This window comes from Mesorhizobium sp. M0862 (assembly GCF_040319795.1).
GTDB lineage: Bacteria > Pseudomonadota > Alphaproteobacteria > Rhizobiales > Rhizobiaceae > Mesorhizobium.
This window is the reverse complement of record NZ_JAMYOJ010000025.1, coordinates 1-55,160: the sequence shown is the minus strand read 5'-3', so window position 1 is coordinate 55,160 and position 55,160 is coordinate 1. Positions and strand designations below refer to the sequence as shown.

General features: G+C 63.2%; 60 protein-coding genes (1 of these 60 running past the window's edge). 19 read left to right on the top strand and 41 right to left on the bottom strand.

All coding sequences use genetic code 11. From position 1 onward, the window contains the following. Positions 1–28, bottom strand: the 5' portion of a protein-coding gene (locus NKI15_RS27550; RefSeq protein ID WP_023669377.1) for a hypothetical protein. 176 nt of this gene lie to the left of the window's left edge; the window shows 28 of its 204 coding nt (coding positions 1–28); it begins with the start codon at positions 26–28; its stop codon lies beyond the left edge, outside the window. 413 nt (positions 29–441) lie between these two features. On the opposite strand from NKI15_RS27550, the gene NKI15_RS27545 reads away from it, so the two are divergent. Next, a complete protein-coding gene (locus NKI15_RS27545; protein WP_023669376.1) occupies positions 442–711 on the top strand; it encodes a hypothetical protein in 270 nt (89 codons plus the stop codon). A gap of 72 nt (positions 712–783) precedes the next feature. On the opposite strand, the gene NKI15_RS27540 is transcribed toward NKI15_RS27545, so the two are convergent. From NKI15_RS27540 to NKI15_RS27510, 7 genes are all read right to left on the bottom strand, one after another. After that, positions 784–1,086 (bottom strand): hypothetical protein, encoded by a 303-nt coding sequence (locus NKI15_RS27540; protein ID WP_023705060.1) that lies wholly within the window; start codon positions 1,084–1,086, stop codon positions 784–786. An 84-nt stretch (positions 1,087–1,170) separates the two neighbouring features. Continuing rightward, positions 1,171–1,713 carry a MerR family transcriptional regulator gene (locus NKI15_RS27535; protein WP_023669374.1) on the bottom strand — a complete coding sequence of 181 codons (543 nt, stop codon included), beginning with the start codon at positions 1,711–1,713 and terminating at the stop codon, positions 1,171–1,173. A 134-nt stretch (positions 1,714–1,847) separates the two neighbouring features. Continuing rightward, positions 1,848–2,171 carry an integration host factor subunit alpha gene (locus NKI15_RS27530; RefSeq protein ID WP_006201891.1) on the bottom strand — a complete coding sequence of 108 codons (324 nt, stop codon included), beginning with the start codon at positions 2,169–2,171 and terminating at the stop codon, positions 1,848–1,850. Positions 2,172–2,275: 104 nt separating this feature from the next. Further along, entirely contained in the window at positions 2,276–3,247 is a 972-nt protein-coding gene (locus NKI15_RS27525; protein ID WP_023705061.1) for a beta-ketoacyl-ACP synthase III, read from the bottom strand. 9 nt (positions 3,248–3,256) lie between these two features. After that, entirely contained in the window at positions 3,257–4,327 is a 1,071-nt protein-coding gene (gene plsX, locus NKI15_RS27520; protein WP_023689496.1) for a phosphate acyltransferase PlsX, read from the bottom strand. Between the two features lie 147 nt (positions 4,328–4,474). Further along, a complete protein-coding gene (locus NKI15_RS27515) occupies positions 4,475–5,023 on the bottom strand; it encodes a YceD family protein (protein ID WP_023669370.1) in 549 nt (182 codons plus the stop codon). A gap of 15 nt (positions 5,024–5,038) precedes the next feature. Continuing rightward, a complete protein-coding gene (locus tag NKI15_RS27510; RefSeq protein ID WP_023697440.1) occupies positions 5,039–5,581 on the bottom strand; it encodes a ubiquinol-cytochrome C chaperone family protein in 543 nt (180 codons plus the stop codon). A gap of 115 nt (positions 5,582–5,696) precedes the next feature. Here NKI15_RS27510 and NKI15_RS27505 point away from each other — a divergent pair, with 115 nt between their 5' ends. Beyond that, on the top strand, positions 5,697–6,209 hold the full coding sequence (locus tag NKI15_RS27505) for an outer membrane protein assembly factor BamE (protein WP_023669368.1): 513 nt from the start codon (positions 5,697–5,699) through the stop codon (positions 6,207–6,209). Positions 6,210–6,309: 100 nt separating this feature from the next. Here NKI15_RS27505 and NKI15_RS27500 read toward each other — a convergent pair whose 3' ends face one another. Then, complete coding sequence (locus NKI15_RS27500; RefSeq protein WP_198018641.1) at positions 6,310–7,350, bottom strand: helix-turn-helix domain-containing protein; 1,041 nt, start codon at positions 7,348–7,350, stop codon at positions 6,310–6,312. A 209-nt stretch (positions 7,351–7,559) separates the two neighbouring features. Here NKI15_RS27500 and NKI15_RS27495 point away from each other — a divergent pair, with 209 nt between their 5' ends. Then, positions 7,560–8,474, top strand: coding sequence for a LysR substrate-binding domain-containing protein (locus tag NKI15_RS27495; protein ID WP_023730859.1), 915 nt, complete (start codon positions 7,560–7,562; stop codon positions 8,472–8,474). Between the two features lie 26 nt (positions 8,475–8,500). Here the strand turns inward: NKI15_RS27495 and NKI15_RS27490 are convergent, their stop codons facing one another. Both NKI15_RS27490 and NKI15_RS27485 read right to left on the bottom strand, forming a co-directional pair. Continuing rightward, a complete protein-coding gene (locus NKI15_RS27490; RefSeq protein WP_023730858.1) occupies positions 8,501–9,052 on the bottom strand; it encodes a hypothetical protein in 552 nt (183 codons plus the stop codon). 75 nt (positions 9,053–9,127) lie between these two features. After that, complete coding sequence (locus NKI15_RS27485) at positions 9,128–9,589, bottom strand: anthrone oxygenase family protein (RefSeq protein WP_023747589.1); 462 nt, start codon at positions 9,587–9,589, stop codon at positions 9,128–9,130. Positions 9,590–9,890: 301 nt separating this feature from the next. On the opposite strand from NKI15_RS27485, the gene NKI15_RS27480 reads away from it, so the two are divergent. Both NKI15_RS27480 and NKI15_RS27475 read left to right on the top strand, forming a co-directional pair. Further along, the gene (locus tag NKI15_RS27480; protein ID WP_245259899.1) at positions 9,891–10,436 is read left to right on the top strand and encodes a dTDP-4-dehydrorhamnose 3,5-epimerase family protein; all 546 of its coding nucleotides are present in this window, start codon (positions 9,891–9,893) and stop codon (positions 10,434–10,436) included. 1 nt (position 10,437) lies between these two features. After that, entirely contained in the window at positions 10,438–11,436 is a 999-nt protein-coding gene (locus NKI15_RS27475; RefSeq protein WP_023747588.1) for a glycosyltransferase family 2 protein, read from the top strand. 77 nt (positions 11,437–11,513) lie between these two features. On the opposite strand, the gene NKI15_RS27470 is transcribed toward NKI15_RS27475, so the two are convergent. The 18 genes from NKI15_RS27470 to NKI15_RS27385 form a co-directional block, all read right to left on the bottom strand. Beyond that, the gene (locus tag NKI15_RS27470; RefSeq protein WP_023689501.1) at positions 11,514–13,655 is read right to left on the bottom strand and encodes a sodium-translocating pyrophosphatase; all 2,142 of its coding nucleotides are present in this window, start codon (positions 13,653–13,655) and stop codon (positions 11,514–11,516) included. A gap of 260 nt (positions 13,656–13,915) precedes the next feature. Beyond that, positions 13,916–14,683 (bottom strand): ABC transporter permease, encoded by a 768-nt coding sequence (locus tag NKI15_RS27465; RefSeq protein WP_023747587.1) that lies wholly within the window; start codon positions 14,681–14,683, stop codon positions 13,916–13,918. Beyond that, positions 14,680–15,618, bottom strand: coding sequence for an ABC transporter ATP-binding protein (locus NKI15_RS27460; protein ID WP_023747586.1), 939 nt, complete (start codon positions 15,616–15,618; stop codon positions 14,680–14,682). The genes NKI15_RS27465 and NKI15_RS27460 overlap by 4 nt, the downstream gene beginning before the upstream one ends. Then, complete coding sequence (locus NKI15_RS27455; RefSeq protein WP_352515211.1) at positions 15,615–16,778, bottom strand: ABC transporter permease; 1,164 nt, start codon at positions 16,776–16,778, stop codon at positions 15,615–15,617. Before NKI15_RS27455 ends, NKI15_RS27460 begins: the two co-directional genes overlap by 4 nt. Positions 16,779–17,094: 316 nt before the next feature. Further along, the gene (gene osmF / locus NKI15_RS27450) at positions 17,095–18,006 is read right to left on the bottom strand and encodes a glycine betaine ABC transporter substrate-binding protein OsmF (protein ID WP_023689505.1); all 912 of its coding nucleotides are present in this window, start codon (positions 18,004–18,006) and stop codon (positions 17,095–17,097) included. Positions 18,007–18,184: 178 nt separating this feature from the next. After that, positions 18,185–19,402: an MFS transporter gene (locus NKI15_RS27445; protein WP_023747584.1), complete on the bottom strand. Its 1,218-nt coding sequence runs from the start codon at positions 19,400–19,402 to the stop codon at positions 18,185–18,187. Next, positions 19,399–19,899: a transcription antitermination factor NusB gene (gene nusB / locus NKI15_RS27440; RefSeq protein WP_023682390.1), complete on the bottom strand. Its 501-nt coding sequence runs from the start codon at positions 19,897–19,899 to the stop codon at positions 19,399–19,401. Before nusB ends, NKI15_RS27445 begins: the two co-directional genes overlap by 4 nt. Then, a complete protein-coding gene (gene ribH / locus NKI15_RS27435; protein ID WP_023727519.1) occupies positions 19,896–20,390 on the bottom strand; it encodes a 6,7-dimethyl-8-ribityllumazine synthase in 495 nt (164 codons plus the stop codon). The genes nusB and ribH overlap by 4 nt, the downstream gene beginning before the upstream one ends. A gap of 95 nt (positions 20,391–20,485) precedes the next feature. Then, positions 20,486–21,103, bottom strand: a complete 618-nt coding sequence (locus NKI15_RS27430) for a riboflavin synthase (protein ID WP_352515209.1) — start codon at positions 21,101–21,103, stop codon at positions 20,486–20,488. Position 21,104: 1 nt separating this feature from the next. After that, positions 21,105–22,235 carry a bifunctional diaminohydroxyphosphoribosylaminopyrimidine deaminase/5-amino-6-(5-phosphoribosylamino)uracil reductase RibD gene (ribD, locus tag NKI15_RS27425; RefSeq protein ID WP_023743619.1) on the bottom strand — a complete coding sequence of 377 codons (1,131 nt, stop codon included), beginning with the start codon at positions 22,233–22,235 and terminating at the stop codon, positions 21,105–21,107. A gap of 2 nt (positions 22,236–22,237) precedes the next feature. Further along, entirely contained in the window at positions 22,238–22,732 is a 495-nt protein-coding gene (gene nrdR / locus NKI15_RS27420; protein ID WP_023669351.1) for a transcriptional regulator NrdR, read from the bottom strand. A 138-nt stretch (positions 22,733–22,870) separates the two neighbouring features. Continuing rightward, the gene (locus tag NKI15_RS27415) at positions 22,871–23,455 is read right to left on the bottom strand and encodes an invasion associated locus B family protein (RefSeq protein ID WP_023669350.1); all 585 of its coding nucleotides are present in this window, start codon (positions 23,453–23,455) and stop codon (positions 22,871–22,873) included. An 80-nt stretch (positions 23,456–23,535) separates the two neighbouring features. Continuing rightward, positions 23,536–24,849 carry a serine hydroxymethyltransferase gene (gene glyA / locus NKI15_RS27410; RefSeq protein ID WP_023669349.1) on the bottom strand — a complete coding sequence of 438 codons (1,314 nt, stop codon included), beginning with the start codon at positions 24,847–24,849 and terminating at the stop codon, positions 23,536–23,538. A gap of 171 nt (positions 24,850–25,020) precedes the next feature. Then, complete coding sequence (locus NKI15_RS27405) at positions 25,021–26,667, bottom strand: Na+/H+ antiporter (RefSeq protein WP_023752010.1); 1,647 nt, start codon at positions 26,665–26,667, stop codon at positions 25,021–25,023. 183 nt (positions 26,668–26,850) lie between these two features. Beyond that, the gene (locus NKI15_RS27400; protein ID WP_023682396.1) at positions 26,851–28,104 is read right to left on the bottom strand and encodes a L,D-transpeptidase family protein; all 1,254 of its coding nucleotides are present in this window, start codon (positions 28,102–28,104) and stop codon (positions 26,851–26,853) included. A gap of 379 nt (positions 28,105–28,483) precedes the next feature. Continuing rightward, on the bottom strand, positions 28,484–28,999 hold the full coding sequence (ldtR, locus tag NKI15_RS27395) for a transcriptional regulator LdtR (RefSeq protein ID WP_023672997.1): 516 nt from the start codon (positions 28,997–28,999) through the stop codon (positions 28,484–28,486). Between the two features lie 203 nt (positions 29,000–29,202). After that, positions 29,203–29,625 (bottom strand): DUF6163 family protein, encoded by a 423-nt coding sequence (locus NKI15_RS27390; RefSeq protein WP_023682398.1) that lies wholly within the window; start codon positions 29,623–29,625, stop codon positions 29,203–29,205. Continuing rightward, positions 29,622–30,659: an enoyl-CoA hydratase/isomerase family protein gene (locus NKI15_RS27385; protein ID WP_023693253.1), complete on the bottom strand. Its 1,038-nt coding sequence runs from the start codon at positions 30,657–30,659 to the stop codon at positions 29,622–29,624. Before NKI15_RS27385 ends, NKI15_RS27390 begins: the two co-directional genes overlap by 4 nt. Positions 30,660–30,839: 180 nt before the next feature. Between NKI15_RS27385 and NKI15_RS27380 the strand changes: the two genes are divergently transcribed. Both NKI15_RS27380 and hemB read left to right on the top strand, forming a co-directional pair. After that, positions 30,840–31,346 carry a pyridoxamine 5'-phosphate oxidase family protein gene (locus tag NKI15_RS27380; RefSeq protein ID WP_031208744.1) on the top strand — a complete coding sequence of 169 codons (507 nt, stop codon included), beginning with the start codon at positions 30,840–30,842 and terminating at the stop codon, positions 31,344–31,346. An 88-nt stretch (positions 31,347–31,434) separates the two neighbouring features. After that, entirely contained in the window at positions 31,435–32,490 is a 1,056-nt protein-coding gene (gene hemB, locus NKI15_RS27375; RefSeq protein WP_023826080.1) for a porphobilinogen synthase, read from the top strand. Positions 32,491–32,492: 2 nt separating this feature from the next. Here hemB and NKI15_RS27370 read toward each other — a convergent pair whose 3' ends face one another. Together NKI15_RS27370 and NKI15_RS27365 are read right to left on the bottom strand one after the other, a co-directional pair. Further along, on the bottom strand, positions 32,493–33,257 hold the full coding sequence (locus tag NKI15_RS27370; RefSeq protein ID WP_023697454.1) for an imm11 family protein: 765 nt from the start codon (positions 33,255–33,257) through the stop codon (positions 32,493–32,495). A 140-nt stretch (positions 33,258–33,397) separates the two neighbouring features. Further along, positions 33,398–33,724, bottom strand: coding sequence for a DUF1330 domain-containing protein (locus NKI15_RS27365; protein WP_023673003.1), 327 nt, complete (start codon positions 33,722–33,724; stop codon positions 33,398–33,400). A gap of 176 nt (positions 33,725–33,900) precedes the next feature. Here NKI15_RS27365 and NKI15_RS27360 point away from each other — a divergent pair, with 176 nt between their 5' ends. Beyond that, the gene (locus NKI15_RS27360) at positions 33,901–34,596 is read left to right on the top strand and encodes a winged helix-turn-helix transcriptional regulator (protein WP_023682403.1); all 696 of its coding nucleotides are present in this window, start codon (positions 33,901–33,903) and stop codon (positions 34,594–34,596) included. 110 nt (positions 34,597–34,706) lie between these two features. Further along, positions 34,707–35,351 (top strand): dihydrofolate reductase family protein, encoded by a 645-nt coding sequence (locus tag NKI15_RS27355; protein WP_023697456.1) that lies wholly within the window; start codon positions 34,707–34,709, stop codon positions 35,349–35,351. Positions 35,352–35,540: 189 nt separating this feature from the next. On the opposite strand, the gene ppk2 is transcribed toward NKI15_RS27355, so the two are convergent. Next, positions 35,541–36,461, bottom strand: a complete 921-nt coding sequence (gene ppk2, locus NKI15_RS27350) for a polyphosphate kinase 2 (protein ID WP_023697457.1) — start codon at positions 36,459–36,461, stop codon at positions 35,541–35,543. Positions 36,462–36,704: 243 nt separating this feature from the next. Here ppk2 and NKI15_RS27345 point away from each other — a divergent pair, with 243 nt between their 5' ends. Next, on the top strand, positions 36,705–37,748 hold the full coding sequence (locus tag NKI15_RS27345; RefSeq protein ID WP_023697458.1) for an aldo/keto reductase: 1,044 nt from the start codon (positions 36,705–36,707) through the stop codon (positions 37,746–37,748). A gap of 20 nt (positions 37,749–37,768) precedes the next feature. On the opposite strand, the gene NKI15_RS27340 is transcribed toward NKI15_RS27345, so the two are convergent. Then, positions 37,769–38,740, bottom strand: coding sequence for a glycosyl transferase family 90 (locus tag NKI15_RS27340; protein WP_023697459.1), 972 nt, complete (start codon positions 38,738–38,740; stop codon positions 37,769–37,771). Between the two features lie 178 nt (positions 38,741–38,918). On the opposite strand from NKI15_RS27340, the gene NKI15_RS27335 reads away from it, so the two are divergent. Continuing rightward, complete coding sequence (locus NKI15_RS27335; protein ID WP_023673009.1) at positions 38,919–39,077, top strand: hypothetical protein; 159 nt, start codon at positions 38,919–38,921, stop codon at positions 39,075–39,077. Between the two features lie 72 nt (positions 39,078–39,149). Here NKI15_RS27335 and NKI15_RS27330 read toward each other — a convergent pair whose 3' ends face one another. Then, on the bottom strand, positions 39,150–39,383 hold the full coding sequence (locus NKI15_RS27330; protein WP_245259900.1) for a DUF982 domain-containing protein: 234 nt from the start codon (positions 39,381–39,383) through the stop codon (positions 39,150–39,152). 109 nt (positions 39,384–39,492) lie between these two features. Then, positions 39,493–40,158, bottom strand: a complete 666-nt coding sequence (locus tag NKI15_RS27325; RefSeq protein ID WP_352515208.1) for a GntR family transcriptional regulator — start codon at positions 40,156–40,158, stop codon at positions 39,493–39,495. Positions 40,159–40,307: 149 nt separating this feature from the next. On the opposite strand from NKI15_RS27325, the gene NKI15_RS27320 reads away from it, so the two are divergent. Further along, positions 40,308–41,573: a multidrug efflux MFS transporter gene (locus tag NKI15_RS27320; protein ID WP_352515207.1), complete on the top strand. Its 1,266-nt coding sequence runs from the start codon at positions 40,308–40,310 to the stop codon at positions 41,571–41,573. Between the two features lie 43 nt (positions 41,574–41,616). Next, on the top strand, positions 41,617–41,991 hold the full coding sequence (locus tag NKI15_RS27315; protein WP_023697462.1) for a DUF423 domain-containing protein: 375 nt from the start codon (positions 41,617–41,619) through the stop codon (positions 41,989–41,991). A gap of 36 nt (positions 41,992–42,027) precedes the next feature. Here NKI15_RS27315 and NKI15_RS27310 read toward each other — a convergent pair whose 3' ends face one another. Continuing rightward, entirely contained in the window at positions 42,028–42,171 is a 144-nt protein-coding gene (locus NKI15_RS27310; RefSeq protein WP_023697463.1) for a hypothetical protein, read from the bottom strand. A 61-nt stretch (positions 42,172–42,232) separates the two neighbouring features. Further along, the gene (locus NKI15_RS27305) at positions 42,233–42,376 is read right to left on the bottom strand and encodes a hypothetical protein (protein ID WP_023673015.1); all 144 of its coding nucleotides are present in this window, start codon (positions 42,374–42,376) and stop codon (positions 42,233–42,235) included. A gap of 146 nt (positions 42,377–42,522) precedes the next feature. Here NKI15_RS27305 and NKI15_RS27300 point away from each other — a divergent pair, with 146 nt between their 5' ends. Further along, positions 42,523–43,632: a LacI family DNA-binding transcriptional regulator gene (locus NKI15_RS27300; RefSeq protein ID WP_352515206.1), complete on the top strand. Its 1,110-nt coding sequence runs from the start codon at positions 42,523–42,525 to the stop codon at positions 43,630–43,632. Here NKI15_RS27300 and NKI15_RS27295 read toward each other — a convergent pair. Then, the gene (locus NKI15_RS27295) at positions 43,621–44,814 is read right to left on the bottom strand and encodes an OpgC family protein (RefSeq protein ID WP_023826083.1); all 1,194 of its coding nucleotides are present in this window, start codon (positions 44,812–44,814) and stop codon (positions 43,621–43,623) included. The genes NKI15_RS27300 and NKI15_RS27295 overlap by 12 nt on opposite strands. A 217-nt stretch (positions 44,815–45,031) precedes the next feature. Here NKI15_RS27295 and NKI15_RS27290 point away from each other — a divergent pair, with 217 nt between their 5' ends. Beyond that, positions 45,032–45,703: an alpha/beta hydrolase gene (locus tag NKI15_RS27290; protein WP_245263482.1), complete on the top strand. Its 672-nt coding sequence runs from the start codon at positions 45,032–45,034 to the stop codon at positions 45,701–45,703. 57 nt (positions 45,704–45,760) lie between these two features. Here NKI15_RS27290 and sthA read toward each other — a convergent pair whose 3' ends face one another. After that, complete coding sequence (gene sthA / locus NKI15_RS27285; protein ID WP_023682415.1) at positions 45,761–47,149, bottom strand: Si-specific NAD(P)(+) transhydrogenase; 1,389 nt, start codon at positions 47,147–47,149, stop codon at positions 45,761–45,763. Between the two features lie 190 nt (positions 47,150–47,339). Between sthA and NKI15_RS27280 the strand changes: the two genes are divergently transcribed. The 3 genes from NKI15_RS27280 to NKI15_RS27270 all read left to right on the top strand — a co-directional run bounded on the left by NKI15_RS27280 (position 47,340) and on the right by NKI15_RS27270 (position 49,732). Then, on the top strand, positions 47,340–47,810 hold the full coding sequence (locus tag NKI15_RS27280; RefSeq protein ID WP_023673020.1) for an RDD family protein: 471 nt from the start codon (positions 47,340–47,342) through the stop codon (positions 47,808–47,810). A 139-nt stretch (positions 47,811–47,949) separates the two neighbouring features. Beyond that, complete coding sequence (locus NKI15_RS27275; RefSeq protein ID WP_023682417.1) at positions 47,950–48,714, top strand: arginyltransferase; 765 nt, start codon at positions 47,950–47,952, stop codon at positions 48,712–48,714. A gap of 121 nt (positions 48,715–48,835) precedes the next feature. Continuing rightward, positions 48,836–49,732, top strand: a complete 897-nt coding sequence (locus NKI15_RS27270; RefSeq protein WP_023705084.1) for a DMT family transporter — start codon at positions 48,836–48,838, stop codon at positions 49,730–49,732. Here the strand turns inward: NKI15_RS27270 and NKI15_RS27265 are convergent. Both NKI15_RS27265 and parC read right to left on the bottom strand, forming a co-directional pair. Continuing rightward, positions 49,720–50,934 carry an AI-2E family transporter gene (locus tag NKI15_RS27265; protein WP_023693242.1) on the bottom strand — a complete coding sequence of 405 codons (1,215 nt, stop codon included), beginning with the start codon at positions 50,932–50,934 and terminating at the stop codon, positions 49,720–49,722. The genes NKI15_RS27270 and NKI15_RS27265 overlap by 13 nt on opposite strands. A 234-nt stretch (positions 50,935–51,168) precedes the next feature. Continuing rightward, positions 51,169–53,421, bottom strand: a complete 2,253-nt coding sequence (gene parC / locus NKI15_RS27260) for a DNA topoisomerase IV subunit A (RefSeq protein WP_023705085.1) — start codon at positions 53,419–53,421, stop codon at positions 51,169–51,171. Between the two features lie 404 nt (positions 53,422–53,825). On the opposite strand from parC, the gene NKI15_RS27255 reads away from it, so the two are divergent. Continuing rightward, positions 53,826–55,016 carry an aq_1923 C-terminal domain gene (locus NKI15_RS27255; protein ID WP_023705086.1) on the top strand — a complete coding sequence of 397 codons (1,191 nt, stop codon included), beginning with the start codon at positions 53,826–53,828 and terminating at the stop codon, positions 55,014–55,016. The last annotated feature ends 144 nt before the right edge of the window (positions 55,017–55,160 follow it).

The window sequence follows — 55,160 nt, the reverse complement described above, 5'->3', positions numbered from 1 at the left end:
TGAACTCGTCGATGTAATTTGCGACCACGCCCGTCTCCTCCGCCGGTACCTTTGGACTGGCGTTATAGTCGCAGCCGGGAGTGGCAGAAAGCGCGGTGCCAAGTGGCGGCAATGACTGCTGCCGCCACCTGACAAGAGCCGGGCGCGGACTCGGTCTTGGCCGGCCATTTGGGCACGCCACGGTGTGACCTTCGCATGGGATGCCGCGCCGCTACCTCAGCGGCCTTCACGCGAAAATGCATGGTCGATGCCGGCCCCGCCAGGCGCCGTCCGTTGGCGAAGGCTAAAAATCGACGTCGCGAAAAAACGCGAAGAAAATTCGAACCACGCATGAACCTTTGCTTTGGAGGCCGCACTAACCGGCATGGACGCCGAGAAGGCGATCCCAACACAGAAGGACGCCATGGTGGCGATCCTCGATCCAGAGAAGGAAATGCTCAAATGACCAACTTCAAGCGCATCACGCTCGCCGCGGCCCTCATCGTCTCGGCCTTCGGTTCGGCTTCCGTTCCGACCTCGGCTTTCGCCAACGGCACGCATCCCACGGGCGACGGCGGCGCGGTTTGCAAGGGCTCCGGTCATTGCCTGGTGCTCTCGATCGAGTGCAAAGGCACCTATACCGACGCCACGGACAAGAATGGCACTGTCTATGGCAAGTGCAGCCAGACCGCGCAGGTTTCGCCGCAGGCCAAGATCAAGCTCGCCAAGTAATCGGCCGCAGATCAGGGAAATGCGGTCGTCCGCGGGACGGCCGCCATTTTCTTTTTGTTTTCGTGAATTGTTTTAGCGCCGGCTGAGCAACAAGCTGGCGAGAAGGCCGACCACGACTAACCCAACAGCAGCGGCTGTTGCCGGACGATCGCGCGCCGTCTTTTCGATCGCCCTGCCCTGCTTCCTGATCGCCGGCAGCGCATCGCTGACAAGGTCGGCAAGCTGCCCATAATAGTCCGAAGCGGCATCGCGCCCGTCCTCGTAGTAAGCACCGCCGCGTTTGGCCACGACTTTGCGCAAGGCGGCGAGCTCTTTGGAAAGGGTCGCGACCTGCTTTTCGAGATCGAGATCGGAGAGGGTCGAAAGCGATGCCATGATTGTTTTCCTTCTTTTTGAGAGAAGGCCAAACGCATGGCCGCAGAACCGGTTCCGGTCTGCTTGCCCGAGGCAGCGGAAAGGTTAGCGCACCTGGTCGAGCAGGCGCTTGCACTCCAGGAGGTCAAACAGCGCCTCCTGCAGCAAGGCCCGGTTGTCGCGCGACAGTTTCGATGCGCCGGGCTGGACCGGACCTTCCTCCTCGGTCTTGCCCAGGCCGAAAAAGCGGCGGCTGGGTTTTACCTTGGGCTGGCCGACCAGCATCTCGTCATCCATGCCGCGCGGCTGGGCGGCTGGCGTCAGCGGCACCTGATCGGCCTGCCTGCGCTGCGAGATCGCTTCGACGGCAGCCATGTCGCCATTGCCGATGGCGACCAGGAAATGGTTGCCGTTCTCGCGCAGCAGTTTCTGCACGCCCTTGATCGTGTAACCCTGGTCGTAGAGCATGTGGCGGATGCCCTTGATCAGTTCGACATCCTGTGGCCGGTAGTAGCGGCGGCCGCCGCCGCGCTTCATCGGCTTGATCTGGTTGAAACGGGTTTCCCAGAAGCGCAGCACGTGCTGCGGCAGATCGAGATCCTCCGCGACCTCGCTGATGGTGCGGAAAGCGTCGGGGCTCTTGTCCATGGGCGAAATCCTCACGCTGGACGGCGATCCGGCCCAGTCTGCCGAATCGGGTATCATTTCAGCGGTTTATGAAACAATATTCAAGCCCGGCGTCAAAACGGCCCGGCGTTTTCAACCGAAGCCTGCGGCAGAACCTATTTGCCGCCCTTGGCCTTGCTGTTCTGGTGCGAGCGCAGGATACGGCTTTTCAGCACGTTCGACGACTTGAAGGTCATCACCCGGCGCGGCAGGATCGGCACTTCCTCGCCGGTCTTGGGATTGCGGCCGATGCGTTCGTTCTTGGAACGGACGTGGAAGGTGGCGAAGGACGACAGCTTCACCGTCTCGCCGCGTACGATGGCTTCACAGATTTCGTCCAGCACCGCTTCGACGAGTTCTGCCGATTCAGTGCGTGACAAGCCGACCTTACGGTAAACAGCTTCGGCAAGGTCGGCGCGCGTAAGTGTCTTTCCCCCCATGCGACCGTCCCATCAGTTCAAAAAACATAAATCGATACAGGTAAAGGCAGAGCCTAAGTAATTGATCCGGCAAGGTCAAGGACCGAAACCGGACCGTTCGGCACTTACCAGCGAACGAGAACCGCGCCCCAGGTGAAGCCGCCGCCCATCGCTTCCAGGAGCACGAGATCACCCTTCTTGATGCGACCGTCGGCGACAGCCACCGAAAGCGCCAGCGGCACGGAAGCAGCCGAGGTGTTACCGTGCAAATCGACGGTGACCACCACCTTTTGCTCTGCAATCCCGAGCTTCTTGGCCGAAGCGTCAATAATGCGTTTATTGGCCTGATGCGGCACGAACCAGTCGAGGTCGCCGGCGGTTATGCCGGCCTGCGAAAACGTCGCCTCGATGACATCGGTGATCATGCCGACGGCGTGCTTGAACACTTCGCGGCCTTCCATCCTGAGATGGCCGACCGTGCCGGTGGTCGAGGGACCGCCATCGACGAAAAGCTTGTCCTTGTGGGCGCCGTCGGAGCGCAGGCTCATCGCCAGCACGCCACGGTCGGCAATGCCGCCGGTGCCCTCATCCGCTTCCAGCACCAGCGCGCCGGCGCCGTCGCCGAACAAGACGCAGGTCGAGCGGTCGCTCCAGTCGAGGATGCGAGAAAAGGTCTCCGCGCCGATCACCAGCACGCGCTTGGCGAGGCCGCCTCTGATGTAGAGGTCGGCGGTGGTCACCGCATAGACGAAGCCCGAGCACACCGCCTGCAGGTCGAAGGCAAAGCCGTGATGCATGCCGAGCCGGTTCTGGATCTCGACGGCGGTCGCCGGAAAGGTGTTGTTGGGCGTCGAGGTCGCCAGCACGATCAGGTCGATGTCGGCAGGCGTAAGACCAGCATTGTCGAGCGCTGCGCGCGCCGCCGCCTCGCCCAGCGACGCCGTCGTCTCGTCATCGGCGGCTATATGACGCTGGCGGATGCCGGTGCGCTGGGCGATCCACTCGTCCGAGGTCTCGACCATGCCTTCGAAATCGGCATTCTTCATGATGCGGCGGGGCAGCGCAGCACCGGTGCCGCGCACGACTGATCTGATCAAAGCTCTTTCCTATTCCTTTTCGTCGACGGTGGCGTCGGATTTCCTGCTTGCCTGGGCATGCGGGTTGCGCGCATGGAACAGGTCGAGATCGGCCTCGATGCGGTCGATCAGATTGTTGCGCACCATGTCATAGCCAAGCTCGATGGCCGCCGCGAAACCGTCCGAATCGGCGCCGCCATGGCTCTTTACCACGATGCCGTTCAGACCCAGGAAAACACCGCCATTGGAGCGGCCCGGATCGAGCTTTTCGCGCAGGCGGTCAAAAGCGCCCCTGGCGAAGACATAGCCGATCCTGGCCATCAGCGTGCGGTTCATCGCGGCGCGCAGATAGCCTGAGATCTGGCGCACAGTGCCTTCTGCCGTCTTGAGCGCGATGTTGCCGGCGAAGCCCTCGGTGACTACCACGTCGACCGTGCCCTTGCCGATGTCGTCACCCTCGACGAAGCCATGATAATTCATCGAGGCCATGTTGGCCTCGCGCAGCATGCGCCCGGCTTCCTTGACCTCTTCCTGTCCCTTGATCTCCTCGACGCCGACATTGAGCAGGCCGACTTTCGGCCGGTCGATGCCGAACACCGAGCGCGCCATGCCGGTGCCGAGAATGGCAAAGTCGATCAGCTGGTGCGCATCGGCGCCGATGGTGGCGCCGACATCCAGCACCACGCTCTCGCCGCGCATCGTGGGCCAGATCGCCGCGATCGCCGGACGATCGATGGTCGCCATCGTGCGCAGGCAGAACTTCGACATCGCCATCAGCGCGCCGGTATTGCCGGCCGAAATGCAGGCCTGCGCGCTGCCACTCTTGACTGCTTCGACAGCCTTCCACATCGACGACTTCCAGCGGCCGTGGCGCAGCGCCTGGCTCGGCTTGTCGTCCATCCTGACCGCGACTTCGCAATGGTGGAACTCGCTGACCTCGGCCAGTTTGGGAAATTTGGCGAGTTCGGGGCGCACCAATTCCTCGCGCCCATATATGACGAAGCGGATGTCGGGACGCCTGACGGCGACCGTCATGAGTGCCGGGATGACCACGTTTGGCCCGTGATCGCCACCCATGGCATCGATGGAAATCCTGATCACGCGGTCTTTATCTCACTAGCTTGGGCCAGGGCACATGGCCCGCGAAAGAAATACTAAACTCGCGAAATTCGGGGGCTCGCGAAGGTTCGGCGAAAATAGCGGTTTTGGGCTGCCGCACAACCGGCTTTTCTCCGATCGCTTCGTGTTTTAGGATTTTCCAAGCAAGGATCGCAGCTTTTGCTGGAATTCATTCTCGACGGGCTCGTCCGGGCCGGCGGCATCGAGAGAGGCGCCTGCCTTGCGCGGATAGGGATCGATCGCCAGCCCGAAGAACTGTTCGGCGAGCGCGCCGACGTCGATCGTGTCGCCGGAGAATGTTTCCGGGCCGTCTGGCCCGTCGGCGTCGAGCAGGATCTCGCCGCCGCCTTCGAAACCTTGCCGTCCGAGTTTGGATTGTTCGGGCAAGAACAGCGCCTCGACCTCCTCGTCGATATGGGCCGCGACCGGCTCAAGGGTGACGATGCAGGCCTGGGTGATATCAGCCTCGACGCGGCCGCTGACCTTGACGCCATTGCGCTTCCACGGCGCCACCAAAAGCTCAGCACGGTAGTTTTCGACCGAAAGCAGCTCGTGCTCGCGCGCAAGCATTGCGCGCTGCGCGGCGTCGGCGTCGATCACCACCTGCAAACCTTTGTGCGGCAGGCGGCCGACATTGGCCGCGAATGAGACCGGGCTAGGCGTGTCCACATGTTTCATCTTGGTCTCCCCTCCTCACTCCGCTTTCGCGACCGGAAACGCCACGGCACCGGAAACGATCAATTCGGACGGCTGTGCTTCAAGCTGCCTTGCGGCATCGATTACATAGGACGCCAGCGGCAAGGCTTGCGGCCAGGCGCCGGCATCGGGCCTGACATTGCGCGCCAGGGCGGCAGCAAGCGCGTCGGGGTCGCTGCGTCTCAGCGCGTCGTCATAGGCGGCGGTACGGCCGTAGAACATTTTGGCCAGCCTCTTCATGCGCTTGGGCACGCCGACATCGCCAACGCCCAGTTCCCGCAGCGAATGCTCGACATCGAGAAAGAACTCGTCGATCAGCACCTGCGCGACCTCATGCGCGACGCCCTCTTCGCCGCGCAGCCGGTGCTGAAACAGGAACATGTGCAGCGACAGCATCTCGAAACGGCCGAGCGGCGTATCCGGCACATTCCAGTGGGAATAAAACACGGTCTGCCGCGCCGCCGCCACGATTTGTGCGTAAAGCGCCTCGGTGATAGCGCGGTTGGCATTGCGTTCGCGGCCAAAAAGGCGCTGGAACATTGAGGGTGGTCTCCTGGGGACCGATTGTTTGAATGGGCCTTGTTGCATCGGCAAGCAAGCTGGTTTACCGGTTTTGCCGCCCAGCGCAAGTTGCGGCCAGCTAATGGAGTTGTTGTTGCGCGCGCTGAAATTCAAGTCGACTTTTCTGCCTGGGGCCACCGCCGCGGTTTCGCTGGTGCTGGTGGCCTCCGCGCTGTCGGGCTGCAATTCGTCCAAGATGTTCGGCGACCTTAACCCTAGCGAGACGCTGACGCAGGGCTATGTTATCGACCAGCAAGCGGTCGATTCGGTGCCGGTGGGCTCCAGCCGCGAACAGGTGCTTCTGGCGCTCGGCACGCCATCGACGAAAGCCACCTTCGACAATGAGGCGTTCTATTACATTTCGCAGACGCGCAAGCGCTATGTCGCTTTCGACAAGCCGCGCCTGGTCGACCAGAAAGTGCTCGCGGTCTATTTTGGCGAGGACGGGCGCGTCACCCAGATTGCCAATTACGGTCTGAAGGACGGCAAGATTTTCGACTTTATCTCGCGCACCACGCCGACCGGCGGCAAGGACCAGAACTTCCTCAGCCAGATCATCAAAGGCGCCAGCAAGCTGGCGCCCCCCATTCCTGGCGGCGGCGCCTAAGAAGCGACCGCCTTCCTCAGATTTTTGCTTCCCCCGAAGCGACACCATCTCAGGCGACCAAAAGCCCGCGGGAGCGATCCTGCGGGCTTTTGTTTTGAGGTTATGCGGCCGCAACACCCGTCGCGCTTTGCCGCGCGTGGCCTGTTCGGCCGCCGGGCTCCAGCGAGGCGCGGTGCACAGCCGCACTCTGCCGCGCTTCCGAAGGCGTCATGCCGAAATGCCGGCGGAAGGCGTGGTTGAAGGTCGAGAGATCGCCGAAGCCGGCGTCGAAGGCGATGGCGCCGATGGTGCGGTGTGCCAGGCGCAGGTCGGATAGCTTGCTGCAAACCAGCGCCAGCCGCCGGCCAAGCACGAACTGCGACAGCGAGGTACCCTCACCCTCGAACAGCTTTCTGATATAGCGCGCGCTGACGCGGTGGCGCCCGGCCAGCGCGTCCGACCCGACATCGCCGGAAGCCAGATTGCTTTCGATATCGGCTTTGATGGCGCGCAGCCGCGCGGCGCGTATGCCGCGGCCTGCGGCGACCTCGGTGGCGTCCTGCGTTGCCCCGACCACGACCGCGACAAGGTCCTGTATGTGCTTGGCGGCAAGCCAGCGCAATTCGGACGCGGCCAGGTTCGGCTCCTGCATCAGCAGACGGACATAGCTGGTCAGCAGCAAGAACTTTTCGCCCACGCATGACATCGGCGTCATCAGGGCGGCATCCGCATTCGCAGCCATGGGCCCGAGCGCTGCCTTGGGGATGGTGATGAAGAGATGATGCGACATCGCCCGCTCGATCACATGCGGATCAGAGGAGGACAGAAGGATTGCCTGGCCGGCCTCGATGCTGGCCTCGCGGCCGAGATGCGAGAAGGTGGCAGCGCCCTCCAGACACATGAAGAAAATGTAATCATCGGTCCCCTTGGCCACGGCGCGGGAACGGATGGTGCGGAAGGCGGTGGTCCTCGAATCGGCAATGCCGACGCCCGGCAGCCGCAGGATGGTCGCGTCGACGGAGAGCTTTTCCTCCGTGACGTTAAAATCCATGTCGGTCACCATCCGGCGCAACAGGTCGCAATAGACGTTTCGCCATTCCGCTCGCGGCCACATGGCGGTCGAAAAGCGCGCATGCGCAAACTCGGGGGGTCGAATAGTCATGGGGTACTCCCAAGCGATTGTCTTCATTTCACTGTCGTTCGTAGTCGAGGCTCGTTCCATGAACGGCCTCTCATTCCGACGGCGGCAATCGGGGGGCAGTGGATGGCTACAATGATTTGCGCACTTGGACAAAAGACTATTTACGAAGCTATGGATGAGCTTAGTTCATTCATGCTAAGAAACCCAGGGGCAGGATAGGGTAACGGCAGATGACAAGACGGCTTCCACAACTGGAATCCATTCGGGCTTTCGAGGTCATTGCCCGGCTGGGCAGCTTCAAGCGCGCCGGCGATGAGCTGAATGTTACGCCAAGCGCGCTCAGCCACCGCATCGCCGATCTCGAAGCCGATCTCGGCGTGCTTCTGTTCACCCGCCATGTCCGCCGCGTCGAACTAACGCTTGAAGGCGAAAGATTGTCCGCGGGCGTGAGACGCGCACTGCTGGAAATCCAGAGCACGATCGCGAGTGTCGCGCGCAACGAGCGCACGAGGCTGAGGGTCACCGCCATTCCTTCGCATGCCGTGCGCTGGCTGGCCCCGCGTCTGCACAGGTTTCGCAAAAAGCATCCCGAAACAGAGATCGACATCAATGCGGATCTTGCAGTCGTCGACCTTTCGCAGCGAACAGTCGACATCGCATTGCGCTTCGGCGGCGGACACTATCCGGCCGTCGAGACCGAATGGCTGATGGCTGATGCGATCTTTCCTGTCGTCAGTCCCGACTATCTCGCCGCCAACGGCCCGGTCAGAGACCAGCACGATGTGCTGCGACTGTTTCGCATCCTCGACACGACGGCCGAAAATGACGAGAGCGGCGCCAATTGGCGCCACTGGTTCGAGAGAAACAATCTGCCGCTGGATACGGTTGGCGACGGCATGAATCTGAACGGCACCTTGTTGGCGGTCGAAGCGGCGGCGAGCGGTCTGGGCGTCGCCATCGCGAGGAAGTCGCTGGTCGAGAGCGATTTGCGCACCGGCAGGCTCGTCCGCCTCCTGACGACGGACATACCGACGAACTGGAACCACTACGTCGTCGTCCACCCGTCCATCTCCGCCTGGGAGCCTGCCAGATCGTTCATCAACTGGCTGAAGGCGGAAGCCGGCGACAACACCGGCGACGGTTGACCTCGGCGGCCGTCTAGGAGCTCTCATCACATCGTATCGGCCATTTGCTCATCCTTGCGGCCCGACTGGTTTGCGGTCTTGGCGGCAAGCGCTGCCGCCATCTGGCTCTCCAGCTCGCGCAGCTTGGCGTCGAGTGTCGCCATGCCGCCCCAGGCGAATGTCGCGCGGTACAGCGGTGCGATCTCGGGCGTCAGGAATTCGACCAGGGTTTCGTCCTCGACCCAGACCTTGAGCACCTTGAACAGGCGGGCATCGATCAGCCCGCTATGCCAGCCCATGCGGGCGGCAATGCCCTGGATGGTTTCGGTCGAATTGGGCGTGCTGAGCAGCACATGCGAGCCGGAGCGCAGGCGCATGTTCGGGTCGAAGCCGATGCCGAGCGGCGCTTGCTGGTCCAGAACCGTGCCGCACGGCAGGATTTCGATCAGCGAGCCGAAATCGTCGCCGAGGCAGACGAACCATGCTCCCTCAGGAAATGGCGGCGACGGCGCACGAACCGCGGTGGCGACAAGCATTTCGGCAAGGACGCTGGCGACGGCCTGCGGATCGCGGGCGTTGAATGAAGCGTGGTGCAGCATGGCAATACTCCTGTTTTCAACGGCGGCGGCCGGCAGAAGTGCCGACCCATGCCGCGGCGTTCCGCGAAAACTGAATCACCGGCTGAGCGTCAGGATGACCGCGGCAAACAAGCAGGCGTATTCGGCCAGTCCAAGCACAAGGCGCAAATTGTGGTTGGCCGCCCAGTTGTCGCGGGTCTGCGCCCAATCATCGGGGATGGTCACCGGCGTCCAGCTCTGCACCTGTTTGTTGAGCGGCACCTGAGTGCTGACGGTGAAGCCAATGTCGATCACCACCAGCGCCGCGGCGACGATGGTCAGGATGCGCGGCAGGCCGGCATCGACCGCAAACATCGCCATCGCCGCGATCAGCACCAGCGTCGTCAGCCTGACGACCGGCATCACCCGGGTAAACGTCCGGTCGCGCATCTGATGCATGGCCATGTACTGGCCGGCGGTAAGATCATCGATGCGAAAATCGTGGATTACGCCCGAGACGTAGATGCCGGCAATAATTCCAGCCAGCGCAAGCGAAGCCGCCATCAAGAAAATGTCCATGTCTTTTCCCTGTCCGAATGTCGTTTCCCTGGCCAAAATCGCCGCAGAGGCGAGCCCGACACCGCGCCTATTGCAATGTCCTGGCCAATGGCCGGGGTATTAAAGCAGGCGGAGGGTCCGGGCTTGGGTAGGATGGAACGATGTTTTGGGCAATGCGGCCCTCCGATTGCGTCGGAAACATCAAGTGCCGTGAGGTCGAAAGCTATCAGCAAACATTGACGCGTACTTGCCAGCGACCGGTCAAATTCGTATCAGACCGTGCTGGCCAATGGCGCATCACGCTGAATTGGGAGGAGCATCCGTGCCGGAAAAAACCCGGACAAAACCGACAGGCTGGATGGCGACCGGAACGGCTGACGGCCAGGTGGTCACGCCTGACTGGATACCCATCGAGCCGGTGGCGATCGATGGCGTGAGGGTCAAGGAGATCAGGCCGGTCGCAACCTCCACCGGCTATCTGACCGAGATCTTTCGCGAGGAGTGGGAGCTCGATTCGGAGCCGGTCGGCCAGGTCTTCCAACGGACCTTGTATGCCGGCGCGGTGACTGGCTGGCATGCACACGCGGTGACCACCGACCGGCTGTTCTGCTGCGTCGGCAGCGTTCGCATTTCGCTGTTTGACGGACGCAAGGCCTCGCCGACCTTCGGCGCCGTCTGGCACAAGATTATCGGCCCGTTGCGCCCGGCGGTCGTCATCATTCCACCCGGAATATGGCACGGTGTTGTTTCGCTCGGAGCGGAGACGGCGGTGCTGCTCAACCTCGTCGACAAGGCCTATGCCTACGATCAGCCCGACCATTGGCGCCTGCCGCCAGACACCGACCACATTCCCTACAGACTGGTGTAGCGTGGAAGCATCTGCGCAGCGCGATCAGGCCGGCGGCGAACCGCTGGTTTCGATCGTGATCGCGACGCACAACCGGCCGGCAGCACTGTGGCAGGCATTGACCAGCGTCATGCGCCAGACGTTGCAAGACTGGGAAGCCTTGGTCATCGGCGACGATTGCAGGCCGGATACGGCGGCCGTTGTCGCTGAATTTGACGATGCCCGCATCGTCTACATCGATCTTCCCGTCAATTTCGGCGAACAGTCCGGTCCCAACAATATCGGCTTTGCCAGGGCGCGTGGCCGCTTCGTCGCCTTGCTCAACCACGACGATCTGTGGTTTCCCGACCATTTGGCGGCGATGACCGGCTGGATCGACGCCTCGGGCGCCGACGTGGTGCTGGCGCGCGGTGCCGTCATCCAGCCGCCGTCGGCGGCCGGCAATCCTGTCAATTCGATCTTCGGGATCGGCAAGGATGGTTTTTACGACCCCGTCACGACGGAAGGATTTGGCTCGGCACACATGTTTCGCCGCGCTTCGTTCAGCCTGCTCGGACCTTGGCGACCCGCCAGCCAGTGCTTTTGCGAAAGCTCGCAGGACTGGCTGTTTCGGGCATGGCGAAAGGGCGCGGTGATCGCGACGATGCCGCACCTCACGGTGATCAAGTTGCATTCCGGCATACGCAAGGGTTCCTATCTCGGCGACAATGCGCAGGAACAGAAGGATCTTCTGGATGCCATGCAGACGCCAGACGCCTTGCGCGTGAAAATCCTTGGCTGCGCGGGCGAACCCATTCGCCTGGCGGCATCGAGTTATCTCAGGCGCAGGCTGATGGCGGCTCTTGGCATCCATCCCCGCGCCCGCGCCTTCCGCCGCAAGTATAAGCGAGGCGCCTTCCTTGCCAAGCTGCGGCGCCTGCGTGGCCTGGCGCCGATGCCTGAGCGCGAACCTGGCGTGAGCGAATTGCTGGATCGCTACAGCAAGCGCGGCGATGCCGGGACCGAGCCGGGTGAGGTCTGAACAGACCCCCGCATGAATCTCAAACAAAAACCCGCGGGATCGCTCCGCGGGTTTTTTCTTGAATCAGTGGCTTTGCCTCAGCCGTGCGCGAGCACGGCCAGCAGCAGAAGCGCCACGATGTTGGTGATCTTGATTGCCGGGTTGACCGCCGGGCCGGCGGTGTCCTTGTAGGGATCGCCAACCGTGTCGCCGGTGACCGAAGCCTTGTGCGCTTCGGACCCCTTGAGGTGCTTGACGCCGTCCTTGTCGACAAAACCGTCCTCGAACGACTTCTTGGCATTGTCCCAGGCGCCGCCGCCCGAAGTCATCGAGATGGCGACGAACAGGCCGTTGACGATGACGCCGAGCAACGAGGCGCCGAGTGCCGCAAAGGCGGACGCCTTGGAGCCCGAGATCAGCTGCACGCCGAAATAGACGACGAGCGGCGCCAGCACCGGCAGCAGCGAGGGGATGATCATTTCCCGGATCGCCGCCTTGGTCAGAAGGTCGACGGCGCGCGCATAGTTTGGCTTGGAGGTGCCGGCCATGATGCCCGGATCCTCGCGGAACTGCTTGCGCACTTCCTCGACGATGGCGCCGGCCGCACGGCCGACGGCCGTCATGGCGATGCCGCCGAACAGATACGGGATCAGACCGCCGAAGATCAGGCCGGCGACGACGTAGGGATTGGAGAGGTCGAAGGAGACATCGCCCATGCCCTGGAAGTACGGATATTTGTCGCCATTGGCGGCAAAGAACTTCAAATCGTTCGAATAGGCCGCAAACAGCACCAGCGCGCCGAGGCCGGCCGAACCGATGGCATAGCCCTTGGTCACCGCCTTGGTGGTGTTGCCGACCGCGTCGAGCGCGTCGGTGGAGTGGCGCACTTCCTTGGGCAGGCCGGCCATTTCGGCAATGCCGCCGGCATTGTCGGTGACCGGGCCGAAGGCGTCGAGGGCGACGATCATGCCGGCAAGGCCGAGCATGGTGGTGACCGCGATCGCCGTGCCGAACAGGCCGGCGAGCTGGTAGGTCGAGATGATGCCGCCGACGATGACGATTGCCGGCAGTGCGGTCGATTCGAGCGACACCGCAAGTCCCTGGATGACGTTGGTGCCGTGACCGGTCACCGAGGCCTGGGCGATGGAGTTCACCGGGCGCTTGTTGGTGCCGGTATAGTATTCGGTGATCACCACGATAAGACCGGTCACAACGAGACCGATCAGGCCGCAGATGAACAGGTTCTTGCCGATGATGGTCATGCCGGCGACGGTGCCGACCTCGCCCCAGCCGACGGTTGCCGAGGTAGCGACACCGAGACCGACGATCGACAGCAGGCCGGTGACGATCAGGCCTTTGTAGAGGGCGCCCATGATCGAGCCGTTGGAACCGAGCTTGACGAAGAAGGTGCCGACGATCGAGGTCAGGATACAGGCGCCGCAGATGGCGAGCGGATAGAGCATCGCCGCACCCAGAGCGGCGGTTCCGCCGAAGAAGATGGCAGCCAGCACCATGGTGGCAACGACGGTCACCGCATAGGTCTCGAAGAGGTCGGCGGCCATGCCGGCGCAATCACCGACATTATCGCCGACATTGTCGGCGATGGTGGCCGGGTTGCGCGGATCGTCTTCGGGAATACCGGCTTCGACCTTGCCCACGAGATCGCCGCCGACGTCGGCGCCCTTGGTGAAGATGCCGCCGCCCAGACGGGCGAAGATCGAGATCAGCGAAGCGCCGAAGCCGAGCGAAACCAGCGCATCGATGACGATGCGGTCATTGGGCTGCAGGCCCATCGGGCCGGTCAGAATATAGTAGTAAATCGACACGCCGAGCAGCGCCAGGCCAGCCACCAGCATACCGGTGATGGCGCCCGACTTGAAGGCGATGTCGAGACCGGCGGCGAGGCTGTTGGACGCCGCCTGCGCGGTGCGCACATTGGCGCGCACCGAGACGTGCATGCCGATGAAACCGGCGGCGCCCGAAAGCACGGCGCCGATCAGGAAGCCGACCGCGGCGGTGATCGAAAGCAGCCACCAGGCGAGCACGAGCACGACCACGCCGACGATGGCGATGGTGGTGTACTGGCGCGCCAGATAGGCCTGCGCGCCTTCGCGGATGGCGGCGGAGATTTCCTGCATGCGTGCATTGCCCTGATCGGCTGCAAGAACCGATCGTGTCGCCCAGATGGCGTAAAGGATTGAAAGCAAGCCGCAGGCGATGACGGCAGAAATGATGGTCATTGCCGAATTTTCCTCGATTGATGGCCCAAAAGAACCCCTCCCTGGGCCGTTGGTGCGGGGAGCGGATAAGCCTAGGCGGAATCCGTCCTTCGCAGCGGTGTATGCGAAACAGGGCTCGGAACGTCAAGATATTGTTCGGTTTTTGCCCCGCTTTCAGCCAAAAGGTTTAGGCCACAACATTCCCATTGCCGATGCCCTGATATTAGATCGATTGAAATGACGCCGCGTCAGTCAATGCTTTGCCCGCAGTCCAGCGAACGTCAGTCGCCAGTCTCCTGCCCCATCTTGCGCGCCGTGTAGCGCTCGATGGCGGACAGCCCGTCATAGATCAGCACCGCCAGCGCCGCGACGATCAGGCCGCCTTGCAGGACGAAGGCGAGATTGCTGGACAGCAGGCCGGCGATGATCACCTCGCCCAGCGTCTTGGCGGCAACCGTCGAGCCGATCGTCGCCGTGGCCAGGCTGATCACCACCGACAGCCTTATGCCGCCCAGAATGATCGGCGCGCTCAGCGGCAATTCGACCTTGACCAGTCTTTGCCAGCCCGTCATGCCGGCGCCGCGCGCGGCCTCCATGATGTTGCCCGGCAGCGTCGTGAGGCCGGTCAGCGCGTTCTCGAAGATCGGCAGCAGGCCGTAGAGAAACAGCGCAATCAGCGTCGGCTTCTCGCCGAAACCGACGGCGGGCACCGCCAGCGCCAGCACCGCCACCGGCGGAAAGGTCTGGCCGATATTGACCAGACTGCGCGACAGCGGCAGGAATTCGGCGCCCGCCGGCCTGGTCACCAGGATGGCAAGCGCCACGGCAACGATGGTTGCGGCGACGGTAGCGATCAGCACGGTCCTGAGATGCACCAGGGTCAGCGTCAGCAGGCTGCCCTGATTGTAGATCGCCGGCGCATTGTTTTCGGTCAGCGGCTTCAACAGCGGCTCGAACCAGCCGGGATTGGTGACGAAGGCTATGAGAAGCACCACCAGGGCAAGCCTGAGCAGCGAAGGCAGCCAGGCTTTTAGACCGGCCCCTTTCATGCCGGTCTCGCCGCGCGCTTCACCAGCCCGTCGACGGTGACGCGGCCGAGAGGCTTGCCGTCTTCGCCCTTGACCGGCAGCGCCGGCCGGCCCGACCACAGAAGCTCGGCCAGCGCGTCGCGCTGGCTGGCGTCGCCTGGGATCGCCTCGCCTTCGGCAGTCCCCTTTTCCACGGCGTCGCGCACGCGGCCGAGCGACAAGAGCCGGAACGGCTTTTCGCTGGCGCCGACCAGGGTTTCGACGAAGGCGTTCGCCGGCCGCGCCAGGATCTCTTCCGGCTTGGCGTATTGCACCAGCTTTCCGGCATCCATGACGGCGATCTTGTCGCCCATGTGGACCGCCTCCTCCATGTCGTGGGTAACGAGGATGATGGTGGTGCCGAAGCGCTTCTGGATTGCCAGCAGGTCCTCCTGCGCCTTGGTGCGGATGATCGGGTCGAGTGCGCCGAACGGTTCGTCCATCAGAAGCACATTGGGCTCGGCGGCGAGCGCGCGGGCGACGCCGACACGCTGCTGTTGCCCGCCGGACAGTTCGTGCGGGTAGCGCGGGCCATAGGCCTCGGGGTCGAGCTGGTAGAGTGTCATCAACTCATCGACGCGGGCCTTGATGCGGTCCTTGTCCCAGCCCAGCAGGACCGGCACGGTGGCGATGTTCTGCGCAACGGTGCGGTGCGGGAACAGGCCGTGGCCCTGGATAGCGTAGCCGATGCTGCGGCGCAGCTCGTAGCCGGGCAGCGTGCGGTTGTCGTTGCCGTCGAGCTTGATGACGCCGGCGGTCGGCTCGACCAGCCGGTTGATCATTCGCAGCAGCGTCGTCTTGCCGGAACCGGAGGTACCGACAATGACGCAAACCGTACGCGGCTCGACGACCATGGACACGTCGTCGACCACGGTCGTCGCGTCATAGCGCTTGGTAATGCCTTCGATCTCGATCATGCCGTTTCAACCCTGCGCCTGGTGGCGGTCATTTCGATCACTGCGTCGAGGATGATGGCCGCGGCGAAGGCCAGCGCCACCGTCGGCACGGCGCCGAGCAGCACCAGGTCCATTGCGGTCTGGCCGACGCCCTGGAAGACGAAGACGCCAAAGCCGCCGCCGCCGATCAGTGCGGCGATGGTGGCCAGGCCGATGTTCTGCACCAGCACGATGCGGATGCCGGTGAGGATCACCGGAAAGGCCAACGGAAACTCGACGCCGAACAGGCGCTGGCCATTGGTCATGCCCATGCCGCGCGCTGCATCATTGGCCGCGCGGGGTGCGCCGGCAAGCCCGACCACGGTGTTGGCCACCACCGGCAGCAGCGAATAGAGGAACAAAGCCACGAAGGCGGGCGCGGTGCCGATGCCTCTGATACCGAGCGCTGCGGCACCCGGAACATGCGCGGCGACCCAGCCCAGCGGCGCGATCAGCAGGCCGAACAGCGCGATCGAGGGTATGGTCTGGACGATGTTGAGCACATTGAGCACGCCGGCCCGCAACCGTTCGACGCGGTGGCACAGGATGCCGAGCGGCAGGCCGACGATCACCGCCGCCGCCAGCGACCCCAGCGCCAGTGTGATGTGCTTGGAGCCTTCCGCCCAGAAACTATCGGCGCGGTTTGCATATTCCTTGAGGATCGACAGGCTGTCCCACTGCCCCGATATCAGCAACAAGCCGATGGCCAGCGCCGCGAGGACGAGCACGCCGATGCGGGCCGGTGGCGACAGGTTGAGCCTGGTCAGCACGTCGGCGAGCAACAATGTGAAGGCAAAGATCAACAGCCAGAAGCCGGAACCCGGCGAGATGCGGGCGAAGGTGTTGCCGGCCGGCGTCAGGAAGGTGCCGGCGACACCGATCAGGATGGCAAGGGCGGCGAGCGCCACGACGCTTGCGGCCAGGCGCAGGCCAAGCGGGGTTTTCAGCAAGGCAACAATTGCGGCCACGACGACGACTGCCAGCAGCAGCGGCCCGATCGTTGCGGGCAACGCCTCCAGCATCGAGCGCGCCTGACCGGGGACGATACGATTGGCGCGGAAGGTGGCGAACGGGGCCAGAAACGCCGCATAGGCAACGATCGCCGCGATAACCATGCCGAGCTTGTCGAAACGCAGGGTCATGGATGCCCCTCATGAGGAGCGATTTTCCACGTTGCGCAGACTACGCTGGTGATCGGCGAAAGCCGACGCGAAATCCGATCTCCCCCTTTGCGGGGGAGATGGCCGGCAGGCCAGAGGGGGGTGTGAAGGATCGCCAGCTTTCGAGCGTCGGCCTGTTCAGAAGCAACCCTGTCGAGGCACGCACCTGCTACCGGTTGTGAGGTCGGCGGGACAGCACCCCCCTCTGTCCTGCCGGACATCTCCCCCGCAAGGGGGGAGATCAGCAGCTTCCAGAGAGGGGTGTCTCGCACCAGCGTCACGATCAGCTATGCGCTGACTACTTCAAAAACCCGTTCTTCTTCAAAAAGTCCTCGGCGACACCCTTGACCGGCTCGCCGCCGACTTGGACGCGGCCGTTGAGTTCCTGGAGCGTGACGAGGTCGAGCTTGGCGAACACCGGCTTCAACAGCGTCTCGATCTCCGGATGCTCTTTCAGCACCGCTTCGCGGATGATCGGCGCCGGCTGGTAGACCGGCTGCACGCCCTTGTCGTCGGCGAGCACGACCAGGCCGGACGGCGCGATGCCGCCGTCGGTGCCGTAGACCATGGCGGCGTTGGCGCCGTTGGTCTGGTTGGCGGCAGCACCGATTGTCGCGGCGGTGTCGCCGCCCGAAAGCGTGATCAACTGCTCCGGCTTCAGCGTGAAGCCGTAAGTGGTCTGGAACGCCGGCAGGGCTGCCGCCGAATTGACGAACTCAGCCGACGCCGCCAAAACCACCGTGCCGCCGCCGGCGACGTATTTGCCGAAGTCGGTCAGGGTCGCCAGCTTGTTGGTCTCGGCAACCTCCTTGCGCAGCGCGATCGCCCAGGTGTTGTTGGCCGGTGACGGCGACAGCCAGACGATCTTGTTGGCGTCATAGTCGAGCTTCTTGGCGGTCTCATAGGCCTTGGCGGCATCCTTCCAGACCGGATCGTCGGCCTTCTCGAAGAAGAAAGCGGCATTGCCGGTGTACTCGGGATAGATGTCGATCTCGCCGGCAGTGATCGCCTTGCGTACCACCGGCGTGCCGCCGAGCTGGATGCGGTCGGTGGTCTTGATGTTGTTGGCGTTGAGCACAAGCTGGATGATGTTGCCGAGCACGCCGCCCTCGGTGTCGATCTTCGAGGAGACGACCACCTGGGCATTGGCGGAGGCGGCCGTGATGCCGAGCGCCAACGCCGCGCCGGCCAGAATCTTGACTGAAAACATTGTGAAAACCCCTTGCTTTGGACCGAAACGCGGTGGCCGCATATGAGCATGGCTTCAACGCCCCGTCGGGGCACACGGTTTCATAACAATGGGTACAGACGCAATAATTTTGTGCGGTCGCCGCGATTTCGGCCGCCGCCATGCTGACACGTCGTGCCAAGCCAAAGATAGAACCGGATCAGGCGCGGGCTTTGCGCGATCCGGTCAGTTTGAGCGCGCCAAGGGCGACGAAGCAGAGGGCGACGACCGGGAAAACCAGCCAGTTCAGCATCTCCCAGCCCCACGCATTGTAGATGGCGCCCGACATTAGCGAGGCGAAGGCGACGGAGCCGAACAGGACGAAGTCGTGGAAGCCCTGCACCTTGCTCTTTTCGGACGGATGGTAGCTGTCGGCGACCATGGAGGTGGCGCCGATGAAGGCAGAATTCCAGCCGAGGCCAAGCAGGATCAGCGCCGTCCAGAACTGCCACAAATGCAGGCCGGACAATGCCACCGCGGCGCAGCCGATGAGCAGGACCAGGCCGGTTGCGACGATGCGTTCGGCGCCGAAGCGATGGATCAGCGATCCGGTGAAGAAGCTCGGCGCAAACATCGCCATCACATGCCAGGAAATGCCGAGCGTGGCGTCGTCCGTCGACAGGCCGCAGCCGACCATGGCCAGCGGCGCGCCGGTCATGACGAAACTCATCAGCGCATAGCTGCCGACGGCGCAAAACAGTGCCGCGACGAAACGCGGCCGGGTGACGATCTCGGACAGCGGCCGGGCGTCGCTTGACGCGACTTCCGCGTGGCCGGGAGCCTTGGCCGGGATGCGCAGGAATGACAGGATGATGGCGCCGGCCGCCGCCAGAACCGGAATGGCCACGAACGAGCCGGCAAACATCACCGGCGCCAGCAATTCGCGGGTGAAGATGACGATCTGCGGCCCGAGAATCGCGGTGATGACGCCGCCGGCCAGCACGAAGGAAATGGCGCGCGCCTTGAATTCGGGCGGAGCATTATCGGCGGCGGCGAAGCGGAACTGCTGGACGAAGGCGCCGCCGACGCCGATCACCAGCAGGGCGAAAGCGAACAGCCAGAAGCTGGCGTGGAACAGTGCCAGCGTGGAGATGACGCCGCCAAGCGCGGTCACGATGGTGCCGGTCATGAAGCCGCCGCGCTGGCCGAGCCAGCGGATGATGGCCGCGGCCGGCAACGCGCCGAGCGCCACGCCGATGTTGAAGCCGGTGATTGGCGCCGTTGCCAGCGACTTATCGGGGCCAAGCAGATATTGCCCGGCCAGCCCGCCCATGGAAATGGCAATCGGCGCGGCCGAACCGATAATCGCCTGCGACGTCGCCAGAATGATCGCCGTGCGGCGCGCTTCCCTTGCTGCGCCGGCGACGGTGCCGGTCACAATGCGTCCTTGCCGCGCCCCTCGCCCCGCACCCGGCGCGACACACGGTCGAGCACGGCGTTGGTCAGCTTCGGCTCGTCTTCCTCGTAGAAGGCCTTGGCGATGTCGACATATTCCGAAACGATGACGGCCACCGGCACGTCGTCGCGCTTCATCAGTTCGTAGACGCCGGCGCGCAGGATGGCGCGCAATGTCGAATCGAGTCTGGACAGCGGCCAGTCTTCCGTCAGCGCCTGGCGTATGATCGGATCGATGGTCGTCTGGTTCTCGACGACGCCGGCCAGGATGGCGCGGAACCACTGCGCGTCGGCCTCGCGATAAAGCGCGCCGTCGACTTCCTTGCCGAGCCGGAACGCCTCGTATTCGGCGGTGATCTCGAAGACGCCGCTGCCGGCCACGTCCATCTGGTAAAGCGCCTGCACGGCGGCCAGACGGGCGGCGCCACGCTTGTTGGCGTGGCGTATCGCGGGCTGGCCGGGCGAAGCGGGTTCGCTCACGATTGCGCTCCCAGCTTCTCCTTGAGCGCGATCATGGTCAGCGCCGCGCGCGCGGCAAAGCCGCCCTTGTCGCCCTCCGAGCGCTTGGCGCGCGTCCAGGCCTGCGCGTCGTTCTCGGTGGTCAGGATGCCGTTGCCGATCGCAATCGCTTCCTGCACCGAGAGATCCATCAGCGCGCGGCTCGATTCATTGGCGACGATGTCGAAATGATAAGTGTCGCCGCGGATGATGGTGCCGAGCGCGACAAAACCATCATAGTCCTTGCCGCCCTCGCCCATGCCGTCGAGCGCAAAAGTGATCACGGCTGGAACTTCCAGCGAACCGGGAACGGTGACGACGTCATAGGTCGCGCCGGCTTCGTCGAGCGCGCTCGTCGCGCCGTCGAGTAGCGCGTCGGCAAGATCGTCATGAAAGCGCGCCTCGATAATCAGAAGGTGGGCCTTCTTCTTCGGGCGAATGAACGCTTTGCCGTGTTGGGATGTGCCTGCCATGAATGTCTCCGGGGGTAGCCGGTGACTTAGGCCGAAGCGGTCACATTCGCAAGCTTTGTCCGACGCTCAGGCCCGGTCTAATTTCCCAGGGGGGCTCAAAGCCCCTCTTTCACCGCCTCGACCAGTCGCGCGGCGTAGCGGGCCATGGTGTCGATCTCCAGGTTGACCTTGTCGCCCACCTTGCGCTCGCCCCAAGTCGTCACGGTCAGCGAATGATGGATCAACAGCACGTCGAAACGGGCGCCTTCGACCTTGTTGACGGTAAGCGAGGTGCCGTCGAGTGCGACGGAGCCTTTTGGGGCAATGAATTTTGCCAGTTCGCGCGGCGCCTCCAGCGTGAAGCGAACGGCATCGCCTTCATCCTTCCGCTCGGCGATTTCGGCCATGCCATCGACATGACCCGACACGATGTGGCCGCCGAGTTCGTCGCCGATCTTCAGTGCCCGCTCGAGATTGACCTTGGTGCCTGATTTCCAGCCCGACGCCGTGGTCAGCCTCAGTGCCTCTTCCCAGGCTTCGACCTCGAACCAGCGGGCGTTCGAGCCGCCATCTGGCAGCGCCGTCACCGTCAGGCAGACGCCGCCGCAGGAGATCGAGGCACCGATGGCGATCGTCGCGGGGTCATAGGCAGTGTCGATGCGCAGGCCGACACCTTCGCTCAGCGGCTTGACGGCCGCGACACTGCCGATATCGGTGACAATTCCAGTGAACATTTCAGATATCTCTCACCCATTCGGCATAGCTGTCTTCCCCGAAGCGCATCTCGCGCAATTTGCGGAAGCCTGCCGGGATATGGTTGGCGTCGATGGGCGATGCAATGCCGCCCTCGCCGATCGCTTCCGGTCCCTGGAACAGCACGATGCGGTCGACCAATCCCTCGGCGAGGAAGGCGCTGGCCACCTTGGCGCCGCCTTCGACCAGAACGCTGGCCATGCCGAGCGCGCCGAGATCCTCGAGCAGTTCCGGCAAGGCAATGCCGCCTTCATGGGTTTCGGTGCCGATGAAGCGCACACCGGCACGCTCCAGCACCGACCGCCGCAGCGGGTCGGCCTCCAGGCTCGCGGCGATATAGAGCGGCACCCGGTCGATGCCGGAGACCAGCTTCGAGGCTTCGGGCAGCCTGATCTGGCGGTCGAGCACGATGCGCGCCGGCGAGCGGTTCTCCAGCCCCGGCAGCCGCACGGTGAGCGCGGGATCATCCTCCAGCGCCGTGCCGATGCCGACCAGTATGCCATCGGCTTCGGCGCGCATCAGATAGACTTCGCGGCGGGCGATATCGCCGGTGATCGCGACCTGGCCGGCGCCATGCCTGCCGATCTTGCCGTCGCTGGAAAGCGCAAGCTTCAGAGTCACTTCCGGACGCTTTTTCATGGATCGAATCAAATAGCCGGCCATCTGCTCGGCGGCTTCCTCGACCAGCACCTTTTCGACCACTTCGATGCCGGCGGCGCGCAGGATGGCATAGCCTTTGCCGGAGACGCGCGGATCGGGATCGCTGGCGGCGCCGACGACCCGCGCCACTCCGGCATTGACCAGCGCGTTGGCGCAAGGCGGGGTGCGGCCATGGTGGGCGCAGGGCTCCAGCGTGACATAGGCGGTGGCGCCGCGCGCCAACTCGCCGGCTTCAGTCAGCGCCTCGGTCTCGGCATGCGGCCGGCCGCCAACAGCGGTGACCCCTGTGCCGACGATCATCGGGCCGGCGCCATCGTCGCGAACGATTATGGTGCCGACGGAAGGGTTGGTCGAGGTGCGGCCGGCATTTCTGCGCGAGAGCCTCAGCGCCGCGGCCATGAAGCGGCGATCGAGGGCCTGCTGATCGGCCTTCCCTGACGTTTGGCTTGCCATGCTCAGCCGGCGTCCTCTTCGCTCTTCAGCTCGTCGCCTTTGAGTTCGTCACCTTTGAGCTCACCCAGCACGTCATGGAAGTCCTTGGCCTCACGGAAATTGCGATAGACCGAGGCGAAGCGGACATAGGCGACGTCGTCGAGCGACTTCAGCGCTTCCATGACGAGCCGGCCGACCTCGCCCGAGGCGATTTCAGTCTCGCCGGAGCTTTCGAGCTGGCGCACGATGCCGGTGACGGCGCGGTCGATGCGCTCGGGATCGACATTGCGCTTGCGCACCGCGATCTCCACCGAACGCAAGAGCTTGTCGCGGTCGAACGGCACCTTTCTGCCGGACTTCTTCACCACCACGAGGTCGCGCAACTGGACGCGCTCGAAAGTGGTGAAACGGCCACCGCAATCGGGACAGACGCGCCGCCGGCGGATCGCCGCGCCATCCTCGGCGGGGCGCGAATCCTTCACCTGCGTATCTTCGGACTGGCAATAGGGACAGCGCATGGAGAGCCTTCAGGTTGGCGATTCTGGCGGAACGATAGGCTTAGAGGTTTTTGCCGGGACGGCAAAGGTTCGGCAACGGCCGCTCGCGCCCTCAGAGATAGCGAGGCGGGAGGAAAATTGCCAGCCGCGCCAGATATGTCAGGGCGCGACGTCCTTGGTCGGGAAGCCGCAGGACGTTCCGAGGTTGCGGTAGGCCTTGGTGAAGCCGTCCATAGGGATGCTGGCGACGGCTTGCTTGCCGAACGTCACGTCGAGCGAGATGACCTGGCGCATGGCCCGCAACAAAGCGAGACTGGTCTTGGCCTGGTTGTCGACGGTCCAACTCGGGCGGCCGGCATCATTGGAATAGACGGTCGCGGAAACCTTGACGCCGGGGTCACCGAAGGTCGCGGCGATCTTCTTGCCGGTCGGCAGCTCCTTGTTGGCGACGGTGAACATGATCGCCGGATAGGCATCGGGCGGCAGGGCGTCGCCAGTCGAGATCGAAAGCGTCAGCGTGCCGGCATTGCCGCCGCCATCGACAAAGGCCGTGGAGGCAGCGCAGGTCTTGTGGGAATCCTGGCCGGTGTCGAGCGCATCGATGATGGTGGTCCACCTGCCAAAGGTGTTTGTGGCGGGGATATCCGTGCCCGGCTGCGGCTGCTCCTGGGCGATCGCGCCCGACACGGCGACAGCGGCAAGCGAGCCGATGAAGGCCAGAACGGCAGGACGGAACACGCGCATCGTCAGATCTCCAACAGGCCGCGCCGCCCCAACAGCAAGCGGCGCAGAGCGCGGGATAAAAGACGATGCGCCGCTGGCGGTCAACCGAGATAGGGATAGAGCGGGAAACGATCGGTCAGCGCCACGACCTTGGCCTTCACGGCTGCTTCCACAGCCGCATTGCCTTCGTCGGAATTGGCGACCTTCAGCCCGTCCAGCACCTCGGCGATCAACTTGCCGATCTCGCGGAACTCGGCCTGGCCGAAGCCGCGCGTGGTGCCGGCCGGCGTGCCCAGACGCACGCCCGAGGTGACGAAAGGCTTTTCCGGATCGAACGGGATGCCGTTCTTGTTGCAGGTGATGTTGGCGCGGCCGAGCGCTGCCTCGGCGCGCTTGCCGGTGGCGTTCTTGGGCCTGAGATCGACGAGCATCAGATGGTTGTCGGTGCCGCCGGAGACGATGTCGAGGCCGGTTTCCTTGAGGCTCGACGCCAGCGCCTTCGCGTTGGCGGCGACACTCTCGGCATAGAGCTTGAAGCTCGGCTTCAGCGCCTCGCCGAAGGCGACCGCCTTGGCGGCGATGACATGCATCAGCGGGCCGCCCTGCAGGCCGGGGAAAACCGCCGAGTTCATCTTCTTGGCGATGTCCTCGTCATTGCACAGGATCATGCCGCCGCGCGGGCCTCGCAACGATTTGTGCGTGGTCGTGGTCACGACATGGGCGTGCGGCAGCGGTGACGGATGCACGCCGCCGGCAACCAGGCCGGCGATATGGGCCATGTCGACCATCAGATAGGCGCCGACCGCATCGGCGATCTCGCGAAAGCGCTTCCAGTCCCAGATGCGCGAATAGGCGGTGCCGCCGGCCAGGATCAGCTTCGGCTTGGTCTCATGCGCGGTCTTTTCGATCGCGTCCATGTCGAGCAGATGGTCGTCCTTGCGCACGCCGTAGGAAACGACCTTGAACCATTTGCCGCTCATGTTGACGGGCGAGCCGTGCGTCAGGTGGCCGCCGGAATTCAGGTCGAGGCCCATGAAGGTGTCGCCGGGCTGCAAGAGCGCCAGGAAGACCGCCTGGTTCATCTGGCTGCCGGAATTCGGCTGGACATTGGCGAAGTTGCAGCCGAACAGCTTTTTGGCGCGCTCGATGGCGAGTTCCTCGGCGACGTCGACGAACTGGCAGCCGCCATAATAGCGCTTGCCCGGATAACCCTCGGCGTATTTGTTGGTCATGATCGAGCCCTGCGCCTCGAGCACGGCGCGCGAAACGATGTTTTCCGAGGCGATCAGCTCGATCTCGTGACGCTGGCGGCCAAGCTCGTTGCGGATCGAGCCGAAGATCTCCGGATCGGCATCTTCCAGCGTGGTTTCGAAGAAGGATTCGAACTTGTTCGACGCTGCCGCTGCAGTTGCCATGGCCTGAAATCCTTCGGTTCGGGGCATTTATCTATGCATATCGTTGCCCCGAAACCGCTGCACGGTTCCGGGCGACATGCATTGCCGCGCCATTAACACAGTTGTTTTCGCCTCGCCACGTTTGCAGCGCGAAATTTGCTGGCCGGATTGCGCCAGAGCGGCCCTGAACCGCTATTTTCGCTCCTGCCGCCCCTGCAGCAAGGCTTCGGTGAGCGTGATCTCGGTAAACAGCGCCCGCGCCGTATGGTCGTTGATCGCGCCGCTGCTTAACATGTCGCGCACGGCGATGCGCTCGGCCTCGATGCCGGCAAGCCGCATTTCGAGCTCCAGCCGCCCGGCTTCGCGGGCCTCTGCCCGGGCGTCGTCGGCCTCGTCCGAAGTGGCGATCCGGCGCCGGTAGCCGGCGACGATGTTTTCGGCGGCGGCAAGCCTGGCGCCGGGCACCTCGCCCTGGTCGTCGTCGCTGGCGCCCGCCATGCTTTCGACGCGGGCGATGGCCGCCTTGGCGGCGCCGATGCGGGCGAGACGCTCCTCGATGGCGCTGCCATCCTCGCCCGGCTCGACCAGCCCGCGCGCTATCTTCGGCAGCGCCACGCTGGCGATGGCGAGCGAACAGATGATGACGCCGGCGGCGAGGAAGATCACCAGGTCGCGCGCGGGAAAAGGCGAGCCGTCCGGCATGGCGAGCGGGAGCGACAGGATGCCGGCCAGCGTGATCGCGCCGCGCACGCCCGCCACCGAGCCGGCAAGCCGCACACGCATCCCGAACGGCTCGGCCTTGCGCTTTCCCCATTTTGCCTTGAGGCCTGCCGCGATGTCGCCGACCCAGATCCAGAGGAAGCGCAGCGCGATCAGGCACAGCGTCAGCGCAATCACCGTCGCGACCGGCTGGATGATCGGGTAATGGCCGGTCAGTTCAGGCGGCACGCGGCGAATGATTTCGGGAAGCTGCATGCCGAGCACGATGAACAGCGCGCCATTGTAGACGAAGGACAAGGTCGTCCACAGCGAGATCGTCTGCATGCGCGCCGAGACGCCGAGGAAGCGGAAGACGCCGGAGCCGCCGGTCAAAAGCCCGGCGGTGACCGCCGCCAGAATGCCTGAGGCATGCAGATGTTCGGCGACGAGATAGGCAATGAAGGGCAGCAGGACCATGACCAGAACCTGCGCCTCGGCCGGAACGCCGCCGATGCGATTCAGAAGCTGCAGCAGCCTGGCGGCGATGAACAACGCGGCGATGCCGGCCAGGATGCCGATGGCGACGGCATAAACGAAGCTCAGCGATGCATCGGCGAAGGAAAAGCTGCCGGTCACGGCGGCGGCGACGGCGAAGCGGAACATGACCAGGCCCGAGGCGTCGTTGAGCAGCGCCTCGCCTTCCAGAATATGCATCAGCCGCGCCGGCACCAGGCTTCTGTCGACGATCGAGGACACCGCCACGGCGTCGGTCGGGGACAGCACGGCGGCGAGCGCGAAGGCGACGACCAGCGGGATGCTCGGCACCAACCAGTGCAAGGCATAACCGAAGCCGACAATGGTAAAGAAGACCAGCCCGATGGCCAGATCGAGGATCGGTCCGCGCAGCGCGATCAGCTCGCGTTTGGGCGCTCCATAGGCATCGCCGAACAAAAGCGGCGGGATGAACACCAGCAGGAAGAGTTCGGGGTCGATCTCGACATGGATGCCCTTCACCGGCCATGCGAGCGCGGCGCCGATGGCAATCTGCAGCACCGGCAGCGGCACCCGAACCAACCGCACCAGTGCGCCGGAAAGAGCGACGAAGACCAGCACGGCGAGGATGAAGATTGCGACCTGCATGGCGCGATTCCGGCTGTTTTGAGGACCATGCGCAATTGCCGTTAGTCCGTCCAGATGGGCCTGCGGCGCAACGTCCGGCAGTGTTCATGGCCTGCATGGCTGGCGGCCACCAGTCTTCTTCTGTTGGGATGTCGAACGGAAAAGGCCACCTTGCGGTAGCCTTTCCTGAAGGAGATCAGCCGCTTAAAGCGAAGAGGTGATCTGCAGTTCGCTGGCGCCATCGAGCGCGTAGACGTCGTCGCGGAACTGCACGACGCCCGGACCCGTCGACCAGGCCGACACATAGAGGAAGTGGACCGGAACCGGGTTGACGACCTGCACCGGCGTGTTCTCGCCGGTCTTGATGGTCGCCTCGAAATGCTGGCGGTCCCAGCCGGGCGTGTCGCGCAGGATCCATGTGACGAGGTCGCGCACGTTCTGGACACGCACGCAGCCCGAGGAATCGAAGCGCATCATCTTGCCGAACAGGCTTTGCTGCGGCGTATCGTGCATGTAGACGCCGTCGGGGCTGGGGAAGTTGATCTTCACCGAGGCCATGGCGTTGCCGGAACCCGGATCCTGGCGGAAGCGGTATTTTGCGGCATCATCCGTCGACCAGTCGACAGTCATCGGATCGACTTCGCTGCCATCAGGCGCAAACAGCCGGATGTGGCTGTCCTTGAGATAGTCGGGGTTCTTCCGCATCAGCGGAATGATGTCCTTGCGCACGATCGAGACCGGCGCGTTCCAGTAAGGATTGACGATGATCTCGTTGATCTTGGAATTGACCACCGGGGTCTGGCGGTCGATCTTGCCGACGATTGCGGTGTGGCGCAGCACGACGCGATCGTTCTCGACCGCCTCGATCTGTGCCGCCGGGATATCGACCAGCACGTAACGGCTGCCCAGCGTGCCGGCCTTTTCGCGCAGGCGCTCCAGATTGGTCTGCAGCTGACCGAGGCGGATCTGCGCCGAAACGTTCATCGCCGCATAAGTGTACTTGCCCATGGCACCGTCGGCCGGCAGGCCATGGCGCGCCTGGAAGCGCTTGACCGCGGCGTCGACGTAGGAATCGAACGACGTCGAAATGCCGGCGCTCTGCGCCAGATCGCCCGAAACCATCAGCCGCTTGCGCAGCGGCACCACGTCCGGATCGTCGACGCCAAGCTGCAGCTTCTTTGTCGCCGGCACCTCGCCCCAGCCGCCCTGGGCGACGATGTTCTGATACTGCGCCACAGCCTGTTCGGTGAAGGCAACCGTCTGTAGGCTGAAGATCGGCAGCGTCGAGGCGACCTTGCCGCCTTCGGAGGCGCGGGCGTCGAACTGGTCGTCCCAATTGCCACGGTTCGAAGACTTCAGGATATCGTCGATCACATCCTGCGCGCTGGCGGCATTGGCAACCATAGCAACGGCGAGCGCGGAAGCTCCGGAAAGGAAAAAGCGGCGGCTGGTTCTCATGGACGTTCCAGACATTCTTGTCGTGTTTGGCTTGTAGCGTTTGGCTGTTGCAGCGTTCGGCTACGTGCTCGATGTTGGGCGATATCGCCCGCACTCTAAAGTTGGCACTGTTAACAATTAGCCAACCATGACCTGCGTCACCTGGCCGTCAAAAGCGGACGGCGATGCGACCTTACAGGCGCGCGAACAGCTTTCGCCGCCGCATACCCACAGCCCTCGCTTCCACCGCGAATATGGCGGCAACGTGGCTTTGCGCCGAATTGGAAGCGCAGGCGGCTCGAAAAAGAAAAGGCCGGTGCTTTTCGGCACCGGCCTGTTGACTGAGACTTGCCTCCGGCCGCGCTTCTTCCGGCGCAGCTGCTATTCAATGGCCCGCTGATTACATCCGGTAGGCGATGGTGTCGTTCCAGAAGCGGTCGAGGCGCTGCAGCGCGCGGTTCATCTGCTTGAACTCTTCGCTGTTGATGCCGCCGACCTGTTCGATCGAGCCGACATGGCGCTCATAGAGACCGGCGACGACTTCCGCCACTTCATTGCCCTTCGGCGTCAGCGAAACGCGGACCGAACGGCGGTCGATGCGCGAGCGCTGGTGGTTGATGAAGCCGAGATCGACCAGCTTCTTCAGATTGTAGGAGACGTTCGAGCCGAGATAGTAGCCACGCGAGCGCAGCTCGCCGGCGGTCAGCTCGGAGTTGCCGATGTTGAACAGAAGCAGCGCCTGGATGGCATTGATGTCGGAACGGCCATTGCGGTCGAACTCGTCCTTGATCACGTCAAGCAGACGGCGATGCAGACGCTCGACCAGCTGCAGCGATTCCATGTAAAGCGAACGGATAGCCTCGCGGCGATCGTCGGATACGTTGGCGGTCTTCGCCGCCGGACGCGAATTGATCATTGTCTTTGCCTCTCGTTTGTCGCCCTGGTGATTTTTTGTTTTTCACCTTGATTGCGACACTATCGAATACTCATAAAATTCGACTTAAACGCTAGGGCTAACAAGAGCTTACCGGTAATAGGTTTCGCAAGACGCTTAACGAACGGTCACCCGAGCAAGGATAATTAACCTAAAGATTTAGCCAATGGCTGCGGGGCGGCGTTTCAGGCGCGCGCAGGGCGCTTGCGCATCCAGATGACGACGCGGAAGGCGATGTAGAGCAGCGCGACCGCGGCATGCGAGAAGACGATCAGCGGCCGGTGGCCGTAGAGATCGGGGAAGCCGGCATACATTATGGTCTCGGTGACAGCACAGATGAACCAGATCACCGGGCCCCACGACGCCAGCATCCACAGGCCGGCGGCGGCGAAGGGGAAGAACACGGCCAGCATCACCGCCACGACCTGCCAGTGCACCGGCATCAGGTCGAAGCGCCACAGCGGGCCGGGATAAAAACCGATCAGCCGGATCCAGTACAGGATGCCGAACAGCAGGCAATAGCCAGCTATGACGCGCTGGAACCAGGCGAAGATGATCTCGACGCCCGAGGGCTGCAGCACGATGCGCCGCGACGTGACCTCGCTCACAGTTCGAGCTCCCGTTCGAGCGGCGCGAAATAGGCGTCCACCGAAGCAGCGTCGACCTCGGCCAGGCTTGCCGGCCGCCACTGCGGCGTCGAACCCTTGTCGACGAGGACGGCGCGGATGCCTTCATAGAAGTCGTGCCCGGCCAGCATGCGGTTGAGGATGCGGAACTCCATCTTCATGCAGGCTTCCATCGACAGCGTCAGCCCGGCGCTGATCTGGCGCCACGCGACATTGAGGCTGGTCGGCGAGCGGGTGCGGATGGTGGCCAGCGTCTTGGCGGCAAACTCGTCGGCGCCTGCCGCCCGCTCCAGGCTCTTGAGGATTTCGGCGAGCGAGGGTTGGGAAAAATGCCGGGCGATGGCTTCCAGCACCGGCTGGCCGGTCTCCCGCCTGGCCGGCACGAAAAAGCCGCGCAGCACCGATTCCGGATCGCCATTGGCGCAGAGCCGGTCGAGAAAGGCAGCCTGGTCGGCGGCCTTGATGGTGTGGGTGGCCAGGCCAGACCACAGCGCATCGCCATAGCGGATGCGGTTGCCGGTCAGCGCCAGATACATGCCGAAGCTGCCGCCAAGGTCGGGCAGAAGATGGCTGCCGCCGACATCGGGGAAGAAACCGATGCCGACTTCGGGCATGGCGAACTGGGCGTTCTCGGTCAGCACACGCTGCGAACCGTGGAAAGAGATGCCGACGCCGCCGCCCATAACGATCCCGTCGATCAGCGCGACATAGGGCTTTTTGTAACTGTTGATGCGGGCGTTGAGCCGGTATTCGTCGGCGAAGAACTCGACCGGCGGCTTCCCGGCGCGGGCCTCGTAGACGTGCATGATGTCGCCGCCGGCGCAAAACGCTCTGCCCTCGGCCTTGACGACGACGACATCGACGCCGGTATCGCGTTCAAAAGCGTCGAGCGCCTTGTCCAGCGCCTTGATCATGCGATGTGTCAGCGCATTGAGCGCCTGCGGCCGCGTCAGCGTGACGACGCCTGCCTTGCCCAACCGTTCGAAGCGGATCTCGTCGCCGCCGCCAAAGTCCATCGTCAGAGAATCCCTCCCCGCGCCTGCGGGACTGAAGTGCTAAAGGTGGCGCATGGGTGCGTCAACCGGCGGGCGCGGTTTGGATTTTCGCAAGGCAACGCGACCGTGCTTTGCCCCCGACAGAAATGCGCGCAAAATTGCCGGGCAAAACAGCCTTTCTTCTGATGCAGGGACAAACGCATGACGCTTCAAACCGCAGCGCCGAGCCATGGCTGGGAGATGCCGAAAAAGTTCGACCCGGATGATGTTCTCAGCCGCCCGCTGATGGCCAATCTGGCGACCGTGACCGCTGACGGCGCGCCGCGCAACGCGCCGATGTGGTTCATCTGGGAGGACGCTGCGATCTGGCTACTCGGCTCGACCGGCGCAAGTGCTGTCAAACACCTCGAACGTGACCCGCGCTGCGCCGTGGAGATCGTCCATTTCGACAATGAGGCCGGCATCCTGCTGCATCTCGGCCTGCGCGGCGTCGCCACCATAGAAGCGATGGCGCCGAACCGCTTCAAACGGCTGCTGCACAAATATCTCGGCCCGGAGGCGACCTGGAACCGCTGGTTCATCGACAATGTCGCCGACATCGGCCATCCGGACGGGCGCCTGATCCGGCTCGCCCCGGAGAGCACCTTCACCAACAATGTGTCGTTCTTCAAAACCGGCCCAGAACTGGCGTGGCCGCCGAAGCCGTAAGCAGCGCGTTATCGACTGGCACAATCGTGTCGCATTGGTCAGCGGCAAGGCCTCGTGGTAAAAGCCGCCCCGACCCGGAGTTTTTGCGATGAACAAATTCACCCCCGCGACGAGCAACAAATTCGCACCGGCAAAGCCCGCCGGTGCGCGCAGCGTCGACGAGATCACCGGCAGCCGCCGCTTGCGGCGCATGCGCAAGGCCGACTGGTCGCGCCGCCTGGTGCAGGAAAACCGGCTTACGGTGAACGATCTGATCTGGCCGATCTTCGTGATCGACGGCAAGAACACGCGCGAGCCGATCGCCGCCATGCCCGGCGTCTTCCGCCTGTCGCTGGACCTCGCCGTCAAGGAGGCCGAGCGGGCCGCTAAGCTCGGCATTCCGGCGATCGCCACCTTCCCCAATGTTGAACTCAGCCTGCGCGACCAGACGGGATCGCACATCCTCGACCCGGAAAACATCATCAACCGCGCCACCCGCGCCATCAAGGACGCGGTGCCGGAGATCGGCATCATCACCGATGCGGCGCTCGACCCGTTCACCTCGCACGGCCATGACGGCATCTTGCGCGACGGCATCATCGTCAATGACGAGACGGTGGAACAGGTGACCGCCGCGGCCGTCATCCAGGCGGCGGCCGGCGCCGACATCATCGCGCCGTCCGACATGATGGACGGCCGCATCGGCGCCATTCGCGACGCACTCGACGCCAACGGTTTTTCGGATGTGGCGATCATGTCCTATGCGACGAAATTCGCCTCCGCCTTCTATGGCCCCTATCGCGAGGCGGTGGGCACCGCCGGCCTGCTCAAGGGTGACAAGAAGACCTATTATCTCGACCACGCCAATTCCGACGAAGCGGTGCGCGAGGCCGAGCAGGATATCGCCGAGGGCGCCGACATGCTGATGGTCAAGCCCGGCCTGCCCTATCTCGACATCATCCGCCGGCTGAAGGACGAGTTCCAGATGCCGACCTTCGCCTACCAGGTGTCAGGCGAATATTCGATGATCAAGGCGGCGGCCGCCAATGGCTGGATCGACGGCGAAAAGGCAATGCTGGAGAGCCTGCTCGCCTTCAAGCGCGCCGGCTGCGACGGCATCCTGACTTACTTCGCGCCGGAAGTGGCGCAAATGCTGAAGGGATAAATTCACTCCAGCACATAACTCTCTTTGACATTTCTTGTTTCGAAGTCCAGCCGACCACGCCCGCAAACCGACATGTCTTGGAACAAGTCGGGCTTCTTGATGCCTGCTTCAACACAGGCTTCTCTCAATTTGGGGGTGCAAATGACAATGCCCATGTTCTTCTGTTTGAAGATATGCGCATCGCCAACAATCTCCTCCTTGAAATAGAAGCAGGCGCCTCCGGCGCGGTCGTAGTGGACGCCTCCATTCTCGCCGATCAAAAGCCTAAACTTCGACGATTCGAGATCCACGGCATCAATCTTGCGAACGATGTCGCAAAGGTAGTGCTTTGGTTCGATCGGCTTTCCGCTCAAATAGAATACGTCGCAGTCGTTAAACACGACCCCATCGGGGTCGACTGACTGCAGAACGTCCTTCAGGCGCTCGGATACAAGCCAGTAACAATGAAAATCTTCTAAGTCTTTTGGTGGCCTGCAATAGGCTGTCGCTTCAGGCCGTAGCCTGGGCGTCTCCGGGTACTCAGGAAAGCCGTATCCCCCAAACTCCGTCGGCCCGAGCAGTATGCGGGGTGGCGGCACCAAAGCTTGGGCGTTTTCCAGCTGAAGACAATGGGACCCGCCGCGATATGTCGGTCCGATCTGGAAGAATTTTCCATGTTTCTTGAATTTCGCCTCTTTGCGGAAAACCCGCTCTGGGACTTGAGCTGGCCTATTCTGCGGGCGGTTCCGGTTGGCAAACAGTTTTGCAATGAGTGAAATAATGGTCACGTGCGCGCCTGCTCAGTTTACCGACTTTCGAGTTCAAGACTAAATCGCGTGAGAGTACCCGTCCACCTGCTTCGCGCCCGAAGTGGCGCAAATGCTGAAGGGTTAGCCGGAACCCTGATACACCGGGTTCCGGCTTTTCCTCACGCCTTCGGCAAATAAGGGATCGTTCCAGCGAGATCGGTATCGTCGATCAGTTGGAAGCGGCTGTCGCTGCCCTTCCGGCGCTCCGCCACAAACGGAGCGTATTGCGGATCGTTGGTGAAGGCTTCGGCTGCCTTTGCCGACGGAAACGCCATGATGGCGATCAGGCTGGTGTCGAGCGGCTTGCCCTCCAGCGTCTTCACATTGCCGCTGCGGGCGAGATACTTGCCGCCATGCTTGTGGACGAGGTCATGCACCGAAGCGGCATAGGCCGGCACCCATTTGTCGTCCTTCACCTTGATGTCTGCGATCACGTAAGCGGTCATTGTCCAACTCCTCATGGATCGGCACCGGACTGCCCGGTGACGTGACCGCTGCCTCGCATGGCGGCGCCGGACCGCTCCAGTCACAGAACTGTACCGGGGGTGCCAGTACAGCTTCTGTACTGGCTGAACTCAGGTTTTCTGAATAAGGTCCGGCAACATCTTTTGGAGCTCACCACATGACACAAGCCGGTTACAAGCAATTCTGCCCGCTCTCCATGGCCGCCGAGCTGCTCTGCACACGCTGGACCATGGTGCTGCTGCGCGAACTGGTGGCGGGATCGACCCGCTTCAACGATTTGCGCCGCGGCGTGCCGAAAATGTCGCCAACCCTTCTGTCGCAACGGCTCAAGGACCTCGAGGCCGGCGGCATCGTCGAGCGGACCGAGATCGCGACCGAGAAGGGCGTGTTCGAATACCGGCTGACCGAGGCGGGCCGGGATTTGCGCCCGGTTGTCGAGGCGATGGGGTTTTGGGGCCAGAAATGGGTCGAGGCCAGGCTGTCGCTCAAAAACCTCGATCCGTCGCTGCTGATGTGGGACATGCGGCGCAATCTGAACCCCAGTCCGCTGCCGGACGGGCGCACCGTGATACAATTCCTGTACCATGACCTGCCGGCGTCAAAACGATCGTGGTGGCTGATCGTCGAAAAGCAGGGCGAGGTCGATCTTTGCTGGTACGATCCGGGCTTCGACGTCGATCTCTACGTCTCGACCGATCTGTGCACCATGACCTCGATCTGGATGGGGCTGACGACAGTTCACAAGGAACGCGACAAGATCAGCCTGACCGGCGATCTCGACGTCGCCGGCAAGATGCAGATCTGGCTTGGGCTCAGCCCGTTTGCGGTGATGCCGAAGCGCGTGGCGGCTTGAGGTCCCTGCGCATTCCACAGATCGGCTTGCCTCTAAAAATACTAGTTGCAAAATGCAATCAGTTTGAATACTGATTGCAAATCACAACTGGTCACCGAAAGGGAGTCTCCATGTCCAAACTTCGCGTCAATGCCTTCACCTTGTCGCTCGACGGTTTCGGCGCCGGTCCTGACCAGGACCTGCAAAATCCGCTCGGCGTTGGTGGCGAATATCTGCACAAATGGATGACCGGCACCCGCACCTTCCATGAGATGGTCGGCAAGGATGGCGGCACCACCGATGTGGACGACCGGTTCACTGTCCGCAGCTTCGACAATGTCGGGGCCTGGATCCTCGGCCGCAACATGTTCGGCCCGATCCGTGGCGAATGGCCAGACGAGAGCTGGAAAGGCTGGTGGGGCGACAACCCGCCCTATCACGTGCCGACCTTCGTGCTGACCCACTACAAGCGCGACCCCATTGTGATGGAAGGCGGCACCGTTTTCCACTTCGTTGCCGGCGGCATCCACGCCGCGCTCGAACAAGCAAAGGCCGCGGCCGGCGGCAAGGATGTCCGCGTCGGCGGCGGCGTTTCCACCATCCGGCAATATCTGCAAGAGAAGCTCATCGACGAGTTGCATCTGGCGGTGTCGCCGGTGTTGCTCGGGAGGGGCGAGAGCCTGTTTGCCGGGCTGGATATGCTGAAGCTGGGTTACCAGTGCACCGAGCAGGTGGCGACAGCGCTCGCCACGCATGTGACGATCAAGCGGGTGTAGTGGCGAAGTGATAGGCGCAGGCTTCTTTCTCCCCGTTCTACGGGGAGAAATGCCCGGCAGGCAATGAGGGGCAGCGCTGCTTTTGGAGGTTAGCAGCGTCCGACGGCTGTGAATTCGTCGATGCCGGCGCTGCCCCTCATCCGCCCTTCGGGCACCTTCTCCCCGTGAAACGGGGAGAAGGAAAAGTGCTCAATACTTCTCCGGCACGTAAAGCTCGCGCGGCAGGACCTGGCGCTCGTACTCCGGGTTGAACACCCGCTCGGGCAGCGTGATTTCTTCGTGCGGCACGTCCTCATAGGGCAGCTGTTTGAGGAGATGGTCGATGCAGTTCAGCCGCGCCCGCTTCTTGTCGTTGCCTTCGACGATGTACCACGGTGCCTCTGGGATGTTGGTGCGGGCAAACGTCTCTTCCTTGGCCTTGGTGTACTGCTCCCAGCGCACGCGCGACTGCAGGTCCATCGGCGACAGCTTCCACTGCTTCATCGGGTCGTGGATGCGCATCATGAAGCGCATCTGCTGTTCCTCGTCGGTGATCGAGAACCAGTATTTGACCAGCGTGACGCCGGAGCGGACCAGCATGCGCTCGAACTCCGGCACGTCGCGGAAGAACTCTTCGACCTGATCGGGTTCGGCAAAGCCCATCACCCGCTCGACGCCGGAGCGGTTGTACCAGGAGCGGTCGAACAGCACGATCTCGCCGCCGGCCGGCAGATGCGGCACGTAGCGCTGGAAATACCACTGCGATTTTTCGCGCTCGGTCGGCGCCGGCAGCGCAACGACGCGGCAGATGCGCGGGTTGAGGCGCTGGGTGATGCGCTTTATGACGCCGCCCTTGCCGGCGGAATCGCGGCCTTCGAAAACCACCACCAGCTTCTTTTTGTGGTAGGCGACCCAGGACTGCAGCTTGATCAGTTCCGACTGCAAGCCGATCAGGTCGCGGAAATACTGCATGCGATCGATCGACGGCGGATGCGCGCTCTTGTAGATCTTGGCGATCTCCAGCGACAGCGCCGGCTCCGACATTTCCAGCTCATAGTCCTCATCGAGCGTGTCGGCGAGTTCGGCTTCCAGCCAATCCCTGGCCGGAGAATTCTGCTTTAACTCAGTCATTTCCACTGCTCCGCTTGCCGGCTGACATAAAACCCTGAGCCGACTCGATATAGGCCGCCAATGACGGTTTTATTGCAAGCCGCCGGCCAGCCGGTGATCACTGCAAACCAGCGAGCATTGCCGATCCATCGCCCTGGGATGGCGACAAGCCGCTCAAATTGTCCTACAAATGGCGGACCCGTTCGGGCTTCCCCGCCCTTTCCTGCTAAAACCGCCTCCCCACCAAAACTACGAGGATCTGACATGGAATACCGCACGCTTGGCCGTTCCGGCTTGAAAGTTTCGGCGCTGACCTTGGGAACCATGACCTTCGGCGGCAGCGGGCCGTTCGCTGCCGTCGGCAATTCCGATCTCGCGGAGGCCTCGCGCATCATCGACACTTGCATCGATGCCGGCATCAATCTCATCGACACCGCCAATGTCTATTCCAACGGTCTGTCGGAAGAGATCATCGGCGAGGCGCTGGGCGGCAAGCGCAAGAACGACGTGCTGATCGCCTCCAAGGCGCGCATGCGGATCGGCAAGGGCCCCAATGACGAAGGCCTGTCGCGCCATCATCTGATCCGCGAATGCGAGAAGAGCCTGAAGCGCCTCAGGACCGATGTCATCGACATCTATTTCCTGCACGAATGGGACGGCGCGACGCCGCTCGAGGAAACCATCTCCGCGCTCGACACGCTGGTTGCCCAGGGCAAAATCCGCTATGTCGGCTGCTCCAACTATTCCGGCTGGCAGGTCATGAAGGCGCTGGGCATCAGCGACAGCCAGCACCAGCCGCGTTTCGTCACCCAGCAGATCCACTACACGCTGGAAGCACGCGAGGCCGAGTATGAGCTCTTGCCGATCTCGGTCGACCAGGGCCTTGGCGTGCTGGTGTGGAGCCCGCTCGCCGGCGGCCTGCTGTCGGGCAAATACCGCCGCGACAGTCCGACGGCGCGCCAGATCGGCGGCTGGTCGGAACCGCCGATCCGCGACGAAGACCGGCTCTGGCGGATTGTCGACGTGCTGGTCGATATCGGCGCGGCACGCGGCCTTTCGGCGGCCCAGGTGGCGCTGGCCTGGCTGCTTGGCCGGCCGGCCGTCAGCTCGCTGGTGATCGGGGCGCGCAACGAAGCCCAGTTGAAAGACAATCTCGCCGCGGCAAGCCTGACGCTGTCCTTTGATGAACGCCAGCGTCTCGATGCCGTCAGCCGGCCGCCGGTGCTCTATCCCTACTGGCACCAGCAGTTTACGGCGAAGGACCGCTTCGGCCCGGCCGATCTGGTTATGGACCGCAGCGTCATCTGACTTAAGGGCGCCGGAGGCCGCTAGCCCGCGATAAACCGCCAGACCTGCGGATCGGGCTCGATCTGGCCGCTGAGCACGAAATATTTGTAGAGCACGAGCAGGCAGATCGCCTGCTCGGCCCGCTCGTCGGCGAATTTGCGGCAATAGGCGTTGGCCGCCGCAACGATGCGCTGGGCCTCGGCCGGATGTTTCTCGAGATGGTGCACGCGCTCGGCCAGATCGCTGAAGTCGGGCGCCAGCGGCACATAATGGACATCGGGCTCGAGCTGCCCTTCCGCGAACCAGGTCTCATAGGTCGGCGGCGGCATCAGGCAGAGCGAGTTCGAGCTCATGATCCATTTCAGATTGGTCGCGACATCATTGCCTTCGAGCGAGATGATATAGCGGTAGCGGCGCTGCTGATCGATGCTGAGATAGGGCTTGCGGTATTCCGCAGGTGCTGTCGCCCTCGGCGTGCCGACATCGCAGAACGGCAGATTGCGGGCTGCATCCAGCAACAAGGTGCGGATCGGATTGTTGAGTTCGCCGCGCCAAACGACGAGCGGATGCTTGTCGGCGAAGGCGACATCGTCGGCCGGCATGTAGAAATGACGGAACTTGTTCAGCTTGAACAGGACGCCGTTGCCGTTGTCGCCCGCTATCGGCCGGTCCTTGACGATCGACGGCATCTTCGGCACTTCGATGACGTCGCCGAATTCCAGGTCGATGCGCAGATCTGGGTCGAAATAACGGGTGAACTCCTTCAGATCGTAATAGTACATGCTGCGGTCCGACGGCAGCCGGCTGACCGGCACGGCCTCGGGGCTGGGGCTAAAAGGCTCCCGCAGCGTGTTGTAGTAATTGAGCCGCTGGCGGACCGATGCGTCGGAAAGCCTGGCCTGATCGAGCAGCCGGCCGAGCCGGCGCCGGAAAAGAACCGGCGGCGCGATGTCGCGCATGGCGTTGCGCGCATAGTAGATCAGCTTCTGTGCGTTTCTTTGAAGCGTGGCCATCGGTCGTTTTGATTCGAAATCGGTCGGCGGCGGCTCCAGCAACTGTCCCGCAGCCTTTTCTAAACCATTGTGTTCGCCATCACGCAAGTCCACAACCGCTGGCATCTGCCCTCGCGGCGCTGTTGTGTTTGCCGGCCAATGCTTCTAGGCAGGATCAGGCACAGCGAAAGGAAACGATATGGCTCGACCACCGAATTACGGTCAGGAACGCAAAGAGCGCGACCGGCAGAAGGCCGCCAAGAAGGCGGAGAAGCTCGCCGCCAAGGTCGCGGCCAAGGAGCGCGCCGAGCCTGAGAACGAGGCAAGTTCGAAAACCGACACCGAGACAGAAAAATAGGCAAGACAGGATCACCGGCCCGCGAAACGGGCCGGATCCTGGCAAAATGCCGGTCTGATCAGGCCGATGTGATCAGGCCGGGGCCTTGTCGCTGACGAAGACGTTGACCTCGCGCGCGGCGGCGATGAAGGCGCGTCTTGCAATCATCGCCGGCTTGTCGCCGGCCAGCGCGTCATGGCAGGCCTGCAGCGCTTCGCGGTGCTTGGGGCTGCGCTTGCCGGGCCAGCTGTTGAGCAGGTAATCGGAAGCCTCGCGCACCGTACGCAAGAGCTGAGTGCTTCCCTCCGTGCCCGACTTAACGGTCACGGGTGTTTCAAATCGGTTGTTTTCCATGGCCGCCTCTTACGCCATCGGCGTCCGCGAAGCGAGGCCGAAAGCGGATCGCGACGGCGTTCTTTCGTTTTCGTGACCGGTATCAAGCGGCGACGACGGCAAAACCCCTGGCGCGCAGGCCGCGCCGGTCATTGTGCAACGACGTCACCAGGCGGGCGCGGCTGCCGGCGATATGGGCGGAAAGTCGCGCCGCCGCCGCATCGGCATCGCCGGCCCGCACCGCTGCCAGAATGGCGTGATGCTCGCTCCAGGCGCGGCCGAGCGCTGCCTCGTCGCGCACCTCCAGCCAGCGCGCCCGCGACAGCCGCGTCATGGCATCGCGCACGGCCCGAAACAGGAACTCGTTGCCGGAGAGCCGCGCCAGTTCGATATGGAACTCCATGCCGACGCGGTGCCATTCCTCGCGCGGCGTGGCAGTGTCGCAGGAGTCCAGCATCGCCTCGATGACATCGGCTGCGCTCCTGTCGGCCAGCGCCGAAGTCAGCCTGACCGCCGCGACCTCGACCGCTTCGCGGTACACCGCGATCTGTTCCAGTTCGGCAAGGTTGATGGGCGACACGGTCCAGCCGCGCCCGTCGCGGCAGATCAGCCCTTCCGTCTCCAGCCGCAGCAGGGCTGCCCTGACCGGCGTGCGCGAGGCGCCGAAGCGGCTCTCGATCCAGCGCTCCGTCAGCCGCTCGCCAGGACCGATCTCGAGGCCAAGGATCATCTCGCGAAGCGCTTTTTCGACGATCTGCATCTGCGACATAGTTGCTTCCATTGCTGGCGATCGGCCTTGCCCGTTGGTCTTGCCGCTCACATTGAGAGCGCCTGATTGACAGCAGCCGGGCTTTGCGTCCATGAGGTACCAAGTTGGTATCCCAAAATGGTATCCGCAGCAAGCGGACAGGACAGGACATGCCGCAGGACAGTGCAGCGCAGGCCGCCGAAGCGCCTTCCACCTACAACATTCATTGGCGGCGCAACCTGCTCGTGTGCTTTGCCGGATCGTTCAGCACGCTTGTGGCGATGACGCTGTTGCTGCCGTTCCTGCCGCTCTATGTCGAACAGCTGGGCGCCGTGGGCCACGCGGCGATCGTGCAATGGTCCGGCATCGCCTTCGGCGCCACCTTCCTTGCCGCGGCCCTTGTCGCACCGCTGTGGGGGCGGCTCGGCGACCGCTACGGCCGCAAGGTGATGCTGGTGCGCGCCAGTTTCGGCATGGCGATCTGCATGTCGCTGACCGGCATGGTGCAGACCGTCTGGCAATTGGTGCTTTTGCGCCTGCTGATCGGCTTTGCCGGCGGTTATTCCTCAGGCTCGACGATCCTTGTCGCCATGCAGACGCCGAAGAAGCGCTCCGGCTGGGCGCTCGGCGTGCTGTCGGCCGGCATCACCGCAGGCTCCCTGGTCGGCCCGTTGCTTGGCGGCGCGCTGCCGCCATTGATCGGTATTCGCGCCACCTTCCTCATCGCGGGCGGCGTCATTTTCCTGGCGGCGCTGGCGACGACGTTCCTGATAAAGGAGATGCCTCGCCCGCCAATGCAGGCAAAACGCGAGGAGAAACCAAAGGGAAGTTGGGCGCAGATCCCCGACAAACGCCCTGTCGTGGCCATGCTGGCGACCGGCATGCTGTTCACCTTCGCCAACATGTCGATCGAGCCGATCATCACCGTTTACGTCCAGCAACTGGTCGCGGACGCAAGCCGGGTGACCCTGGTCTCAGGTGTCGTCATGTCGGCGGCGGCGCTGGGCGCCATCCTGTCGGCGTCACGGCTGGGCAAACTCGCCGACCGCATCGGCCACTGGAACGTCATCGTCGCATCGCTGGCCGTCTCGGCGCTGCTGTTGATACCGCAGGCCTTCGTCACCGAGAGCTGGCAGTTGGTCGGGCTGCGGTTCCTTATGGGTCTGGTGCTGGGCGGGCTGTTGCCCTGCATCACCAGCGTCATCCGCCACAATGTTCCCGACGGCGTCGGCGGCAATGTGCTCGGCCTGGCAATCTCGGCGCAATATGTCGGCCAGGTCGCGGGGCCGCTGCTGGGCGGCTTCGTCGGCGGCCATTTCGGCATGCGCGCGGTGTTTCTCGGCACGTCGGTGCTGATGGCGGGCGGTGCCGTGTATAATTGGCTGGCACAGGCGCGCCGCACGCGCGACATGCTGGCGATATCGGAAAAATCCTGACAGACAGGTTGCGCCGCCTATCGTCAATCACGGAGCCCGAGACATGAGCATAGCCGAGTCAGCACCAGCAAACAGCGCGCGCATCCTCGTTTTCGCCGGCGGCCTCGCCGGCGCGGCGGGCGTGGCGCTGTCGGCGGCATCAGCGCATCTCGGCGGCGCCTTCGTCGGCACTGCGGCATCCTTCCTGATCATGCATGCGCCGGTGTTTTTGGCCGTCGGCCTCGCCGGCGCAAGCCGGATCTTGCGGATCGGCAGCCTGGTGCTGCTCGTCGGGCTTGTTCTGTTCTGCGGCGATCTGCTGGCACGGGATTTCGTGGGATCGCGGCTGTTCCCGATGTCGGCGCCGATCGGCGGCACCTTGCTCATCGCGGGCTGGCTGGTGATCGCGGCCTCGGCGCTCGTGCGACAACGGACCTGACGGGGCAAGAACCCTGCCCCATCAAATATCGCAGATTTAATCCTGCCGGCTTTCCGGCAGCAGGTCGCGGTTGCGCTTGGCAGGCTTGGTCGGCCGCCGCCGTTGCGGCTGCTCCGTGGCAGGCGAGATACCCCAGTAATTGCGATAAATGTCTTCGAACAGATGTTTCACGGGATGCATGGTCGTTCCTCTTCAAGAACTTGAATCGATCCAATCAGCTGGCACGAAAATGTCTGGCCGATCAGCTGCGCTTGCGTTTCACAAGGTATTGCAGGTCACGCCTCCACGGCCCGACCTTGTCGCGGCGCCTGCGGGTGGCGGCGTCGGAGACTATGCCCCAATCATTGCCGTAGATGTCTTCGAACAGATAATTCACGGGATGCATGGCACCGTCTTCTTGAATCGATCCAAGTTGTACTTGATGAATCCCTTGGATCGATTCAAATATAGACCCTCTCCGCCGTCCGATCAAGGGAAAATTTGAACCGATCCAACGAAAGTGCTAAACAGGCTCCGGTTCAGGAGACGAAAATGACGGCATTGACCTCCGGCAAGACAAGACCAGTGCGGCTTGCCGACATCGCCAAGGCGGCCGGGGTCTCGCACGGTACCGCGTCCAACGTGTTCGCTCGCCCGAAAATCGTGCGCGAAGAGGTCCGCGAGCGGGTCAAGGCGGCGGCGGAAGCGATGGGCTATGCCGGCCCGGATCCCAAGGGCCGGCTGCTGCGCGCCGGCAAGGTCAACGCCATCGGCGTGGCAACGGCAGAACCATTGTCCTATTTCTTCGACGATCCCTTTGCCCGCGTCATGATGGCCAGCATTTCGCAGGCCTGCGACGCCACCGGCGCCGGAATTTCGCTGGTCTCGGCCGCCAACAGCGAGCAGCTCGCCTGGAACATCCAGAGCGCCCTGGTCGACGGCTTCATCGTGTTCTGCATCGAGGGTGGGTCGCGGCTGGTCGAACTGGCGCGCGAACGCAAACTGCCTTTCGTGGCGCTTGATCTCGATTCGGAAAATGAGGCGGTCGCTGCGATCGGCGTCGACAACGTCGCCGGCGCGGGTCTGGCGGCGCGCCATCTGGCCGAGTTCGGCCATCGCAGCTTTGCCGTACTCGCCCTGGAATCTGCCGACGCTGGCTTTGGTCCCGTCACGCAGGAGCAAGTCGAGACGACATCCCTCTACTCGGGCACACGCGACCGTCTGCGTGGCTATTTCGGCGAGCTCTCCCGCTTCGGCATCGACGTCTCGCAAGTGCCAATCTACGAAACCCTCAATGACGAGGCGAGCGTGCGGGCCGGCCTCGATCATATTTTCGCGCTGCCGCAGACGCCGACGGCAATCCTGGCCATGTCGGACAAGATTGCGCTGCATGCGCTCGACTGGCTGCGCGAGCGTAACATTGCCGTGCCGGGCGATGTGTCCATCGTCGGCTTCGACGGCGTGCCGGAAGGCGCCGACTCCGAGCCGCCACTAACCACCGTCGCCCAGCCGATCGCCGAGATGGGACGCCTGGCCGTCAAGGCGATCCTCGAAAATGACGGCTCGCAGCACCGGCAATTGCTGCCGGTCGATCTCGTGGTGCGGGGGTCGTCCGGCCCCTCGCCTGCTAGCCAGGCGGCTGATGTGGGATCATCGGCTTAGCCTTGGCATCGCGGGCATGCCGAAGGTCTGGTGAACGGCTGGCGCTTCTTTGCGAACCGGCTTTTTGCTCGAGCCGATGCCGGACAGCCACTCAAGATAGAAGGCGAGCACGAATTGCATGGCGATGCCGGCCGAAATCAGCAAGGCGTCATAGGCAAAGCCGCCCGGATTGATCAGCTTCATCACCTGCGCCGCCATGGCGATCAGCGTGCCGGCGAGGAACACCGGCAAGGAGCGCTTGCCGAGCAGCGCTAGCGGATGATCCGGGCTGAGACGGAACAGGTTCGAGAAAGCCGGCAGGGCGACGATCAGATAGCTCACCGCCAATATGTGCAGGAGCCGCGGCAGCGACAGGAACGTCTTGTCGAAGCCGCCGATCACCACGGGCAGGTTAAACCACGTTATCTCGCCCCAGAGCGGGCTGTGCACCCAGACCGCCGCTGCCGCGACATAGGCCGCCGCGGCGCCCACCAGCCAACGATTGACGGGAATTGTGCCGCCGCGCCTGACATGCAGCATGCCGGCAAGGCCGATGTTGAACAGGAATTGCCAGGACAGCGGGTTGAGGAACCAGAAGCCGGGCTCGGGATAGTTCGGCGGCGCGATCTGCCAGAGGCCGGCGGCAAGCCACAGCGCGCCGGAAAAGACCAGCGCCGGGAGCGGCCGGTAGCTGACGAAGAGCAGGAAAAGCGGCGCCATCAACAGCAGCGCCGCATAGACCGGCAAAATGTTGTTGTAGCCAAGCTGGTGGCCGAGCGTGACAATGCCGATCATGACCTCCGGCGTGTTCTTCATCAGCGGCTCGATGTTGATCAGCTTGAGCAGTTCCGGCCGCCGGCCGTACACCGCCGCGGCGCAGAACAACGCCATCACAACCATGGTGGTGACGATGTGGGCACTGTAAAGCACGCCGGCCCGGCGCCACATCTTCAACATCGCCAGCAGCCGGCCGCCCGGCTGGAACTTGTTGCCATAGGCGAGTGCGACCGACATGCCGGAAATCAGCACGAAGGCTTCCGCCGCGTCCGAGAATCCGAAATTCTTGTAGGTCAGCGTTTCGAAGACGGTGCCCGGCACGTGGTCGATATAGATGGTCAGGAGTGCGAGCGCACGGAACACGTCAATGCGCGTGTCGCGATCGGCGATACGCGGGGCGCGATCGGGCGGAACTGGCAGGGTCATCGACAAAAGGCCTCAAAGGAGAGCAAGGGTGCTCGCGTTGTTCATGCCGGGATGCGACCATCGGCGCACACCGCTTCGATTCCTCCCGCAGGGAGCATATCGGCGCAGAAACGGTCTGAAATGAGCCTGTTGCAATCACATTTGGCGGAGCGTGAAAATATTCCGTTTTGAAGCTGGCAAAGGACCAATGTCTCCGTGAAAACAACGAGATATGAGCGTGCATCGATATAGCGACGAGAACGCCTTTCTGCACCAGGATCTGGCCTTTCCCTACCGCCTCCTCAAGCCGGAGAATGCCGGCGGCGAGAGCCTGTTTTTACTGCACGGATCGGGTGTCGACGAAACGACGATGGTCCCGATTGCGAGGCAGATCGCCCCTAACGCCACGCTGGTCGCGGTGCGTGGCCGCATCCGCCAAGAAGACGGCTTCCGCTGGTTCGAGCGGATCACGCCGACCAGTTTCGAACAGGCGAGCATCCGTGCCGAAACATCGTACTTTGCCGCCTTCGCAAGCGAGGCCGCAAAGCGCCACGGGCTCGACCTCGCCCGGGCGACTTTCCTCGGCTATTCCAACGGCGCCAATCTGGTTTCCAGCCTGATGCTGCTCAACTCCGGCCTCGTCCGAAAAGCGGCGTTGCTGAGAGCAATGCCCGTGCTTGACGATGCGCCGGCAACCAATCTGACCGCAACGCGCGTCCTGATTGTCGCCGGTGCCGCCGATGAGACCTACGGGCCGTTTGCGCCGCCACTGGTGACGCTGCTCAACAAACATGGCGCCGAGGTCGATGCGCGCATCGTGCCTTCAGGTCACGAAATCGGCGACCCGGATGCCGCCATCGTCCGGCAGTGGCTTGCGGGACCAGCATTGGCCGCACGCCAGGCAGGCTAGGAGACCTTGGTAGACCGCATCGGCGCCCGGCGGAACAGCTGAGCAGATGCTCGTCGCCTAGCCCTGTCCCATCCGGTTCCAAGCATCGAGCCCGGCGATCTTGTAGGCTTCGGCCAGCGTCGGATAGTTGAAGGTGTTGTTGACGAAGAAATCAACCGTGCCGCCGAGGTTGATCACCGCCTGGCCGATATGGATCAGTTCGGTGGCGCCTTCGCCGACGATGTGGGCGCCGAGCAGGCGGCGCGTTTCGACCGAGAACAGCAGCTTCAGAAAGCCGGAGTTGACGCCCATGATGTGGCCGCGCGAGGTTTCGCGGAACCGCGCCAGACCGACTTCATAAGCAGCGCCGCTCTCGCGCACCTGCTCCTCCGACTGACCAACGGTGGAGATTTCCGGCACGGCGTAGATGCCATAGGGGAAGGTTTCCGGCGGCGGTGGCAGTTGCACGCCGAAGGCGTGGCAGGCGGCCACCCTGCCTTGCTCCATCGATGTCGAGGCAAGGCTGGGGAAACCGATGACGTCGCCGGTGGCATAGATGTTGGGCGCACTGGTCTGGAAGGTCTGCGGATCGACCTTGATGCGGCCCCGGGAATCGGCCTCGATGCCGACCACGTCGAGGCCGAGGCTGCCGAGATTGCCGCTGCGGCCGGCGGCGTAAAGCACGATCTCGGAGCGGATGGTGCGGCCATCGGCGAGCGTCACTTCGGCATAGTCGGGTTTTGAGACGATTTCCTTGACCGTACTGCCGAGGCGAATGGTCATGCCGCGGTCGCGCATCTGGTGGATGAAGTCGTCGACGATCTCGCGGTCGACGAAATCGAGGATGGTGTTGCGCGGCTCCACCAGCGTCACCGGTACGTCGAGCGCCGAAAAGATCGTCGCATATTCAACGCCGATGACGCCGGCGCCGATCACCGTCAGCGTGCGCGGCAGATGGTCGAGTTCCAGCATCTCATCGCTGTCGAAGACGCGGATCTTGTCGAAAGGCACGTCGCGCGGCCGGTGCGGCCTGGTGCCGACCGCGATCAGCGCATTGGTGAAACCAACCTCCGAGTAGTCGCCATTGTCTGCCGTCAGGCTGACCTTGTTTGGGCCGACGAATTTCGCCATGGCGCGGACGCTTTTGACGGCGTTGCGCATAAACTGGTGCTGCAGCACCTCGACCTCGTGGTCGAGCGTCTTGTGCAGCCGCTCGACCAGGTCGGCGATGGAGATGTCCTGCTTGACCCGGTAGCCGCGGCCGTAAAAGCCCCGCTCGCGCCAGCCGGACAGGTTCAGCACCGTCTCGCGCAGCGTCTTCGACGGGATGGTGCCGGTGTGCACCGAGACGCCGCCGAGGCGCCGGCCCCTGTCGACCACCAGCACCGATTTGCCGAGCTTGGCCGATTGCACCGCGGCGCGGCGCCCGGAAGGGCCGCTGCCGATGACCAGCATGTCGTAATCCATGTAACCCCGTCCCCTGGGCGTCTTGTTGCGCCGCAGCAAGCTAACGCCATCCGTCCACCAAATTCAATCGGCTCAACCGCGTCACACTGCCGAGCAGGACCGATGGACGAACCGATCTTGATTCCGCCCGCGGTCTTCACCATTTCAGTGGCGGCGCACCCTAGCGTGGCGCCTGTTGCGAGGACATGACATGAACGCGCGCGTACTTGACGGCGAAATCATCACCAGCAGGCTCGACGACGTCAGGGCCTATGACGGTGTGCGCACGCGGCGCATCCTGGCCTTCATCATCGACTATTGCATCGTGGCGCTGCTCACCATTCCGTTCGCGATCCTGGTGGCCGTGCTTGGCCTTTTGACATTCGGTCTTGGCTGGGCGCTGTATTCCATCCTCGTGCCGGCGGTCGCCATTCTCTACATCTGGAACACGCTGGGCGGTCGCAACCAGGCCACATCAGGCATGAAGATGATGGGCATTCGGCTCGATCGTCTCGACGGCAGCCGTATCGACGGCCTCACCGCCGTTGTCCATTCGGTGCTGTTCTGGGCGAGCACGGTCATCCTGACGCCGCTCGTCCTCCTGGTGACGCTGTTTTCCGATCGCAAGCGCACACTGCACGACCTGCTGCTTGGCACGGTCGTCAGCCGCAGCGACCGTTGAACCGGCGTCCAACCGACGCCAACAGGCATTTGTGCGCAAATGTGAAGGGGTCCGTTCAACCCCGCCTTCACAATCCTGTTGAATTTTTCGCCAGCCAAGCCAAAGGTAGAGCGATTCGCAGGAGTGTTCCCAAGGTTCGATGACGCACCATCCGACCCAGTCGCCGCAGTTCTTCCTGACCGCGCCATCGCCGTGCCCGTATCTCGAGGGCCAGTTCGAACGCAAGGTGTTCACGCATCTGGTCGGCGACAAGGCGCCGGAGATGAACGATCTGTTGACGCAAGGCGGTTTCCGGCGCTCGCAGAACATCGCTTACCGTCCCGCCTGCGAGACCTGCCGCGCCTGCGTCTCGGTGCGTATCCTGGCGCAGGAGTTCACCGCCAGCCGCAACATGAAGCGGGTGATCCAGCGCAATTCCGATCTGATCGGCGCCATGCACGACGCGCAGCCGTCGACCGAGCAGTATTCGCTGTTTCGCGGCTATCTCGACGCTCGCCATCGCCGCGGCGGCATGTCCGACATGACGGTGCTCGACTACGCCATGATGGTCGAGGATACCCATGTCGACACCAAGGTGATCGAATACCGGCGCCGCGGCCCCGACACATTCATCACCGGCAAGGGCCAGGGCGAGCTGATCGCCGTGGCGCTGACCGACAAGATGGCCGATGGCCTGTCGATGGTCTATTCCTACTTCAATCCCGAGTTCGAGGACCGTTCGCTCGGCACCTTCATGATCCTCGACCATATCGCCCGCGCCCGGGCCATGGGCTTGCCCCATGTCTATCTCGGCTACTGGGTCAACGGCTCGCGCAAGATGAACTATAAAATGCGCTTCATGCCGCAGGAGCATCTCGGCCCGAAGGGCTGGGAACGCTACGACCACGAAGCGGTCACGCGCTGATTTTTCTTCTTACCAAATCCTGATCTAAACATTTTCAGCCGAGACGATGCTGGTCTTTCCGCCCGTTGGCGGGGCGATTGCGCCGACCGGCATCTGCTCAAATCATTGCGAAAGCCGTTGCATGTCCTCTCACAATGCCCACACCAAAGGACTTCTGCTCACCGCGCTTGGCGGGCTGGCGCTGACCATCGACATTCCCCTGATCCGGCTCGCCCATGGCGAAGCCTGGACGATCCTTTTGCTGCGCACCGGCTGCACCTTCGTGGCGGGGCTGATCGTATGGGCCATCTGGCGCTCGTTCAGCAAGAATGCTCCGCAGCTGATACCCGGCTGGTCGGGGCTCGTCGTCGCCACCCTCTACGGGCTCGGCGCAATCGCCTTCATCACTGCCGTCTACAACACCTCGACCGCCAATCTGGTTTTCATCCTGGCCTTCTCCACCATGTTCTCGGCGCTGCTGTCGTGGCTGTTCCTGAAGGAGCGACCGCAGCCGCTGACGCTTGCGGCAATGGCGCTGATGATCGTCGGCATCGCGATCATCGTCGGCGATTCCGTCGGCACGGGAAATCTGTTCGGCGATGTGATGGCGCTGTGTTCGGCCTTGGCGATTGCCTGCGCCATCACCGTTTCACGCGCCAGCGGCAGGGATATGGGATTCACCGCGCTGACCGGCGTCCTGCTGCCGTTCGGGCTGGCGGCGCTCATGGTCTCCAGGACCGGTTTCCAGGTGGAAGCGCCATGGTGGATCGTTTTCAACGGCGCCGTCATCATGCCGTTCGCCTTCTTCTGCCTGGCCAACGGGCCGAAATACATTTCAGGCCCGGAAGTGGCGATGTTCTATCTCCTGGAAACGGTTCTGGCGCCGGTCTGGATATGGATGATCTTTGCCGAGGCGCCGTCGCGCAACGGCCTGATCGGCGGCGTGATCCTGATCGTCACGCTGGTCGCGCATTCCCTGTGGCAGCTGCATGAGGGGCGCAAGCGCCGGGCAGCACTTGCTGTCGCTTACCCAGCCTGACTTTTCTTCGCCGGGCCGGCGACAATCTCGATCTGCGGCGGCCCGCCTTCGAGCTCGGCGACGGCATCTGGAACGGTGTCTTCGGCCAGTTCCACCTCGCGCAGCCATTCGCGCCATATCGCCACCAGCAGCGCCATCAGCACGGGGCCGATGAACAGGCCGAGAAAGCCCATCGTCTTGACGCCGCCGATCAGGCCGAAAAAGGTGGGCAGGAAGGGCAATTTGATCGGTCCGCCGACCAGCTTCGGGCGCAAGGTCTTGTCGACGATGAACAGTTCCACCGCGCCCCAGATGAACAGCGCCAGACCCGCCATCGGCGAGCCGCTGGCGGCGAGGTAGATCGATACAAGCGTAAACGACAGCGGCGCGCCACCGGGGATCAGCGCCATCACGCCGGTCAATGCGCCCAGCGTCACCGGCGACGGCACCCCGGCCAGCCAGTAGGCGATCCCGAGCACCAGCCCCTCGCCGATGGCGATCACGGTCATGCCGGTAACGGTCGAGGAAATGGTCGCCGGCACGACGCGCGAAATCCGCTCCCAGCGCGTCGGCAGGATGCGTTCGCCGAGCCGGTCGATCTGGCTGGCAAAGTGTTCGCCGTCGCGGTAGGCGAAGAACAGCGCGATCATCATGAACAGCAGCGTCAGCAACAGGCCGAAGGCGCTGCCGCCGGCAGCCAGCACGCCGCGATAGATGCTGCCGATATTGGCGCCGCTGACCAGCTGGATCAGCTCGCCGATGCCGCCGGGATGGCCGAAATTGTCGATCCACTGTTCGTTCAGCCACTCGCCGACGACAGGCAGCGAGGTGATCCAGTGCGGTGTGACCGCGCCGTGCCTGTTGGTCTCGATCGCCCAGCCCACCCATTCGCGGACCTCGTTGATGGCGTAGGTGCCGGCGAGCGCTATCGGCACCACCAGGAAGGCGAGGATGAACAGGATGGCGAGCGTCGCGGCGACGGTGCGGTTACCGCCGACACCGGCAAGCAGCCGGCGGTAGAGCGGCCAGCTGGCAAAAGCAATGACGAGGGCTGCCAGCACGGGAAACAGGAACCCGTGGAAGAAATAGACGCCGGCGGCGACGATCAGCACCAACAGCCAGCGCGCAGCCGACAGCGGCGGAATGACGGCGGATCGCAACGGTGTCGACAGGCCGAACAGGCGCTGCTGACGTTCCGGCTTCTGGATCTTCGCTTCCTTCAAACGGTCAATTCTCCCCAGCCTACACAGCGTTTATGCACTGTTATAGTGCCGCAATCGTGACGATAGTCCAAATGCCTTGGGATCTCCCCCCTTGAGGGGGAGATGGCCGGCAGGCCAGAGGGGGTCGCCGCGCATGAAGCGCCAGCCTTCTCTGCCAGCGAAAGGGTGTCGTGTCAGGACGTACCGACCCCCTCTGTCGCCTTCGGCGACATCTCCCCCTCGAGGGGGAGATCCCTACCCAAATTTCCCCGTCCGCGGGAATCCCTTCGGCACCATCCGTCCGGCCGACGCTCTCGCGCCGATCCATTCCGCCAGCTCCTCGCGCGACCTGACGAAGGTGCGGTCGGCGGAATCCTGCCAGGACAGGCCGCTCGCCAGCGTGAAGGGTTTCAGGTCGAGCAGACCGCCATCCTTGTATTTCTGCAGGCGAACGCCCTTGCCGCGGCCCATCTCGGGAATTTCGGAGAGCGCAAACACCAGCATCTTGCGGTTCTCGCCGACAATGGCGAGATGATCGCCTGACACGGGGACGCAGGCCTTGGCCTCGTCGGGCGCCTTGACGTTCATCACCTGCTTCCCCTTTCGGGTGTTGGCGACGACCTCCTCCTCCGGCACGACGAAACCATTGGCATCGTAGGAGACGAGCAACAGCTTGCGCTTCGGGTCGTGGACGAAGGCGGTGACGATGTCCTGGTCGTTGTCCATGTCGACGATGATGCGGATCGGTTCGCCATGGCCGCGGCCGCCCGGCAGCCGGTCGGCGCCGATGGTGTAGAATTTTCCGCCGGTGGTGAAGACCAGGATCTTGTCGGTGGTCTGGGCATGGAAGGCGAGCTTGAGGCTGTCGCCTTCCTTGAAGGTGAGCGTGGAATGGTCGGCCAGATGGCCTTTCATCGCCCGCAGCCAGCCCTTTTCCGAGACCACCACGGTGACCGGCTCGCGCTCGATCATGGCGTGCGCAATGTCGGTCAGATCATGCTCCGGCGCGTCGGCGAACTGGGTGTGGCGCTTGCCGAGTTCGGTCTCGGGGCCGAACTTGTCGCGAACCTGCGTGACTTCCCATTTGATCGTCGACCATTGCTTGGCGTCGGATGCGAGCAATGCCTCGATCTGCTTCTTCTCGGTGGTGAGACCGTCGAACTCCTTGCGGATCTCGAACTCTTCCAGCTTGCGCAGGGCCCGCAGCCGCATGTTGAGGATGGCTTCGGCCTGGGTGTCGGTGAGCGACCAACGGGCCATCATCACCTGCTTGGGCTCATCCTCCTCGCGGATGATCCTGATGACCTCGTCGATGTTGAGATAGGCGATCAGGTAGCCGGCAAGGATTTCCAGCCGCTTCTCGATCTCGCCAAGCCGATGCTTCGAGCGGCGGATCAGCACATCGCGCCGATGGTCGAGCCACTCCTTCAGCACGCCCTTCAGCGACAGGACGTTAGGCACCTTGCCCCGCGACAAAACGTTCATGTTGAGGGGAAACCGGCTTTCGAGCTCGGTCAGCTTGAACAGCGATTCCATCAGAATGCCGGGATCGACCGAACGGCTCTTCGGTACGAGCACAATGCGGACGTCCTCGGCGCTTTCATCCCTGACATCCTCAAGCAGCGGCAATTTGCGCGCGATCAAAAGCTCGGCGATCTTCTCGATCAGCCTGGCCTTCTGGATGCCGTAGGGGATTTCAGTGACGACGATGCTCCAGGTGCCCCTGCCCTGATCCTCCTGGCCCCATTTGGCGCGCACGCGAAAACCGCCGCGGCCGGTCTCATAGGCCTCCAGGATGGATGCGCGGCTGTCGACGATGATGCCGCCGGTCGGGAAATCCGGCCCCTGGACGAACTCCATCAGCTTTGTCACCGGCGCGTCCGGCTGCTCGATCAGCTGCAGCGCTGCGTTGCAAAGCTCGGCGGCATTGTGCGGCGGGATGGACGTGGCCATGCCAACCGCAATGCCGGAGGAACCGTTGGCGAGCAGATTCGGGAAGGCGCCGGGAAGCACTACGGGCTCCTCGTCCTCCTCGTTGTAGGTTGGCCGGAAATCGACGGCGTCCTCGGTGATGCCGGCAAGCAAATCGCTCGCCACCTCGGTCATGCGCGCCTCGGTATAGCGCATGGCGGCGGCGTTATCGCCGTCGATATTGCCGAAATTGCCCTGCCCGTCGACGAGGGGATAGCGCATGGAGAAATCCTGCGCCAGGCGCACCAGCGCGTCGTAGATCGACTGGTCGCCATGCGGATGGAACTTGCCCATCACGTCGCCGACGATGCGGGCGCATTTGGCAAAGCCCTGGTCGGGGTTGAGCCTGAGCAGCCGCATCGCATGCATGATGCGGCGATGCACAGGCTTCAGCCCGTCGCGCACGTCAGGCAGCGCCCGGTGCATGATGGTCGACAGCGCATAGGCGAGATAGCGCTCTTCCAGCGCCTTCTTCAGATCGACCGGTTCGATGTGGTCACCGCCGCCATTTTCAGGCGGCAAAATCCTTTTTCCCATGCGGCTGGACTAGCCGAGCGGGTGATTCGCGGCAAGGCGGGGCTGCGGAAATCCGCACTTTGCAGCCTTTGGGCTGACGAGGGCGGCTCAAGGTCCGACAATGGATGTGACGGACTTCATGTCCCCCCTTGCCGTCCCTGTGCAACAGCAGCGGTAGCAGTGCTGTTGCCAACCAACATCAATCTGTTACACGCCCTCTCTAAGGCAGGAGACGGTACGCAGGGGAGCCCGACCTTCATGACATATTCACCGCATCGGGCGAAGGCTCCCGCTCCGATTTGCCTTTCGCCGTGATTTTCGACAACTCTGCGGGAAAGCGCCTTTTTCCCGTCCAGTTCGTCACGGAATGGTGATGGCGTAGAATTGAGAAAACACTTTTTCAGGACTCTCTCAGGGAACTCGCGATGACAATCCAACGTTCGACACTCAAGAAACTTGCTTTTTCGACCTTTTTGCTGACGCTGCCGCTGAATGCCGCCTTTGCGCAAGACACGGCGGTTGCCGACCGACTGAAGGCCGCACTTGCCGTCCAGGGCGTCGATATCACCTGGACCGGCGTTACCGGCGACAATTCCAGCATGGTGCTGCAGGGCGTGTCGGTCAAACCGGCGGCCGAAAAGGAGGCGCTGCCGATCGGCGACGTCAAGCTCGAAGGCGTGACCGAAGCCAATGGCGGCTTCGATGTCGCGACCATCACGACTTCGGCCTTCCAGCACAGCAAGGACGGCGTCACGCTCAACCTCACCCCCTTCGTCATCCACGACGCCAACATCCCGGCTGAGGGCGCTACAGGCCCGCTCGGCTCGATGATGATCTACAAGTCGGCCGAACTCGAAAACCTGACGGTCAAGGTTGCCGACAAGACCGCCTTCTCGGTGGATGGGCTTGCTGTCCAGATCACGCCGCCGGCCGACGGCAAGGCGATGGAGTTTTCCGCCACCACGGAAAAGTTCAACGCCGACCTGACCCTGGTCGACGATGCGAAATCCAAGGAAGCCATCGAGGCCCTCGGCTACCAGAACATCTCGGGCAATATCGAAATCGGCGGCACCTGGCAGCCGAGCGACGGCAAGATGGACCTGTCGAAATACGACATCTCGGTCGAGAATGCCGGCACGCTCGGCATGACCTTCGGCCTCGGCGGCTACACGGTCGACTTCGTCAAGTCGCTGCAGGAGATGCAGAAGAAGATGGCGGCGCAGCCGGAAGGCGCCGACAATTCGGCGCAAGGCATGGCCCTGCTCGGACTATTGCAGCAGCTCTCCTTCAACAGCGCATCGATCCGCTTCGACGACGATTCGCTCACCGGCAAAGTGCTTGAGTATGTCGGCAAGCAGCAGGGCATGTCGGGCAAGGACATCGCCAACCAGGCCAAGGCGATCGTGCCGTTCGGCATGGCGCAGCTCAACAATCCCGAACTGACCGCCGAAGTGACGGCCGCGGTGAGCAAGTATCTCGACGATCCGAAGAGCCTCGAGATTTCGGCCGAGCCGCCCGCAGCGGTGCCGTTCGCGCTGATCATGGCCGGCGCCATGTCCAACCCGGCCGACCTGACCAAGACGCTGGGCGTCCACGTCAAGGCCAACGAAGACTGATCGAAGTTCGCCCCCTTCTCCCCGTCACTATACGGGGAGAAGGTGCCGGTGTCCGAACCGGATAGATAGGTAACAGAATGGACCGATAGCATGGGTGACAGTTTTCTTGTCCGCCGGAGGACCGGCGATGGTTTGGCGAGAGAC

Coding starts and splice junctions, on each gene's coding strand:
- NKI15_RS27270 (WP_023705084.1), top strand. CDS start 48,836: ATGTCCTCTCACAATGCCCACACCAAAGGACTTCTGCTCACCGCGCTT.
- NKI15_RS27485 (WP_023747589.1), bottom strand. CDS start 9,589: ATGGACATTTTCTTGATGGCGGCTTCGCTTGCGCTGGCTGGAATTATT.
- NKI15_RS27335 (WP_023673009.1), top strand. CDS start 38,919: ATGGCTCGACCACCGAATTACGGTCAGGAACGCAAAGAGCGCGACCGG.
- NKI15_RS27315 (WP_023697462.1), top strand. CDS start 41,617: ATGAGCATAGCCGAGTCAGCACCAGCAAACAGCGCGCGCATCCTCGTT.
- NKI15_RS27460 (WP_023747586.1), bottom strand. CDS start 15,618: ATGATCGAGATCGAAGGCATTACCAAGCGCTATGACGCGACGACCGTG.
- NKI15_RS27495 (WP_023730859.1), top strand. CDS start 7,560: ATGACAAGACGGCTTCCACAACTGGAATCCATTCGGGCTTTCGAGGTC.
- NKI15_RS27380 (WP_031208744.1), top strand. CDS start 30,840: ATGACGCTTCAAACCGCAGCGCCGAGCCATGGCTGGGAGATGCCGAAA.
- NKI15_RS27295 (WP_023826083.1), bottom strand. CDS start 44,814: ATGACCCTGCCAGTTCCGCCCGATCGCGCCCCGCGTATCGCCGATCGC.
- NKI15_RS27365 (WP_023673003.1), bottom strand. CDS start 33,724: ATGACCGCTTACGTGATCGCAGACATCAAGGTGAAGGACGACAAATGG.
- NKI15_RS27430 (WP_352515209.1), bottom strand. CDS start 21,103: ATGTTCACTGGAATTGTCACCGATATCGGCAGTGTCGCGGCCGTCAAG.
- NKI15_RS27280 (WP_023673020.1), top strand. CDS start 47,340: ATGAACGCGCGCGTACTTGACGGCGAAATCATCACCAGCAGGCTCGAC.
- NKI15_RS27515 (WP_023669370.1), bottom strand. CDS start 5,023: ATGAAACATGTGGACACGCCTAGCCCGGTCTCATTCGCGGCCAATGTC.
- NKI15_RS27340 (WP_023697459.1), bottom strand. CDS start 38,740: ATGGCCACGCTTCAAAGAAACGCACAGAAGCTGATCTACTATGCGCGC.
- NKI15_RS27255 (WP_023705086.1), top strand. CDS start 53,826: ATGACAATCCAACGTTCGACACTCAAGAAACTTGCTTTTTCGACCTTT.
- NKI15_RS27510 (WP_023697440.1), bottom strand. CDS start 5,581: ATGTTCCAGCGCCTTTTTGGCCGCGAACGCAATGCCAACCGCGCTATC.
- hemB (WP_023826080.1), top strand. CDS start 31,435: ATGAACAAATTCACCCCCGCGACGAGCAACAAATTCGCACCGGCAAAG.
- NKI15_RS27385 (WP_023693253.1), bottom strand. CDS start 30,659: ATGGACTTTGGCGGCGGCGACGAGATCCGCTTCGAACGGTTGGGCAAG.
- NKI15_RS27400 (WP_023682396.1), bottom strand. CDS start 28,104: ATGAGAACCAGCCGCCGCTTTTTCCTTTCCGGAGCTTCCGCGCTCGCC.
- osmF (WP_023689505.1), bottom strand. CDS start 18,006: ATGTTTTCAGTCAAGATTCTGGCCGGCGCGGCGTTGGCGCTCGGCATC.
- NKI15_RS27535 (WP_023669374.1), bottom strand. CDS start 1,713: ATGGACAAGAGCCCCGACGCTTTCCGCACCATCAGCGAGGTCGCGGAG.
- NKI15_RS27275 (WP_023682417.1), top strand. CDS start 47,950: ATGACGCACCATCCGACCCAGTCGCCGCAGTTCTTCCTGACCGCGCCA.
- NKI15_RS27310 (WP_023697463.1), bottom strand. CDS start 42,171: ATGCATCCCGTGAAACATCTGTTCGAAGACATTTATCGCAATTACTGG.
- NKI15_RS27405 (WP_023752010.1), bottom strand. CDS start 26,667: ATGCAGGTCGCAATCTTCATCCTCGCCGTGCTGGTCTTCGTCGCTCTT.
- NKI15_RS27500 (WP_198018641.1), bottom strand. CDS start 7,350: ATGACTATTCGACCCCCCGAGTTTGCGCATGCGCGCTTTTCGACCGCC.
- NKI15_RS27490 (WP_023730858.1), bottom strand. CDS start 9,052: ATGCTGCACCACGCTTCATTCAACGCCCGCGATCCGCAGGCCGTCGCC.
- NKI15_RS27540 (WP_023705060.1), bottom strand. CDS start 1,086: ATGGCATCGCTTTCGACCCTCTCCGATCTCGATCTCGAAAAGCAGGTC.
- NKI15_RS27530 (WP_006201891.1), bottom strand. CDS start 2,171: ATGGGGGGAAAGACACTTACGCGCGCCGACCTTGCCGAAGCTGTTTAC.
- NKI15_RS27455 (WP_352515211.1), bottom strand. CDS start 16,778: ATGACCCTGCGTTTCGACAAGCTCGGCATGGTTATCGCGGCGATCGTT.
- NKI15_RS27545 (WP_023669376.1), top strand. CDS start 442: ATGACCAACTTCAAGCGCATCACGCTCGCCGCGGCCCTCATCGTCTCG.
- NKI15_RS27325 (WP_352515208.1), bottom strand. CDS start 40,158: ATGTCGCAGATGCAGATCGTCGAAAAAGCGCTTCGCGAGATGATCCTT.
- sthA (WP_023682415.1), bottom strand. CDS start 47,149: ATGGATTACGACATGCTGGTCATCGGCAGCGGCCCTTCCGGGCGCCGC.
- ldtR (WP_023672997.1), bottom strand. CDS start 28,999: ATGATCAATTCGCGTCCGGCGGCGAAGACCGCCAACGTATCCGACGAT.
- NKI15_RS27300 (WP_352515206.1), top strand. CDS start 42,523: ATGACGGCATTGACCTCCGGCAAGACAAGACCAGTGCGGCTTGCCGAC.
- ppk2 (WP_023697457.1), bottom strand. CDS start 36,461: ATGACTGAGTTAAAGCAGAATTCTCCGGCCAGGGATTGGCTGGAAGCC.
- NKI15_RS27355 (WP_023697456.1), top strand. CDS start 34,707: ATGTCCAAACTTCGCGTCAATGCCTTCACCTTGTCGCTCGACGGTTTC.
- NKI15_RS27360 (WP_023682403.1), top strand. CDS start 33,901: ATGACACAAGCCGGTTACAAGCAATTCTGCCCGCTCTCCATGGCCGCC.
- NKI15_RS27345 (WP_023697458.1), top strand. CDS start 36,705: ATGGAATACCGCACGCTTGGCCGTTCCGGCTTGAAAGTTTCGGCGCTG.
- ribH (WP_023727519.1), bottom strand. CDS start 20,390: ATGGCAGGCACATCCCAACACGGCAAAGCGTTCATTCGCCCGAAGAAG.
- NKI15_RS27415 (WP_023669350.1), bottom strand. CDS start 23,455: ATGCGCGTGTTCCGTCCTGCCGTTCTGGCCTTCATCGGCTCGCTTGCC.
- ribD (WP_023743619.1), bottom strand. CDS start 22,235: ATGGCAAGCCAAACGTCAGGGAAGGCCGATCAGCAGGCCCTCGATCGC.
- parC (WP_023705085.1), bottom strand. CDS start 53,421: ATGGGAAAAAGGATTTTGCCGCCTGAAAATGGCGGCGGTGACCACATC.
- glyA (WP_023669349.1), bottom strand. CDS start 24,849: ATGGCAACTGCAGCGGCAGCGTCGAACAAGTTCGAATCCTTCTTCGAA.
- NKI15_RS27465 (WP_023747587.1), bottom strand. CDS start 14,683: ATGAAAGGGGCCGGTCTAAAAGCCTGGCTGCCTTCGCTGCTCAGGCTT.
- NKI15_RS27305 (WP_023673015.1), bottom strand. CDS start 42,376: ATGCATCCCGTGAATTATCTGTTCGAAGACATCTACGGCAATGATTGG.
- NKI15_RS27470 (WP_023689501.1), bottom strand. CDS start 13,655: ATGACCATCATTTCTGCCGTCATCGCCTGCGGCTTGCTTTCAATCCTT.
- nrdR (WP_023669351.1), bottom strand. CDS start 22,732: ATGCGCTGTCCCTATTGCCAGTCCGAAGATACGCAGGTGAAGGATTCG.
- NKI15_RS27320 (WP_352515207.1), top strand. CDS start 40,308: ATGCCGCAGGACAGTGCAGCGCAGGCCGCCGAAGCGCCTTCCACCTAC.